Origin of the sequence: Dehalogenimonas sp. THU2, assembly GCF_039749495.1 — a bacterium.
In the GTDB taxonomy this organism is placed as follows: domain Bacteria; phylum Chloroflexota; class Dehalococcoidia; order Dehalococcoidales; family Dehalococcoidaceae; genus Dehalogenimonas.
On sequence record NZ_JBDLLU010000003.1, the window covers coordinates 113581 to 156966 of the forward strand.

Here is a 43386-nt window from a genome sequence, read left to right on the forward strand (position 1 = left end):
TGGAGCGCACCTTATGCTAAGCTGCGGCGCTTTCCAAACGCGACTGCACTAGATTGTATTCTGGTATACTGAGAATAGGTGGCAGGCAGAATCACAATATCTACCCGGGATAGGACTCGACTGAGCAACATATGCATCACTCCTTACCGTTTTACGGCCGTTACCAGAACCGTTTCTTGAAAGCCTATATGACGCTGGCTCCGTTTACCCGGTTGCCGCTTCTGGGCAAGCTTGTGCGCCGTTTGGCCAACAATTATGCCCGGAGCCAGCATGGAGGTTTCGCCCTGAATTCGGGGGAAGCCGCAGCTATCGTCGATGCCTCAGACTGGGTTGCAATCGGGGAGTGCGCCTGCCGCAAGGTATTTCATAATTGCGATAACCCGATCGAAGCAGAGATTGTGGTCGGATTCGGCAGAGAAGTGTATTCCGATGCCGAGCACAACTTCAGGGAAGTCTCTAAGGATGAGGCTAAGGCATTACTACTTCGGTGCAAGGACGCTAACCTCATGTCCATCATGATGCAATGCCGCGGTCATTACTATGCCATATGCAATTGCTGCCACTGTTGCTGTGTGCCATACCGGCTGAAACGCCGCTACGGCATAGAATACGCCATCATCCGGGACGAGAATATCGTCGAGAGCTTCAAACACCAGATGTCTGAGCATCAAGACTAAGCGATACGTTCAGTGTCGCCGCATGCTATAATACGGCCACTTTAGAGAAGCGAGTCGGGTTTATTGACCAAACTAAAGCTGGCTAACTACATATCGGATGGGCTGAACCCTTTGGTCCTCGGCCTCGTTATATTAGCCAATGTAGCGTTTACCGCGGCAGCTGATGCCGCTCAGGCCTTCGGTTGGTTCCTGCTCGTAACCGGGCTGGTGTTCCTGCCGGTTCTCTTGATCGCTATGTTCTTTGTCAGAACCGGCCGCATGGACGCGCTGTTCTCCAACCGCAGGCACCAGCGCCATCGGATCTATGTCATTGGGTTGTTCTTTGCTGTGCTGACCATGCTCGTGCTCAACTGGCTCAACGCGCCGGTGGAAATCGTGGCTACGCTGGTAACCGGCATTGTAACGGTAGTAACCTTCGCCGCGGTCAACCTTTGGTGGAAGATCAGCGTCCATACCTCCACGGTATCTGCGCTGGCGGTTATCCTGCTCGTGCTCTATGGCTGGTGGGCGGTGCCTTCATTGGTACTGGTACCCATGATGGGCTGGTCGAGGATCGTACTGGCACAACATACACTTGGGCAGGTCGTCGCCGGGGCGCTGGTATCGGCGATTATCGTGATAGCCGTATTCTTTCAATACGGCGTCATCTAACCGCGGTTCGTCAACCACATTTTCCTGGAATGAGACCTGCTGCTGTGCGGTTATTTTTTTGCGCGTTTGGAAAGCCCCTTCGCGATGCCGAAGATCAAAGCCCCGCCAAGGATGACAATTACGCTGAATATGATGGTGCCGATCGTTTCTTCCGACACGATGTTTCTCCTCAGCGATCCTAAGGGATCGACGCGCTAATGGAGCAAGTATAGCACCACCGATCTACCGGTGGAAGTAAATAAAACGGTACCAAAGGAAAATAAGCCTGATTAACGAACAAGTCGAGCCGAAACGGAGTTATCGCTGAACGAACGATGGAGAAGATATTGGTTGGGGGTGGTGAAAATGCCCGGAAGAAAATGGCTCCCGAGGAAGGATTCGAACCTTCGACCAATCGGTTAACAGCCGACCGCTCTACCACTGAGCTACTCGGGAACGTGAATATGGCTGCCGAGCCAGGGCTCGAACCTGGGCAAAAGGATTCAAAGTCCTTCGTGCTACCACTACACAACTCGGCAACGGCTTCTGTCCTGGTAGAAGCTGGTGCCGGAGGTCGGACTCGAACCGACACAGAGGGTGCCCCCTAGCAGTGTTTGAGACTGCCGCGTCTACCATTCCGCCACTCCGGCTCGTCCTAAAGCCGAATATTTTAAAGAACAAGTTGGTGCCGAGACCCAGACTTGAACTGGGGACACGTGGATTTTCAGTCCACTGCTCTACCGACTGAGCTATCTCGGCGCTGACAACGCATGATATTGTAGCCGGTCCGTCATGTCCGGTCAAGCAGAACGCGGTTTGGAGGCATCGTTAGCCCGGTAATGATGACCAGCTTGCTGCCGGATGGGCTAATCGTCCTCCGGCACCTCGGCACCGCCGTCGTCGAGGTCCTGACCCAGCGCTTCCTTGACCTCGTCGGCCAGGCGGGCGGCGCGGGGGTAACCGATATGCAGTTTTCGCTGCAGGAAAGAGGCGGAGATGGTGCCGGTCTCCTGGGCCAGGTTCATAGCGGTCTCGAACAGGCTGTCCTGCTGCTGCTTTTTATCTGAGCCGCCGGTGACCATCTGAGTGGCTGCGGCCAGTTCTTCCACCTTGAGCATAGGTGCCTGGGCTTCCGGTTGTTGACCGTTCCAGAAATAGACCAGTCGCTCGGTCTCCAGGTCGGAGACGTAGCAGCCCTGCAAACGCTTGGGCTTGGCGGCGTCGGTGGGCATGTAGAGCATATCGCCGCGGCCGAGCAGTTTTTCGGCGCCTACGGCATCGAGGATGGTGCGGGAATCCACCTGGGAGGTCACGGCAAAGCTGATGCGGGTGGGGAAGTTGGCTTTGATCAGGCCGGTAATGACATCGACCGAAGGACGCTGTGTAGCCACGACGAGGTGAATGCCCACGGCGCGGGCCATCTGCGCCAGGCGGCAGAGCAGGTGCTCCACATCGTCGAAACCGGCCATCATCAGGTCGGCCAATTCATCGATGACCAGCACCAGGTACGGCATCCGCTCCACTCCGGGTTTCTTGTGATAGGCGTCGATATTGCGCGCCGCCACCGAGGCCATCTGCTTGTAGCGGCGGTCCATCTCACCGGCCAGCCACTTCAGCGCGCCGATGGCCTTATCTACGTCCACGATGACCGGTGCCGCCAGGTGGGGCATGGAATTGTAGGGGGTAAGCTCCACCCGCTTGGGGTCGATCATGATGAACTTGACCTCGGACGGCGTGTTGTTCATCAGGATGCAGCAGATAATGGCGTTCAGGCAGACCGTCTTGCCGGAGCCGGTGGCGCCGGCGATGAGCAGGTGCGGCATCTTGGCCAGGTCACCGACCACGGCTTCACCGCCCGCGCCCTTGCCAAGAGCCAGTGCCAGGGGCGCTTTGGCTTTGAGCTTCTGGAAGGCGGTGGTCTCTATGACTGTCCTCATGCTGACGCTGCCCAGCAGGGTATTGGGTACCTCGATGCCGACCAGGGATTTGCCCGGGATCGGCGCCTCGATGCGGATAGAGGGCGCGGCCAGGGCCAGAGACAGGTCGTTGGCCAGTGAGGAAATGCGGTCCACCTTGACCCGGGTGCGGCCGGTCTCCACCTGGCGGGTGACGACGTTGCCGTCCTTGTCTTTTTCTTTGAGTTCCTTGGTGCGACGGTCCCAGCCCGGTTCCACGCCGAACTGGGTGACGGTGGGGCCGGCGTTAATCTGAACCACCGAGCCGTCCACACCGTAGCTGCGCAGAGCGTCCTCAATGAGGCGGGCGCGGAGTTGATTGTCCGCTTCGCCGTATTCTATCTCCGGTGTGTAATCCAGTATCTCCACCGGAGGCAGCCGCCAACCGTCGGAGGTGAGCATCGTGGCGGTCTCGCCGTATTTGCGCCAGACATCCTGGGCTACCTGTTTCAGGTCGCGGCCCTCGGCGCGGTCGGCTTTGTCGGTTTTGGATTCGGTCTCCGGTTCTTCGGTATCGGGTGCCGGTGTCGCCGCAGCCGCAGGGGACTGGCCGGCGCCGGAAACCAGCACGGAGGCCGGGATGGCGGTGGCGGCTTCCGGGAACGGCGGCTTGGACCGGTTAAGCCGGAATTTATCACTTATCGAAGCCTGGCGCAGGGGAGGCTGCCTGGTTCCATCGGTAGCCGCCGGGGGGTAGGGTCGGAAGCTCTCCGTCTGCGGCGGTTCTTTATCGACACGGAAGGGACGGCTGACGATACCCGCCAGCCACTTGACCGACGCGAAGGCAACGGCCGGGGCCATGAGGACGAACGACAGGACGAACAGGCCAATCACCCGCAGCCAGCCGCCGGTGCCGAGGTCCGAGCCGATAAGGGCCAGCCCGACGCTGCCGCCGGCGCCGCCCAGCGCCAGGAGACCCCAGACAGCCAGTATCAGTGTCGCCGCGCCCAGCCAGCGGTACCAGAAGATGAAGGTGGTCTTACGGGCAAACTCCAGCACCGCCTCGCGTTTGAAAACGGCAACGGCGATGATGATGCCAAGGATGACCAGCAGCAACCCCCAGCCGAAGACGGCGGCGGTACCGGAAAAGAGCTGGTTGATAAAAGTGTCGATGCGTTCCCGCTGCCAGAAGATCAGGCCGATCAGGCCGCCGATAAACACCGTCCAGCCCAGCCAGCTTAGATTCACCGGTTTTCCGGGCGGGGAGTTGTGGTTGGCGCGCGGTGTTACTTTCCGTGCAGGTTTGGCCGTTTTGACCGGCTTACGGGCTACGGTCTTGACCGCCGCGGGCTTGGATTTATTATTATTCGGTTTGGGTTTGAGGTTCTTGTTATTTGACATAATTGTTAAATTTTATCAGCCGCCGTCGCGGTTGTAAAGATAAAAAATTTGATGAATCTACTGCCCGGCGTGTCATCGGTGGATTAAGACTTCGGTTTAGTTTGTAACAGCCGCCAACCGGCATGGATCATCGCCAGACCCACCAGGGAAGCGATTATGGAAGAGAACATATCACCGGTAGCCCAACTCATAAACTCCGCTTCCGCGACGATGCTGAACAGCACAATGAACCCTGCGATTGTAAGAAGGACGCCTAATATTTTCATTTTTCTCTACCGCCTTCAGTACCACCGAATATTTCACCGGCGGCTTTACCAAGCCTGATTATAGGCTCTTTAACCGTTATAATGCCACCCCTCATCGCTCATCCGGGGTAAATAGTTGAGCGATACGTAGATGTATTGTTGAAAAAATTTCTGAGTCGTTTTCCAAAGTGCAAAAACGAACCCATTTTTATGATTTATCCACGATCACAGCCTACGATGAGGGCGACCGGCCGGTCGCCCTCACGGGGCCCGATAATTTCGGTGTCACGGTCATTGATCGATAAACGCTGTTGAGAATTGTTTTTTGTTTTTCCATCGATGCCATTTTCAGGAAACAATTCGGATCTTTCACGATTGGAGTCCGACGCTCCAAACGTGAGGTTATTTGGTTGAAACAAATAAGATCAAATAAAATAAATGCCTTTTTGCGGGTACTATCGCCGGGTGAGGGTAAACATAAGGGGCGGGGCTTCCCGCCACAGGCCGGAAGAACTGAACATCACGGAGTATATTATACCATATCAAAAGGGTGAAAATAGGCTGTTTTTGGCGGGTTTGAAAATATATTTACGGACTTATCAGATTGAACCCGATTGATGCTTATTTTTGCGTAAAAGGGCGCGTGATTTCAATCGATTCTTCGTTGCTGGACGTGCCCCCTCACCTAACCTCTCCCCGTTGGGGAGAGGAATTCAGACGGGACCCTTGCCTTTTTACCGTTCGTGGCGTAAATTAGGGCGGATATAGGAAGGGTGGACTTACATGATCTCAAGTCTCAGGGGTAAAGTGGAACTGCTGGGCGCGGACTGGGCGGTGGTAGGCGTGGGGGGGATCGGTTACAAGGTGTTCATGTCCACGGCCACGTTGTCGCAGATACAGAACGCGTCTGAGGTGAAGCTGTTCACTCACCTGCAGGTCAGGGAAGACGCGCTGACGCTTTATGGTTTTACCACTTTTGAAGAACTTGGGATATTTGAGACCATGCTGGATGTCTCCGGCATCGGCGCTAAGCTGGCGCTGGGGTTGTTGTCCGCCTTCAGAGCCGGGGATCTGGCCACCATCATCGCTACCGGCAACGTGGACATGCTATGCACCGTACCGGGTGTGGGAAAGAAAACGGCGGCGCGTATCGTCCTGGAACTCAAGGACAAGATATCCAAAAACTGGGCGGCGACACCGCTGGGAACTGCCGGGGCGGCTGACGGTGAGGTGCTGGCGGTGTTGACCTCCCTCGGTTATACAGGCGCTGAGGCGGCCAGGGCGGTGGTCAATCTGCCGAAGGATGTCGACTTATCGCTCGAAGACAAGATAAAGATGGCATTGGCGGGGCTGGGCGGGGGGTAGCCTAGTTACTAGTTAATAGTCAATAGTTGATAGTTGAGAGGTGTATGGCTAGTTTCGAGAGGTTTGAAGATATTGAAGCTTGGAAAAGGGCTCGTCACCTTTCCAAAGCTGTTTATGATGTTTCGAATAGCAATGCCTTTGCCAGGGATTATGGCCTGCGCGACCAGATACGAAGAGCTGTTGTTTCCATAATGTCGAATATTGCGGAAGGGTTCGAACGGGGCGGAAATCGTGAATTCATTCAGTATCTGTTCATCGCCAGGGGGTCGGCCGCTGAAGTTCAGGCACAATTATATATCGCTTTGGACGCGGAGTATATAACCCAAGAGCAGTTCACACAGCTTTACGATATGGGAAGCGATATTACGCGCATAATAACAGGGTTGATTCGCTATCTGAAAACATGTTAACAGATCAACTACTAGTAACTGGAAACTATGAACTATTAACTTATCGGAGATCAGTATGACGCATCATGAAACATGCAGCCGGTGCGGCGGATCCGGGGAAATCGCCTGCCAGTCATGCCGCGGGACGGGTAAAGTGGTGCAGCCGGGCAGTTATGGGAGTGAACGGGTTTGTACATCGTGCGGCGGCAACGGCAAGGATAAGTGCCATGCCTGTGGGGGCAGCGGGACGGTTAAGCTGGACGACTAGCTTCGATTGTTTCCGGAAGCAGGTTACTAATGCGCGGGATCCTTAAATCCCCCTTAGTCCCCCTTTTTCAAAGGGGGAAAAGAAACGGCGGCTTTTATTCTGTGTTTTTTGTTTCCGTCGGTTTTAGGGGGTACGTTATTTTACCGGTTGACGGATGATGGTTTTCCATTTGTCCGGGGCTGTCCGGCGGGGGTCGGAAAGATAGATTTCGTGGTGTTTTTGTATTTGACCGTCGAACGATAGTCCGGCGTCGTGGATGAAGGCGTGCAGTTTCAGGATGTTCGGGCCTTCCTCGGAGTAGGGACCGATGTGCATTATCTGGGCGGCTTTGCCTTCGGCAAGTGATTCGAACTTCACCTTGCCGATAGCGGCGGGGTTTTTCTTGCGCCGTACCTCATCAATGGCTTTTTCGACCATCGCGGCTGTTATGAACTCCGGATGCATGATCATGTAAGTCCATTGCCACCGGTCGCGACGGCCTTCCAGGAAATCGGTCATATCGTCGGACCACCACAGACCTTCCAACGGCATTACACCGTAATCTATGCCCTGTTCTTTTTTGACCGTGAATTTGAGGGTGTAGGCCACGGGGTAGAGCGTTTCGATGGCAGCGACAGCCTCGGGTCCATCTGGCTGGCCCCGGCCGTCGATCATCAGATAGTTCATCGGTGGCACATCGACAATAACCGGCTCCTTTTGCGGCGGATTGAAGAGGTGTTTTAGTTCTTTTTTCAGATCCAGTTTATCCACGGTATTTCCTTTCGATCAGTTTCGAACGCACTATAAGTATAATCTCTCTTGTTAGTGGAGAGTCAAGGGGTCTGAACGGGATTATTATTCTCCGAAAATGGCAGGATAGCGCCGCAGGGTTATGGATTATTCCCGTTGGCTACCCGGGTGCTATATCTTTTGGTCTAGTCAGTCTATTGATTAAAGACCAGATATATACTACAATTCGACGAAGGGCAGAACTGTGTCCTGAAGCGAGGAATTTGATGGCCAAAACACGTATTTTGATAGCCGATGATCACGCGGTACTTCGCGAAGGCATGCGCCGGCTCCTGGAACAGGAAAAAGACCTGGAGGTAGTTGGGGAGGCTTCTGACGGCGAAGAAGCGGTCAGTTTCGTCGATGAACTTAAACCGGACGTAGTCCTTATGGACATCGTCATGCCCAAGCTGACCGGCGTCGAGGCTACCAAACTCATCAAGAAGGTCAATCCGTCCACGTGTATCCTGATCCTGACGGCTTATTCCGATATCCGCTATATCCTGGGATTGCTGGAGGCCGGGGCTTCCGGTTATCTGCTCAAGAGCGCCCGCGCCGATGAGATCGTCGGTGCTATCCGGGCTGTCCGCAGCGGCGAATCCGTGCTGGACTCCATGGCCACCCGGAAACTTCTGGAGCGCGTGGTCAGCCTGTCCAAAGAAGCTCCGGAAGATAAGGGGCGCGGGCAACTGTCACCCCGTGAGATCGAGATTCTGCGCCTGGCTGCCCGCGGTATGAGCAACCGCGATATTGCCGAGAAACTGACACTTTCCATGCGCACCGTGAAGGCTCATCTGTCCAATATCTTCAACAAGATGCGCTGCTCCTGCCGTACAGAAGCCATCGTCAAGGGATTCCGCGAGGGTTATGTGACGCTGGAAGACGTACCGCAGGGTATCGAAAATTATGAAAAAGAAAAAATCTAACCTGCCTGATCAGGATTACCGCTACCTTTTCGAGAACGCCTCTGACGCCATCTGGGTACAGGACCTTGAAGGTCGCATTCTTTACGCCAATCGGGCGGCGGAGCGGCTGACAGGCTACGAGCCCGAAACCCTGATCAGCAAGGACGTCCTTAAATTCTTGCCCGACGCGCATTCTCACGATATCGCCCGGGAGGTGCGGCGGAGGCTTTTAGCCGGTGAGGAATTTCATCAGCCCTACGAGCAGCGTATCGTCCGGCGTGACGGCACCGTGGCAATCTGGCGCATGGCCACCAGCCTGGTGGTCAGCGAAGGCGATATCAAGGGTTTCCAGCATATTGCCCGCGACGTCACCGCCGAGCGCCAGCTCCAGGACAATATGCGCTACTATGTCCAAGAGGTCATCCGGGCCCAGGAGGATGAACGCAAGCGTGTCGCCCGTGAATTGCATGATGAAGTATCGCCGTCGTTATTACTACTGATTCAGCGTATCGATGCCATCGTCTCCAACAGCCGCCTGAAGCTTTCCGACGGTATGAAGCAGAAGATGGAAGACCTCAGGGTGCAGACGGTGGAAGCGTTGGAAAGCACCCGGCGGATCGCCCAGGATCTGCGGCCGCGCATCCTCGATGACCTCGGCCTGATTCCCGCACTTGAGTGGATGGCTGATAATCTCATCAAGAAGCAGGGAATCGAGGCCAGGGTGATGGTCAAGGGGCAGGAGCAGGCGCTGTCCAGTGAGGTTCAACTTCTGCTTTTCCGCATCGTCCAGGAGGCGCCCAACAACATTCGCAAGCATTCGGAAGCGTCACAGGTGGAGATCACGGTGACCTACGGCGTCGAAAAAACTGTCGTGTCTATCGCGGACAACGGCAAGGGTTTCTCGTTGCCGCAACGGGTCAGCGACCTGGCTGCCATGGGTAAGCTGGGACTGGCCGGCATGCAGGAACGAGCGCAATTGATCGGCGGTCATATCAGCTTGAAGAGCGACCCCGGTCACGGCACGGTGGTCACTATCGAGGTGCCCAACCAGGGAAATCTTTGTGAAATGCCGTCCGCGGCGCGGGAATTGGAATCCCGGCTCAGACACTGAACGAATTCCAGGATCAAGGCTATCAGGAACCGGCATGAGGTTACTAATACTACCAACTTAAATACTACAAATACGTTACCGTACGCTGGGGGAATTCTAAATCGCCCGTCCCTAATGTTAATCATTGCCAATCAAATCAGATTGCCACGCGCCGGCCGGCGCTCGCAATGACATAACCTGTTTGGATTTTGCAGGGTGCAAAGAGCTTTACCAAACAAGCACCAATGACCAAATCCCGGTAACAATGCAGTTTGTTACCGGGATTTGCTATAAGTGATTCTTGAACAGCAGTTAGGCGGCGGTGGCGGCGACGCATTCCAGGGTCAGCGGCTCGTAAAAGCAGCTTACCTCGCCGGTGTGGCAGGTGGGGCCCATGGGTTCGGCCTTGACCAGTATGGCGTCGTTGTCGCAATCCAGCCAGACTTCCTTGACCATGAGCTTGTTGCCGGAAGTGGCGCCCTTATTCCAGAGTTCCTGGCGGGAGCGCGAATAGAACCAGACGCTGCCAGTGTTGAGTGTGAGTTCCGCGGATTCCTTGTTCATGTAGCCCAGCATCAACACCTGACCGGTGTTGGCGTCCTGTACGATGGCGGCTACCAGCCCTTTATCATCCAATTTGAGACCTTTACCTTTGACTGCCACGATTGTTCTCTCCTCCGGTTATTCTCTTTTTATCGTATGTGACGAAATATAGGTGTCTTTGACGATTACAATTCCAGCGCCTGCTTCAGATCGATCGCACCAGTGTAGATGGACTTGCCCAGGATGGCGGCGGAGGCGCCGAGGAGTTTCAATATTTTAAGATGGCTAAGTCTGGCGATGCCGCCGGAGGCGATGACCGGGGTTTTGATGGCCTGAATCAGTTCGTACAACGCGGTGAAGTTAGGTTCGGTGAGGGTACCGTCACGGGAGATGTCGGTGAAGACGAAACGCCTGACACCCAGATCCATCATCTGCCGCGCGAAATCGATGACCGCCACGCCAGTCTCTTCCCGCCAGCCTTTGACCGCCATTTTACCGTTGCGGGCATCTAAAGAAACGACTATCGACTCACTGAAATTACGGCAGGCTTCCCGGACAAATTCCGGGTTCTCCACCGCCGCAGTGCCCAGCACCACCCGGTCGACGCCGGCTTTAAGCAGTTTCCGAACGCTTTCCATGTCCCGGATGCCGCCGCCCAATTGCACCGGCACCACGGCTGATTGAGCGATCTGGGAGATGATATCGAAGTTGACCATCTCGCCGTCCCTGGCGCCGTCCAGGTCAACCACATGAAGCCGCTGGGCGCCCATGGATTGCCACTTAAGGGCCACGTCCACCGGGCTGTCCGAATAGACGGTTTCCTGTGCGTAATCGCCCTGGAAGAGCCGTACGCAGCGGCCGCCGCGGATGTCTATGGCGGGGATGATCTCGATAGCTGTTCTCCGTTAATTCCTGTTTTGGAAAAAGATATTATAACATTAAGCCCATCGACCGGCCAGTAGTTAAGCACTGTAACCAGCAACTTATTGTTGATAAGAACTATGGACACAAGGCGTATAATGAATGGTATCGGCGTGATTTGAAAAAACAGACTGGTTTTAATAAATAGGTCAGGGTGGTTGATATGACAAATGAAAAATCACTAAATTCCGACAATCAGGGTTTATGGGGGATAATAAACAACGATCCTGACGGTAAAATCATAGTCGATAAAAAAGACATTGTGTTGTTTGCAAATCCAGCTGCCATGAGACTGTTCGAACGGGAAGCTGGGAAATTTGTCGGCCACAAATTCAAATATACAGCTATAACCGGCAAAGATGCCGAAATAGAATTCCTCAAAAAAGACGGGTCGGTGGGTCGTGCCGAAATGCGGTCTTCCGTTGCCACCTGGCAGGAGCAGGAGGTATTGCTCGTTTCGCTCCGGGATATAACCGGGCGGGGTTGGGTGGAAGAACTTCTTGACCGGAATGCCACACTATCAGTGGTTTTTGAGAGCACCCCGAACATCATGATGCTGGTGGATGAAGATGGGCGAGTCTTGGATATCAACCGCGCCGGAGTTGAGTTTGCCGGCAGGAGCAAGGAAGAACTGCTGGGTTTGCTGGGTGGTGACGTTTTCAATTGTCTGAATTCTTTCCACGGTAAAGGCTGCGGTAAGAACGCGGAGTGCGCCGATTGTCCGGTTCGTTCCAGGGTGATGCGGACGCTGGAAACGCAGGAACCAATATTCAATGAAGAAGGTGAGTTCGAAATAGAGCGGCATGGGGAAACAGTGAAGCTGCATATTTTAATATCCACCTCACTTATCAACATCTCTGGCGGGAAACAGGTACTGGTGACGATTACGGACATTACCGAACGCAAGACTTTAGAGCAAACCTTGCGGCTAGAGGATCAACGGTACCGTGAATTCTTCATGAATTCACCATTCGGTTATCAGTCTTTGGATAATGAAGGACGCATCAAGGATGTCAACCAAGCGTGGCTCAACGGTCTGGGCTATTCCCGGGAAGAGGTCATCGGTAAATGGTTCGGCGATTTTTTGGCACCCGAACAGGCTGATATTTTTCGCGAACGTTTTCCCAAGTTCAAAGCGGCTGGAAAAACCCACGCTGAGTTTTTAATGAAGCATAAGGATGGCTCCGTGACGCTGGAGGCCATTGATGGCAAGGTAGCCTATGACCTGACTGGGGCTTTCAAACATACCCATTGTGTGTTGCAGGATGTCACTGAAGCCCGGCGGGCAGAAGCAATTATTCAACAAAGCCGTCAGAAATATCAGGCTTTATTTGAAAGCAGTGGTGATGCAGCTTTCGTCCATCAGCCGACCCCGGAAGGACTGCCTGGTGTTTTCCTGGAGGTGAACCAGGCTGCCTGTGCTTTATTGGGTTATACCAAAGCGGAGTTGCTGAAACTTGGTCCAAGGGACATTGTGGTCTGGGAAAAAGCCGGTGTAACTCCCCCGGATATCATGAAGAGACTGGAAACTGACAAGAAAGTCACCATGGAGTCAGCTTATCGTCATAAGGACGGGCACGAGATTCCTATTGAAGTCGTTGTTCACAGGTTTGAGTTACTGGGGAAACCCGCGGTCTTAACCCTTGCCCGAGATATCACTGCGCGAAATAAAGCTGAACAACAGCTTAAAGCCAGTGAAGAAAAATATCGTCTGTTAACTGAACACATTCCCAGTGCGATCACCGTCCTCCAAAATGGGAAAATAGTGTTTGCTAATCCACAAGCGGGACAGATAACAGGCTATTCTTCTGAAGAATTGTTCGAACTTGATATATTCAATCTAGTGCACCCGGAAGACAGGAACAGGGTACAAGAATTTCTCCGGTTGAGGATTCAGGGTAAAGAAGCCCCCGCTGCATATTCAATGCGGATCATTCGGAAAGATGGGGAAATTATCTGGTTGCGGCGTCGGATTGTGATGATTGAATGGCAAGATGCACCCGCGGTGTTGGCTTTGGATACTGATATTACCGTTAGGATCAAAGCTGAACAGTTATTAATGGAGAAAACTAACCAACTGGAACAATTCTTTAACAGCCCTATAGACCTATTGTCTATTTCTGATACTGCCGGGCACTTCATCCGCTTAAGCCATGCCTGGGAAAAGGTACTTGGTTATAAGTTAAAGGAATTAGAGGGTTTTCTTTTTCTGGAATTTGTTCACCCTGACGATATTGCTGCAACCGAAGAAGCAATGCGCTTATTAATGAAGCAGCATCAGGTCGTTGATTTTGTAAATCGATACCGGCATAAGGATGGCAGCTACCGGTGGATACTATGGAATTCATCACCGGTGATGGATACGGTTTACTCCACAGCGTTGGACATTACCGAGCAGAAAGAGGCTGAAGCAAGTTTAAAACAATCCGCTCAGGAATTGGAAAACCGCAACACTTTTATTCAGATGATAATTGATCAGTTGCCTATCGGTTTGGCGATCAACAATATCGCTGACGGGCGGGCTACTTACCATAACAGGAAATTTGAGGAAATTTACGGCTGGTCGAAAGAAGACATTACTGATATACAGACCTTTTTCGAGAAGGTTTATCCCGATCCTGTTTATCGACAGGCGATAATCAGCCGGGTGATGACTGATATCGAGAGCGGTGATCCTGTCCGGATGCAGTGGGGTGACATAGAAATTACAACCAAATCCGGTGAAAAGCGCGTCATCTTTGCCTCTAATATCCCTATACCAGACCAGGGTATCATGGTTTCCACCGTCAGAGACGTCACTGCTCAGAAAAGAGCGGAAAAAGAACTGATCCATACTCGTGACTTGATGAGGTATGTGATTGAGCATAATACCAGCGGTGTTGCAATTCATGATAAAGATTTGAATTATATGTACGTCAGCCAGCGATATCTGGATGAGTATAAACTAACAGAACAAGAAATTATCGGTAGACATCATTATGAGGTCTTTCCTGACCTTCCAGACAAGTGGAAACTTATTCACCAAAGGGCACTGACGGGAGATGTCGTCAGTGCAAATGAAGACCCATATCTGAGAGATGACGGTTCTATGGAATGGACTCGTTGGGAGTGTCGTCCATGGTATCAACTGGATGGCGCTGTTGGTGGGCTCATTGTTTACACTGAGGTGATTACAGATCGCATTCAAGAACAGCAAACCCTGCGTCAATCAGAAGAAAAATACCGGTTACTGGCGGAAAATACTGAGTCTATCTCTTGGGAATATGATGTTGTAATAGACCGCTGGACCTATGTCGCTCCCCAGGTTCAGAGAATAATGGGATACAAACCAGAGGATTGGACAGATCTCAAATTCTGGACAGATCATATTCATGAAGATGATCGGAAGTGGGCCAGTCTATATTGTATGGAATGCACTAGAGCTGGGAAGCCTCATATCTTTGAATACCGTTTTATCAAAAAGGACGGGGGTGTGATCTGGTTACGGGATGTGGTTAGTGTTGAGATGAAAGAAGACAATCCCATTAAGCTACGCGGGATTATGTTTGATGTAACCGGACATAAGCAGATGGAACAGTCGTTAGCTGAAGCCGCCGAGGAATGGAGTACTACTTTCGATTCCATAACCGATATGGTGGCCATCGTGGACAAAAATCATAAAATCACCAGAGTGAATCATGCCTTTGCCAGGGTGCTCGGTAAAAACCAGAGTGAATTGGTCGGTGAACCCTGCTACAAGGTCATTCATGGGATGAACCAACCCCATCCCATGTGCCCCCATGCCAGGACATTGGAAACCCGCCAAGTGGAAAGCAGTGAATATTTTGATAAAAAACTGGGTATATGGGTCGAGGCCAGTGCTTCCCCGATTTTTGATGATCAGGGGAATTTGACCGGTTCTGTTCATATTATTCAGGATATTTCTTCCCGCAAAGAGGCGGAAGTCAAAGAACAACAGTTACGGAACAAAGCGGAGCTGTCCAGCCGGCTGGCGGCAGTCGGGGAGATGGCGGCGGGCATTGCCCACGAGATTAATAACCCGCTGACCGGGGTCATCGGGTTCTCTGAATTGCTGCTGGGCAGGGAGGATTTACCTGAAGACATGAAAGTAGAGTTAAAGATCATTAATGATGGGTCTCAGCGGGTGAAGGATATTGTCAGGCGGATGCTGACCTTTGCCCGGCAGTCGAAGCCGGTTAGGAGTTCGGTTTCTATTGAGGAACTGCTGGATAACACACTGGAACTCAGAAACTACGTGATGAGGACAGCCAATATCGAAGTGGTCAGGGATTATGCCCCGGATCTGCCCTGGGTTACGGCAGATGCCGGTCAATTGCAGCAGGTGTTCCTGAATATCATCGTCAATGCTGAATTTGCTATGAAGAAGGCTAATAGCAAAGGCGTATTGATCGTCAAAACGGAAAAGCGCGATGGTCATATTCGCGTTCTGATTACTGATGATGGGCCTGGCATGCCTGAAGAGGTAAAAAACAAACTCTTTCAACCGTTCTTTACTACTAAAGACCCGGGTGAGGGCACCGGTCTGGGGTTGGCCTTGTCCATGGGTATTATCTAGGAACACGGTGGCAGTATTTCAGTAAACACTGTTATGGGAAATGGTACCACATTTATCGTTGAATTACCGATGATGCCCGTAGAAACAACCTCCGGGGTTGAGAATTATGAAACTGAACCGGTTAATGTAACAAAAATAGCGAAAATCATGGTGGTGGATGATGAACGGTCGGTCGGGGCATTGATTAGAATTATCATGACCCGTCAGGGGCATGAGGTGCAGGAGTGCTATAGTCCTCAGGAAGCTTTGGATAAGTTGATGGATAACACCTATGACGTTATCATTCTGGATATTCGGATGCCCGGTATGAGTGGTATCGAATTACTTGATGAGATCAAGGTGCGGTGGCCGGACATGGTTTCCAGGGTGCTGTTCATTACCGGCGATACATCAGACCTGTCAACCAGAACTTATCTTAATACCTATAATATCCCCTATCTCAGCAAGCCTTTTGAACGACGGGAATTGGAAGAGAAGGTAAATGCCTTATTATGATACAGGCAGAGTTGTATAAAAACTTGTTAGACAACCTGAGTGAAGGCGTCTATTTTGTTGATTGCGACAAAAGAATCTCCTATTGGAATAAGGCTGCTACAGAGCTGACCGGGAGGGCAGAAGATGAAGTCATGGGCTTCAAATGCGCCGACAATATCCTGGTCCACACCGACGACCAGGGAACCCGCCTTTGTCTGAACGGTGTCCGCTGACCGCCACGATGACTGATGGTAAGCCCCATGAAGCCTCCGTATTCATGCTTCACCGGGACGGACACCGCGTGCCGGTTACGGTAAAGGTGATGCCGATACGTGATGAAGAAGGGAAAATAATCGGTGGTATTGAGACTTTTACCGATAATTCAAAGAATTTTCAGCTTCAGGAACAAATTGCTGAACTGGAAAAGCTGTCTCTTATCGACGAACTGACCCGTTCTGGTAATCGGCGTTATGCCAATATTACCCTTGATACCAAGTTTAATGAGTTTAATCGTTATGATTGGCCTTTCGGTGTTATCCTGTTTGATATTGATAACTTCAAGGCGGTAAATGACAACTACGGTCATGATATTGGTGATGACGTTCTGAAGATGGTTGCCCGGACGATCATGGCTAACATCCGTAGCCCCCAATCGTTATTCTTCCGGTGGGGCGGCGAGGAGTTTGTTATCCTGGGCACTAATGTGAATGCCCTGCAGCTTTACGATATCGCGGAGCGGATGCGGAATCTGGTAGCCAGCTCTATGTTGACGCAAAAAGGCCGGGAATTGAGTGTCACAGTATCTGCCGGGGTAACCGTGGCCCAACCCGGCGATAATTCTGAGACCATCATGCGCAGGGCTGATGAACTCATGTATCTCAGCAAAAAGACAGGTAAAAACCGAAGTAGCGTTGGTTAGGTGGTGTGTGAAGGGAGGACAGTGGAAGATTTCGTTTCCTCCCGTACCGACGCCATTTTTACCCACGGTTTCTGCTCTAGCTGTGTCAGGAAGCTATATCCAGAATATGCTGAAGAAGTACTGAAGGAATCCAGCGACGATACCGGAAAGCGATGATGGTATTCATTGGCAGGAGATCGGTCGTTGATGATGTTTGAGTAGATGTGCCCCCTCACCTAACCTCTCCCCGTTGGGGAGAGGGATTTGGAGTGAGATTTGTTCCATGACATGTTCAACTTCGCCCGCCGCGGGCTTTAACTCTCCTATCGGTGGAGGGATTTCAGGAAGGCCGCTACGAATCCTGCTGGAACATGGCGCCGACGGACAGGCCGGTGTGGATCCGGTGGATGGCTTCGCCGAGGAGGGGGGCCATGGGCAGGACGGTGATCTTGTCTAGGTGTTTTTCCGGCGGTACCGGGACGGTATCGGTGACGATGACCTCTTTCACCGGGGAAGCGGCAATGCGTTCGATGGCCGGGCCGGAGAAGATGGGGTGGGTGCAGCAAGAGTAGACCTCGGTGGCGCCATTGGACAGCAGCGTCTGCACCGAGTTGACCAGGGATCCGGCGGTGTCTATCTCGTCATCGACGGTCAGGGCGATGCGGCCTTTGACATCACCGATGATGTTTAATGTTTCGGTGCGGTCCTCGTTGCCCATGCGGCGTTTTTCGATGATGGCCAGCGGGGCGTCCAGGCGGGCGGCGAAGTCGCGGGCCCGCTTGGAGATGCCGATATCGGTAGCCACGACGACCAGGTTCTCCAGGTTCTTCTTTTTGATGTAGTTGGTCAACAGGTTGATGGCCGAAAGCTCATCGACCGGGATATTGAAGAAACCCTGGATCTGGGCGGCGTGCAAATCTACCGTCAGGACGCGGTTGGCGCCCGCCACGGTGATGAGATCGGCGATGAGACGGGCGGTGATGGGCACCCGCGGCTGGTCTTTTTTATCGGTGCGGCCGTAACCGTAATAGGGAATGACGGCGGTGATGCGGCCGGCGGAGGCCCGTTTCAGGGCGTCGATCATGATCATGGTCTCCATGATGCTCTGGTTGACCGGCGTGGTGAACGGCTGGATGAGGAAAGTATCCCGGTTGCGAACGTTATCCATGATGCGGACGAAGATGTTTTCGTTGGAGAACTGAAAGACCTGGCAGTTGCCCAGGGGTATGCCAAGGTATTCCACCACGGCGCGGGCCAGCGCGGGGTTGGCATTGCCGGTAAAGACCTTCATTTCATCCATGGCTTCGGTTCCCTCGAAATTCTAAATTCTAAGCACCAAATTCCAAACAATATCAAAACTTCAAAATCCTAAAATCCCCAAACCCTAGGGGCTGCTAATTTCAAATTTCGATTCTCGATTTGACCTAATCGGTAATTCCCGGCACCGGGAACTTGGCGGTCAGATCCTTGACCTCTGCGGCGATGCGGGTTTCTATGGCGGCGTCGCCGAAGTTCTTGATGACCTCCTCGATCCAGCCGGCGATTTTGACCATTTCCGGCTCGCCGAAGCCGCGGCTGGTCACCGCGGGCGTACCCAACCGCATGCCGTTGGGTGCGGTGGCCTTCTGACCGACGATGAAAGGCACGGTGTTGCGGTTGACCACGATATTGCAGCGCCCCAGCGCTTCTTCCGCGTCCTTGCCGTTGACGCCGGCGGCGGTGAGATCCAACAGCACCAGGTGATTATCGGTGCCGCCGGAAACGAGCCGGAAGCCGAACTTCTCCAGTTCCCGCGCCAGGGTCTTGGCGTTTTGCAGCACCTGAGTAGCGTAATCAACGAATTCCGGCATGGCGGCTTCGCGGAAAGCGACGGCTTTACCGGCCAGAACGTGCATCAACGGACCGCCCTGGATGCCGGGGAAGATGGCGGAGTCGATAGCGTGGGCGTATTCCTCTTTGCACAGGATGAAACCGCCGCGTGGGCCGCGGAGGGTCTTGTGGGTGGTGGAACTCACGATATCGGCGAAGGGGACGGGTGAGGGATGCACCCCGGCGGCCACCAGGCCGGCGATGTGGGCGATATCGACGATCATCTTGGCGCCGACACCGTCGCAGATGTGGCGGATGCGTTCGAAATCGATGACCCGCGGGTAGGCGGAGGCGCCGGCCATGATGACCTTGGGCTGGCATTCGGCGGCCAGTCGCTCCATCTCTTTATAATCGATACGCTCGGTCTCCTGGTCCAGGCCGTAGGCTACCACGTTATACATCTTCCCGGTGAAGTTGGCCTTGGCGCCGTGGGTCAGGTGACCGCCGTGCGACAGGCTCATGCCCATGATAGTATCGCCGGGCTTGATGAGAGCGAAGTAGGCCGCCATATTGGCCTGGGCGCCGGAGTGGGGCTGGACGTTGGCGTGTTCCGCCCGGAAAAGCTCCTTGGCCCGGTCGATGGCGATGGATTCGATGGTGTCCATATTGTGGCAGCCGCCGTAGTAGCGCTTGCCGGGATAACCCTCGGCGTACTTGTTGGTCAAAGAAGATCCCTGCGCCTGGAGGATGGCGCGGGAGGCATAGTTCTCAGAGGCGATGAGGTTGATGGTTTCCTGCTGCCGCGTATCCTCGGCGGCGATGGCGCTATAAATGGCGGGGTCGTCAAAACGCAGTCTGGTCATCTGGTCCTTTCCTCATATCCAAGCCGTTATCGATAACGCGGCACAGGAACATACGCATTATAGCAAAAGGGGTGGGGTGGGGGGTAGTATTGAACCGGAAGTCGAATAATTGGAAGAAGCCCCAAACTCTCTATCGGATACCGGGTCAACGGGGTATAATATTCTCATGGGTTTTCCGAAAACAGCATATTACCGTGAGACATTTACCGGATTGTCGCTCTCGAATGAAACCATCACAGGAAGGGAATTCGACGAATGCGAATTCATCCGGTGCAGCTTTGTGGATTGCAAGTTCGAATCATGCAAATTCCTGAGTTGCCGGCTGGTGGAATGCGTAATCAGCGCGATCAAGCCGGTCAATTGCCGGTTTCGGGAAGTGAAATTCCTGAAATCCAAGGTCATCGGGTTCGATTGGACGAAGGCGATAGTTATCGAAGACCTGGAGTTTGATGGTTGCCAGATCAACTATTCCAATTTCAGATTGTTGAAATTGCCCGGTATCAAGATCATCGACTGTGAAGCTAAAGAAGTCGATTTCATCGAAACCGACCTCACTAACGGTGTATTCAAGAAAACCGATCTGGAGAATAGCCAGTTTTTCAAGACGAATCTGACCGGCGCGGATTTCAGCAGCGCCCGGAACTATTCGATCGATGTCCGCAACAATATCCTCAAGAAGACTAGGTTCTCCATGCCCGAAGCCCTGGCGCTGCTTGACGGGCTCGATATCATCATCGAATAGTCTCAGCGCAGCCGAGTCTGCTCGATTGACTCAATCTCATCCTAGTGTTAATATGGCTTTGAATGACGCTTCAACGTATTGCCTGTGGCTGACGCCGTAGCTCTCGAGGCATTAGCCGGGGAGATCCGGCGGTGCGAGCGGTGCGGACTCGCTAATGGACGTACCTGCGCCGTGCCTGGTGAAGGGAACCCTGGTTCAGAGATCATGTTCATCGGCGAGGCGCCGGGATTCAATGAGGACCGTACCGGGCGGCCGTTCTGCGGCGCGGCAGGGACGTTTTTAACTCAACTTATTGAATCGATCGGGCTCAAGCGTGAAGACGTCTATATCACCAATATCGTAAAGAGCCGGCCGCCGGGGAACCGTGACCCGCTGCCGGAGGAAATAGCTGCCTGCAAGCCCTGGCTGGATAAGCAACTGGAGATCATCAAACCGAAAGTCATCGTCACGCTGGGCAGATTTTCGATGTCGAGGTTCTTTCCCAGGAAGACGATAAGCCGCATCCACGGCCAGTCCGAAAAATGCGGGGATTATACCTGCTTTGCCATGTATCATCCGGCGGCGGCGCTGCACCAGGGCAGTTTAAGAGCAACTATTATAGCCGATATGGCCAGGTTACCAAATATACTCGAGGAATTAAAAAAACGTGAACAACCAATCCCAACCCGGCCGCCGGAACCGGCAGCCAGCCAACTCAGTTTCTTCTGATTCTAATCCGCCTGATCAGACACCCACGAAGCAATCCCGGAGCCAGGGAAAGCCGCAGCTGACGCGGCAGCGCCCGGAAGCGAAATTGCGGGTAGTACCGCTGGGCGGTCTGGGCGAAATCGGCAAGAACATGATGGTCATCGAGTACGGTGACGACATCATCATCGTCGACTGCGGCCTGATGTTTCCCGAAGAAGACATGCCGGGCGTTGACCTGGTTATCCCCGATGTCACTTACCTGGTGGAGCGTAAGGATAAAGTCCGCGGCATCATCATCACTCACGGCCATGAGGACCATATCGGCGCGCTGCCCTATGTTCTGCCGCAGCTCGACGTGCCGATCTACTGCGCCCCGCTGCCCCACGGTCTGATCAGCGTCAAACTCAAAGAAGCCCGCGTCCACACCAATAAGATACATGAAGTGAAACCCGGCGAAACCATCAACCTTGGGGTTTTCAGCGTCGAGTTCGTGGCCATGTGTCACTCCATCCCGGACGCCGCCGGCCTGATCATCCGAACCCCCCTGGGCATCATCGTCCATTCCGGCGATTTCAAGCTGGACTATACCCCGGTAGGCTGCCGCCCATCCGACCTGGCGCGTCTGGCGCAGGTGGGAGCCGAGGGTGTATTGCTGCTGATGGCTGACTCTACCCACGTGGAAATCCCGGGTTACACGCCTTCTGAAAGAGTCGTAGGTGAGACCATATCTGCCGTCATGTCCAACGCGCCGGGGCGGGTGATCGTGACCACCTTTGCCTCACTGGTGGGCCGCATCCAGCAGGTAATGGACGCGGCTGTTAAGTATAACCGGAAAATATTCATCGCCGGGCGCAGCATGAGCGAGATCGTCAAAATGGCGCTCAGACTGGGTTATCTCAAGGCGCCGGAAGGGCTTATCGGCGACCTGTCCGATATGCACCGCCTGCCGCCGAACCGGGTCGCTCTGGTCACCACCGGTTCCCAGGGTGAGCCTACGTCCGCGCTGGTGCGTATCGCCAACGGGGAGCACCGCGAGGTGCAGATCAAAAAAGATGACACTATCATCATCTCCGCCTCACCCATCCCCGGCAACGAGTCGGTGGTGGCCAAGACTATCGACAGCCTATTCAAGCTGGGCGCGCAGGTATTTTACGACCGCGTGGCCAAGGTGCACGTTCATGGTCACGCCTCCCAGGAAGAACTGAGGCTGCTGCAGAGCCTTATCCGGCCGCAATATTTCATACCGGTGCACGGTGAATACCGCCACCTGAAGCTACATTCGCAACTGGCGGAGCAGATGGGGGTGGCCCCTGATAACATCTTTACACTGGAGGATGGCGATATCCTGGAACTGACCGCGAGCGGCGGTAAAGTAGTCGGCCACGCGCCGTCGAGCAACGTCTATGTTGACGGCTTGTCGGTCGGCGATGTCAACGGTGTGGTTCTGCGGAATCGCAAGATGCTTGCGCAGGACGGCATCGTGGTGGCTATCGTCACCCTTGACGCCGAATCCGGGCACCTGGCAGTGCGGCCTGATATCGTTTCACGTGGGTTTGTCGATCCTGAAATTGGCCGGGCGCTCATCGAGGAAAGCCGTGATCTGGTGACGCGGATGTTCGAGGAAGAGGTGCAGCGCGTTTCCGACTCCGCGGTCATTTCAAACCGGGTACGCGATCTGCTGTCCAAGTTCTATTATGAGAAAACACGGCGGCGGCCGATGGTGCTGCCGGTGCTGGTGACTGTATAGCTTCGAAGCACCACCATCGAAAATCGAAATAAAAATTGAAAGGGATGCGGAGTCGCATCCCTTTCAATTTCTGCCAACTCAGATATGTTTATTTTGATTCGATCGCCTTCGGTTCTTCTTTCTTGACAGCCACTTTTATCTGCTTTCTCTTCTTGTCTTCCGCGGTTGGCAGGGTGATGGTCAGTACACCGTTGGCATAAACCGGTTCGATCCTTGCGGTGTCAACAGTGTCAGGGAGGGACAACGCCCGATAGAATGAACCCCAGGCGCGTTCCCGCACCATATAGCCACCCTCTTCCATCTCATTGTCGGTGGCACTCTCAGCCTTGAGCGTCAGGACATTGTTTTCTACAGAAACCTCAATGTCTTCCGGCTTGACGCCTGGCATCGAGGCTTTAACGATGATTTCTTCACCCTTGCGAACGACATCGATCGGTATATTCCATTGTTCAGTCTCCTCCGGCCAGGCGGTGCCTCGCCATGGACGATTCAAAGCGCGTTCAAAGGCCCGCATCTCCCGAAATGGATCCCATTTTTGCAGCATCATAGCTTTGCCTCCATTAAGTCGATAATTAGTCACCGGATTGTGGAAAATCTGTAATTATGCGGTTTTTCTTCTTCTTTGATCATTCACCTCCCCGCCGTAAACCCATGATGTGCCGGACGCCCGCGAAATTCACCCCACGACGAGTCAAAGCTTCTATTTCCCGAATAACCTCGATATCGGCATCCGAGAACATGCGGTGTTTGCCGTCCGAACGAGTGGGACTGACCAGTCCGGCAGCCTCATATCGCCGGATACGATGCGATTCCACACCAGTCATGGTTACGGTTACGAACATAGTGTACCTGGCTATTTTCATCGACCCTCTATCTAAATAGTAGCAAAGTTAAACAAAAATATCAAGAATACTGACGCAATAAGAGAGATATATAGGCAAAAATACGGCAATTTACCGTTGACAAATAACCTCGAGGGATCAGGTTATTTCGCGCAGGCGATCTGAGACTGTGGCATAATCATTCGGTTAAATACCATGCCGGATGATTGCGGCCGCCTGGGCTTCCTGAATGTGGCACAGGGCGCAGGCCAATGCGTCGGCGGCGTCGGAGGTAGCGGGGAGGTCGGTCAGGTTCAACTGGAGCATCACCATACGGGCCACTTGATCCTTGGACGAGGCGCCGGAACCGGTGATGTGGGACTTGATGCGGGCTGGGGGGTATTCGAAAACATCGAGTCCTGCGTTGGCGGCGGCCAGTATGGCTACCGCCTGGGCCTTGCCGATGGTGAAAGCTGAGCGGGCGTTCTCAGAGAAAAAAGGGCTCTCCACGGCGGCGCAGTCCGGGTGGTGGGTGTTGATCACCTTTACCAGCTCGGCGTAGAGGTGTTTCAATTTTTCGGCCATCGGGAGCTTTTCGGAGCAGCTTACGGTGCCGCAGGTGACATAAATCACCGTCGAGCCTTCGGAGTCGATGATCCCGTAGCCGAGACGGCGGGTGCCGGGGTCAATGCCCAGAATTCTCACTTAAGCCGCCTGGAACTTCTCCACTACCGCCGGGTCGAAATCGGCGTTGGAATAGACGTTTTGCACGTCTTCCAGTTCCTCCATAGCGGTCAGTAGTTTGAGAGCCTGCATCGCCGTGTCTTCGTCAAGTTCGATCAGCGTCTTGGGGTGCATATCCATGCCGGCGGACTCGATGGTCAGGCCTTTGGCCTCCAGCGCCAGGCGTACCTTCTCCAACTGGTCCGGCGCGGTAACAACTTCCATATATTCTTCATCGTCGGTCTTGACGTCCTCGGCGCCGGCGTCGATGACCTCGAGTGTCAGTTCGTCCGTATCCCGGCCGTCTGTTTTGACGGTGATGCTGCCTTTGGGTTCGAAGATCCAGGACACACACCCGGCTTCGCCCATGGCGCCGCCGCTCTTGGTGAAGAGGTGCCGGACCTCCTGGATGGCACGGTTGCGGTTGTCGGAAACGGCATGAACCAGCACCGCCACGCCGCCGGGCCCGTAACCTTCCAGCGTCAGTTCGAGGAGGGTTTCACCTTCAAGCTGGCCGCTGCCTTTCTTTATGGCGCGTTCGATGTTATCGGACGGCATGCGGGCGTCCTTGGCCTTTTGAACGGCCAGGCGCAGGCGGGCATTCATGTCCGGGTCCGGGCCGCCTTCCTTGGCGGAGAGAATGATCTCACGGGAAAGCTTGGTGAATATCTGGCCGCGCTTGGCGTCGGCGGCGCCTTTCTGATGTTTGATGGTAGCCCACTTGGAATGTCCGGACATATCGTGCTCCTTGCGGTTAACGTTCGTTCGATTGCTATTCTAACACTTCGGGTAGGTGAATTAAACGGAATCCGCGAAATGAACCCGTTGTTGGATGGAGCTACATTCGGATATTACAGGAAGCGTCATCGCCATTGACTGATTATTGCTTCGGCTTTAGAATGGGTTACCCGTGTTGGTCTGGAGGCTTGGTGACCGAACCCCGCAAATTTAATAAGTGGCATGTCCTGGCGGTGATTTCCGCCGCTCTGTTCATGATCAACCTTGACGTCACCATCGTCAATATAGCTTTACCGAGCATCATGGAGCGCCTCGCCGCCTCTCTGGCTGACGCTGAGTGGGTGCTCAATGTTTATATCCTGATATTTGCCGTGCTTCTGATCACCATGGGGCGGCTGGGTGATATCTTTGGCCGGAAGCGCCTGTTTACCGGAGGACTGGTGCTGTTCACCGTTGCGTCACTGTTATGCGGGCTAGCGCCCAGTATCGAATGGCTGATCGGCGCCCGCGCGCTCCAGGCTATCGGCGGAGCCGCGATGATGCCGGCCACCCTGTCTATTCTGAATGTCACCTTCCATGGCGGGCAGCGGGGACTCGCCATGGGTATCTGGGGTGCCACGGCCGGGGCGGCGGCGGCGCTGGGGCCTATCATCGGCGGGTTGCTGGTGGGCGGACCGGGCTGGGAGTGGGTCTTCCTGGTGAACCTGCCGGTCGGCATCCTTGCCCTAGCGGCAGCGGTAAAAATCGTCCCGGAAACGAAAGATCCCGGGACCAGCCGACGGATAGACGTACCCGGGATCCTGGCCGCATCGGTAGGGCTGGGAACGCTCACCTATGCCCTTGTTGAGGGTCAGGCCTTTGGTTGGACATCGCCGCTTATCCTGAGCTTGTTTGGTGTAAGCCTGGCGGCATTGATTTTATTCGTCTTTATAGAGGCCGGGAGTCCGACGCCGCTAATCGAACTCAACCTCTTCCGTAATCTTTCCTTCTCCGCCGGGAATTTCCTGGGATTGATCGTCATGTTCAGCCTGGTGGGCACAATATTCTTATCGGTGATGTATCTCCAGGCGGTCAGGGATTATTCCCCCATGACCACAGGGTTGATCGTGCTGCCTATGCCGCTGGCGCTTATGGTGATCTCTCCGATTGCGGGGCGTTTGGCTGACTATATTCGGATGCGATGGTTGATGTCGGCGGGTATGCTGATGGTGGCGCTGGCACTGTCACTTTTGTCCCAGGTGACACCCGAGATCGATGGCCGAATGCTTGCCTGGCCGCTGGGTTTGGCGGGATTGGGCTTGGGGCTGGTCATGGCGCCGCTGGGGGCGGTAGTGATGGCATCAGTTCCGGTGGCCAGATCAGGGGCAGCCTCTGGAGTGCTGACTACCATGCGTCAGACCGGAGCGGTGCTGGGCATAGCGGTGCTGGGGGCGGTGCTGCAGTTTCACATGGTCAATAATCTCAGGTTGTTCTTTGCCGGCATACCGTTCATGCCGCAGGAAGCCAAGGACGCTATCATCGAAGGGGTGAGCAAGGGGGGAATGGGGGCAGTGGCCACGGTCAATGCCCCGAGTTTTCTTCAGACGCTCATCGCCGAGGTGATGACGGAACAGTTCACCCTGGCCTTGAGTTCGGCCATGACTGTGGCGATGTACGTTTGTATTGGCGGGGCGGTTGTGGCTCTTTTCATCAACCACCGGCCGCGGCATAAGACCGGGGCGATATCCCCAACCACCGTCCGGGATGTTTAGCGGATAAAATCCACCGCTATTCCTTAGCGACCATAACCTCGGTCGATTTGATGATCGCCGTTACAGTATCACCGGCTTTCAGTTTCATACCTTCAGCCGAAGCGCGGGAGATGAGGCTGACGATCTCGATACCGGCGGCTGAAACTATCACTTCCGCCATGACGGTGCCGAGTTTGACTTCCTTGACTGTGCCCTTGAACTGATTGCGTGCGCTGATCATGTTTGCCTCCTTTGATTTGCTGCTTTTATTATACACCCGGGTGTTCACAAGTCGTAGAGGGATTTGAAAGCCAAATCCGGCCACAAAAGGAAATTCTCCGGGCTTCCGACGCGTGCCAACCGTCCGTCCAGTATGAAAGCTATCCGGTCGGCCATGTCCATGGCTTCTTCCAGATCATGGGTGACATGGATGCAGGTGAACCCCAACTCCCGCTGTAGTTTTTTCATGTGCGCCCGGGAACCGCGGCGCAATGAGGCATCCATGGAGCTGAATGGTTCATCCAGCAGCAGCAGCCAGGGACTTGTAATGAGGGACCGTGCGAGGGCTACGTTCTGGCGCTCGCCGCCACTCAACGTACCTGGTCTGCGACCCAGCAGGTGTTCTATGTTTATCAATTGGCAAATTCTGTCGAGGGAAGCTTCGATAACATCACGGGACCGGCGCTGCATTTTGAGACCGAAGCAGACATTGTCATGGACGGTCAGATGGGGAAAGAGCATCTGGTCCTGGTAGACTAAAGACAGTCCCCGCTCCTCCGGATTCAGGCCACACAGATTGGTACCGTCGCGCCGAATGGTGCCTCGCTCCGGGCGGCGCAGTCCGGCAATAGTTTCCAGCAGTACCGTCTTGCCGGAACCGGTAGGACCAAGCAGCACCAGGTACTCTCCGGTCTTGATCTCCAGATTGATCTCTCTTAGTTTAAAGGCGCCGGCGTTGACCGACAGGTCCTCAATAACCAGCATTTGCCCCCCGGCTCAGCAGCAGCCTGATGCCGATGAAAATGATCAGCGAGATGATGACCAGCAGCGCGGCAATGGGAACGGTGGCCGCCAGACCCTGGGTCTGAAATCGTTCATACACCAGGACCGGCGCGATCATGGGATGATAGGCCAGGATAATGACGGCGCCGAACTCGCTCATGCTCCGAGCCCACATCATAAGGCCGCCGCTTAAAATGTTGCGCCGGGCCAGCGGCAGGGCGACCTGGATGAAAGCCTGAGAGGGGGAGGCGCCCAGAGTCCGGGCGACGCCGATCAGCCGGTCATCAATGCGGCTGAAGCCATCGCGGGCGGCGTTCAACAGGAACGGCACGCTGACGAAGAGCATGGCGATGATGATCCCGGCTATGGAATCGACGAATTCGATGCCAACATCCTCGAATCTCTGGCCGACCCAGAAACTGCGGCCGAAGACGAAGAGAAGAGCGATGCCGGCAGCGGAATGGGGAATGACTACCGGCAGGTTGACCACCCCTTCCAGCAGCCGTTTACCGGGGAACCGGTAGTGGGCTAACAGGTAGGCCAGGGGCACGCCCAAAACCAAACCGATCGCCGTAGCCGCCAGGGCGGCCAGGATAGTCAGGCCGATGGAACTCATGACCACGCTGTCGGTCAGTGTCTCCAACAGCCGTCCGGTCTCAGCGGAGAAGATCAGTCGGCCCAGCGGCAGGACGATGAAAAGGACCAGGGTCGCCCCCAGCAAGGAAAATACCACCGGCAGCCACGAATTCTTTGGGCGTCTTCGACTCTTAGCCATCAATTCGGGTGGACCATCGGATTACCTGAACAGGTTTTTCAAATCGTCCGGCAGGGAGGCCGGGTTGTCACAGCGCGGGGGTATGAGAGGGGGGTGTGAGTGCTCGTTCATGATGGCCTGCCCTTCCGCGCTCAACAGGAATTCGATGAACAGCGCCGCTTCATCCGGGTGGGAGGCGGAGGCGGGGATGGTAATACCGTAGAAGATGGGTTCGCCGAGGAAAACGGGGGTGACAGAGGCGAAGCGCCGGAAGTCCAGGGTGACTTTAACCGTGGAATACAAATCCTGGAACTCTTCACGGCTGAAGTCGATCTCCGGCGGCAGCGCCAGGAAATTCAAGCCATGCTGTTCGGCTACGCTCTCGTACTCGAAGGCGTAATCGATTTGGCCCGCCTCGAGCAGGGACAGCAACTGGACAGAGAAACCCCTCAGGGCGATATGCCGGGTCCGCGCCTCGATGAGTTCCGGAACGACGATGTTAAAACCGTTCCCTTCATCCAGCGAGCGTACCGGCCCGGTGAGGTTGAAGGTGAAGAGATTCTCGAAGATGGTGTTGTCGTCGTAGTAAGCTTCCGCGAGTTGGGCAATCATCAGTGTACGGTAACCCACCGCATCCAGCCGGGGGTCGGCCAAACCCAGCCGGACCTCTTCCCGGTTCAATATCTCGAACCAGTTGCCGGCGTCAATCTCATCGCTGTAAAGACTGTCATCTGTATAAGCGATGCCGAGCCGGTTGCCGGCGAACTGGATCGTCCAATCGGCGTAGGACTCGGTGGTGTTCGGCAATAGTGTGGGATACATGAGGAGCGGAATGAGCGAATAGTCCGCCACAGCCACCACATCGATGTCGTCATGAATCTCGGTGACATGGCGTATCACCTGGATGCTGCCATGGCCTTCCATGAGGACATCGATATGGGGATATTTGCTCTCAAAGGCTTTTTCAATAGCCTCGAAGGGCACCAGCAGACTGCCGGCTTCAAAAACTACCAGCTTCGTACTAGTTTGCTCGCCGCTGCAACCGGTAGACGCCGGGAGGGTACACGACGCTACCAGGAGACCTGCCAACAACAGTCCGATCCGCTTCATTCCGCTCTCTCCGGGGTAAACATTATGGGAAGATGATCTTGATCGATACAATCAGACTGACCATCTGGCCTTTGGTTAGGCCTTCGCCGACCAGTCGCAGCGGGAAGAAGGCTTCTGACAACATTTCACCGTTCATCTTGAAAGCGACGATTATCTTGTCATTGCGCTTTACCAGTTCGGAGGAGATGGTCCGGGAGAAACCGTCGGATGCGGTAACCTGGATCTGGTATCCGGCATTCGCCAGGTCGTCGTTGAAGGCGATATCGCGCTGGTGCTTCTGGCCGTCGTCGACCCAGCCCAGCAGGCGCCACAGGGGGATACCCTGCCAGACGTTGCCATCCGGGTCGGTCCATTCCGCGCCGTGGCAGCCGGGGGTAGCGCCGGATTCGAAAGTGGCGTAATCCATCTCTTCGGTGATGCCACCTTCCAACATGAGGGTCCAGGTGGCGGCCGCCTCGATAATCTCGATCTTGGTGACCCATTTGACCCACCAGTGGCCTTCGGTGACGGTGGTATCATTAGCTAGGATGACCATGCGAAGGGGGCCGTCGGAATCCGGGATTTCATTGCCTGACTGTTCGTAAGCGATGATGGGGATCAGGGGCGGGGGATTGGAAAGTTCATTACCGCTGGCCACGTCGAAGGCGGTGAAGTAGCCTTCCGTGATCTGACGGTGGGACAGCGTCATGGTGTAGCCGTCCTTGGCTTCCACGCGTACGGCGTTAGCTTCGGTGATGCCACCGATCTGGCTGAGCAGGTCGGCGATGGATACGCCCTTGAATCCCTGGGGAGCGATGATGCGGCCGGTGGAGTTCATAAGGCCAGCCTGTCCATCTTTGGCGCTTAGTGCCTTGAGCTGGTTGAAGGTCAATTCCTTGGTCTGGGTGCCGTTGACCAGTGTCAGGACCAACGGGGAGTCATCGACGGTCGGAGTTGCTTCCTTCGGAGTGCAACCGCCCGCGATAGCCATGAGCAGAGCCAGTGTGGTGGCAACGATGATAAGGGGCTTGAGTTTCCTGAGCCAGGTACGCATAGAACCTCCTGAGAATCTTCTACTGCGCGCCTTGACGGAGGTAACTCTTCGTTAAATGGAGAAGGGATAGCTATGCAGCCATACCAATGAAATGAAAAAAAGAGACACTTATAGAATCAAGCGTCTCTTCAGGTGCAATACCAAACTTTCACTGGCTCTCCTCTTTCCAAATACGGGAGGCACCGGTGTTTCCACCTGTACCCTCGGAGCTTTGCAGCTCACCGGTTCCGCAACCATGACATTTGTTTTAGGTCGTCGGAACTCGAAGAGTTACCGCCATTTCGGCGGAGTTGAAGGGGATTATAACAGCGCGTTTCTTAGATGTCAAAAGGCTTTGGTGTCAATAACTGATTGGTAGTTCATTCAATCTATTGACAATGGTACATTTTGCTCCTATGATGGTCATCAATAAAAATACTTGAACAGGTATTCAACCTGCGAGAGAATGAAAGGGGTCCAAATGCGGCGCGTACTGACGTCACTCGGAATCGTCCTCATCGCCTTTGCCCTGGTCTGGTTGTATTTCATCTTCCCCGGCATGGCCAAACTTCCGGAGGATTACACAGCGGAATACCGTTTTGAAGGCACGGTGCAGGTGTTCAATCCGTCGACCGGTTCTCTGGTGCCTATCAATACCAAGATGGAGCGGACCCTGGATGCGACGGGTGTTAACGATGCCGGCGCGCTTATTATTCAGCAGGTCATTAAATTCACTGAAGCGACCTCAGGTGCCCCGTTATCAGCGATCAACCCGGCTCTGGCCGCGCTAGATTCGACTGAAACGTACGCCGTGGACCGTTCGACCCGAGAGAACGTAACGGGCGGCGATAAGTCACGCAGCGGCCAGTTCACCTTCCCGGCCGACGTCCAACAGGAGACCTACCAGGTCTGGTCGGCGACAACAGGAAGTGCATTACCGGCGACCTTTGTTCGTGAAGAGACGATTCAGGGCGTCAAAGTATATACCTTCAACATCGACAGTAAAGGTAACGCCTACCCCGCCGCCGCCAACGGAGCGCCCCAGACGGTGGACGTGTTCACCATCATATCGGTTGAACCTATCAGCGGCACACCGGTCTTTACCACCAGCAAGACTACCATCAATATGCAGGTAGCTCCGACTACCTCGATCCCGGTGTTGATCAACGAAATCACTTTTACCGATGACACTGTCGAAGACGCGGCGGAAGAAGGTGCGGCCAACCGCAACCTGATCCTTGTGGCGAGCGTTTATGCGTTCTGGGGTGCTATCGGGTTAGGTTTGGTACTGCTTGTGATCGGGGTCACCAGGAAAAGCTAAGTCCCAGAACACTTTGGAATAGAATACGAAAGGGAGGCTCGAAGGAGCCTCCCTTTTTTAATGGAAGTTAGTTACACCCTCACCTTTAATTCCTCTCCCCCTTCGACAGGCTCAGGGCAGGCCTCAAGGGAGAGGAAGATGGGAAAGTACGCTAACCCAGCGCCGACACCACTGCCACGGCATAGTCCCGGCTGTGAGACAGGCTGACGGCGAGGCTGGTGATGCCAAGTTCTGAGGCAATCGATTTTGCCCGCCCGTAAAGCCTGATCTCCGGGCGTTGGCCTGGTTCAGCGATCACTTCGATATCACGGTAAATCAATTCCTTGCAACCCAGCGCCTTGACCACCGCTTCCTTGGCGGCGAAACGGGCGGCCAGGGACGGTAATTTGCTGCGGTAGAGTGACACTTCGGCATCGGTGAAAACCCGGGCCAGAAAGTTCTCGCCCCAGCGGGATATGGCGGTTTCGATGCGCGATATTTCGATAATATCCACGCCAAGGTACTGGTTCATACGGGCGCCTCGCAGGGGGCTTTTTCCAGCCTGATGGCAGCTACTTTCAGCTCCGGTATCCGGGCTACCGGGTCAAAAGCCGGGCTGGTCAGGATATTGGTGGCTGTTTCCGGGAAATGGAAGGTCATGAAGACTACTCCCGGTGCCAGCCGCCCGCTGACCCGGGCCACGGCAGTTACCGAGCCGCGGCGGGAAGTGACCGTGACATTCTCACCGTCAGCGATACCCAGACGGTCAGCGTCGCTCGATGCGATTTCTAGTGTCTCCTGCGATTGCAGCACCTTGAGTCCCCCGACCCGGCGCGTCATGGTGCCGGTGTGGAAGTGATACGGGCTGCGGCCGGTGGTCAGGATGAAGGGATACTCATCGTCAGGCTGCTCGGCCGAGGGGCGGTATTCAAGAGCCTTGAACGCGCCTTTACCGCGGCTGAATCGTTCGACGTGAAGTATCGGCGTGCCGGGGTGGGTTGGGGTGGGGCAGGGCCATTGAAGACCGCCGGTTTCCAGCCGCTCCCAGGTTATGCCGCCGTAGCTGGGGGTGAGCGATCGCATCTCATCGAATATTCGATCGGGACCGGTGTAATCGAACCCCTTGCCGCCCAACCGCTTACCCAGTTCGTTGGTTATCCACCAGTCGGGCCGGGAGTCGCCGATAGGGGCGACGGCGCGGCGGACCCGCTGCACCCGGCGTTCCGTATTGGTGAAAGTGCCGTCTTTTTCCGCAAAACTCACCGAAGCCAGGATGACATGGGCTATTTCCGATGTCTCGGTGCGGAAGATGTCCTGGACTACCAGCAGTTCAAGCTTGGAGAGGGCTTTTCTGACCCGGTTGATGTCCGGATCCGAGAGCATAATGTTCTCACCGACCAGGTAGAGGGCTTTGATCTTTCCTTTTTCGATGGCTTTCAGTATCTCCGGAACGGTCAGCCCGCGTTTCTTGGGCAGGGACACGCCCCAGGCCGTTTCGAATTTGGCCCGAACTTCATTATCGGCGACCTTCTGATAGCCGGGAAAAACATCGGGCAACGCTCCCATATCGCAGGCGCCTTGCACGTTGTTCTGGCCGCGGAGCGGGTTCACCCCGGCACCGGGTTTGCCGAGATTGCCGGTTAAAAGCGCCAGGTTGGCGACGGCGCTGACGTTGTCCGTGCCGTGGCTGTGCTGGGTGATGCCCATGGCGTAGAGGATGCTGGCCGGTCGGCTGGCCGCATACAAACGTGCCGCTTCCTTAATTTGGTCTAGCGGCACGCCGGTGATCGTGGCGGCATGGTCGAGGTCGAAGCTATCGAGCGATTCGGCCAGGGCCTCGAAACCCTCGGTCCGTTCGGCAATGAAAGTCTCGTCGTAAAGCTTTTCGTCGAAAATGATCTTGCACATCGCTGAAAGCAGCAGGACATCGGTGCCCGGCGTCTGTTGCAGGAAGATGTCCGCGTAGCGGACCAGGGGTATCTTCACCGGGTTGGCCACGATGAGGCGGGCGCCGTTCTTGATGGCCTGCTTGACCTCGAAACCGATGACCGGGTGGGTCTCCGAGGTGTTGGCGCCGATGGCGAAGAAGCAGGCGGTATCTTTCATGTCACCGATAGAGTTGCTCATGGCGCCGGAACCGAAGGCGGCGGCCAGGCCGGCTACGGTGGGGCTGTGGCACAGCCGGGCGCAATGGTCCACCGAGTTGGTGCCCAGGACGGCGCGGGCGAACTTCTGGATGAGATAATTCTCCTCGTTGGTAGCCTTGGCGGAGGAGATGACCGCCACTTCTTCCGGTTGATAGCGGGACAGCTTGGAGCAGACGTATTCCAGGGCTTCATCCCAGGGGGTTTCGACGAATGCGCCATTGGTTTTGATGAGAGGGGCCGTGAGCCGATCCGGGTGATGGACGAATTCCCGCACACCGTAACGCCCTTTGACACACAGTCTTCCCCTCGACGCAGGGTTCGCCTCATCGCCGTCCACGCCGACGATCCTGCCGCCGCGGAGTTGCAGCTTCAAACCGCAACCGACACCGCAGTAGGGGCAGATGGTAGATACCTCGGAGTCTGATTTGACATAATCCTTGGAGGCGAGGGCGGCTACCGGACAATGGGCGACACATTCGCCGCAACTGCGGCAGTTGGTCTCGATGATCGGCCGGTCGGCGACGGTACCCACCCTGGAATCGTAACCGCGGTCTATGAGTTCGATGGCGTTGTTGCCGGTAACCTCGTCACAGGCGCGGGTGCAGCGGGCGCACAGGATACAATAGTTGCGGTCCAACTTGAAGAAGGGGTTTGAGTCGTCGATGGCCTGGACGCGGTCGCTGTGGGGCAGTTTGCGTTCGGTAAAACCGAGATGAGCCGCCACGCGCTGGAGCTCGCATCGCTGGTTCTTAACGCAGGAGAGGCAATCGAGGGGATGCTCGGCCAGCAGCAGATCGAGCACGGAGCGGCGGGCATCGATTAGAGCTTGCGTCTCGGTACGCACCACCATGCCCTCCGCCGCCGGGGTGGTGCAGGCGGTGGGCAGTCCGCGCATTCGGTCAATCTCCACCACACACATGCGGCAGCCGCCGTAGGGTTTGAGGTCCGGGGCGTAACACAGATTGGGGATATAGACGCCGGCGTCACGAGCGGCTTCCAGCACCGTCTGACCTTCGACCGCGATGATTTCTTTATCGTCTATTCTGAGTTTAATCATGAGAACGACCGCAAATCCCGAAGTTCCAAAAGTTTGGTCATTTGAATTTGGTAATTGGAGCTTGTTTGGTTATTGTTTCTTGTATCTTGATTATTCATGTTATCGTGACCGCATCAAGTTTACAGACATCGCGGCAGACGCCGCAGCGGTTGCACAGGCCTTCATCCAGGAGGACCGGCTGGCGCTTGGCGACGAAGGTGATCGCCCGGGCGGGGCAGGCTTTGACGCACAGCCGGCAGCCGTTACATTTATCGTTGACGATGGAATAGGTGATCAGGGACTTGCAGACGCCGGCGGGGCAGCGCTTCTCGATGATGTGGGCCTCATACTCGTCACGGAAGTATTTCAGCGTCGTCAGTACCGGGTTGGGTGAGGTGCCGCCCAGGGCGCACAGGGAAGCCGCCTTGATCTGTTTGGCCAGTTCCTCCAGCAGGGGGATATCTTCCGGCCGGCCGTCGCCTTTGGTGATCCGTTCCAGGATGCTGAGCATCTGGCGGGTGCCCAGCCGGCAGGGCACGCACTTGCCGCAGGACTCAGCCTGGACGAAGGAAAGGAAATAACGGGCCACGTCCACCATGCAGTTGCCCTGATCCATGGCGATCATGCCGCCGCTGCCCATGATGGCGCCGGATTTTACCAGCGACTCGTAATCGAGTCCGATATCGGACATGGCGGCCGGCAGGCAGCCGCCGGAAGGCCCGCCCACCTGCACCGCCTTGAGTTTTCTCCCTTTGGGGATGCCGCCGCCGATACCGAAAATGACATCCTGAAGCGGTGTGCCCATGGGTACCTCGATGAGCCCCATGTGATTGATATTGCCGGCCAGGGCGAAAACGCACGTGCCCTTGCTTTTATCGGTGCCGATGCCGGCGTATTCATCCACGTTGCCGGCCAGGATATATGACGCCATGGCCAGCGTCTTAACGTTGTTCATGTTGGTAGGTTTGCCCCACAGGCCGGAGATGGCGGGGAAGGGGGGGCGGGAGCGGGGCATGCCGCGCTTGCCCTCGATGCTGGCCATGAGCGCCGTTTCCTCGCCGCAGACGAAGGCGCCGGCGCCCTCTTTGATATGAATGTCGAAGTCGAAGCCCGAACCCATGATGTTGAGGCCTAAAAAGCCGTGCTCCCGCGCCTGCTCGACGGCGTGTTTAACCGTGGAAACGGCCAGGGGATATTCGGCGCGGACATAGATATAACCGTGGGCGGCGCCGATAGCGTAAGCGGTGATGATCAGTCCCTCGATGACCGAGTGGGGATCGCCTTCCAGGATCGACCGGTCCATAAAGGCGCCGGGGTCTCCCTCGTCGGCGTTGCAGATGACGTATTTGGGAGTTCCTTTGGCGTCATGGCAGAATTGCCATTTCTGACCGGTGGGAAATCCCGCCCCGCCCCGCCCCCGCAGCCCCGATCTCATCACCTCGTCGATGACCTGCTGGGGAGTGAGAGCGGTCAGTGCCCGGTGCAATCCGGCGTAACCGCCGCGGGCGATGTAGTGACTGATGCGCAGCGGATTGATGTGGCCGCAGTTCCTGAGGGCAATGCGGCGCTGACCCTTGAGCATGGGCATCTCATCGAAAGCCGGGATACCGTCTATGCTGCCCTCGCCGATGGTGCATAAAGCCAGATCCGGGCGGGGATCGCCCTTAATAATGAAGTCCTCGATGATCTTCCCGGCCTTTTCCGGTGTCATGAAGCCGTAGCTCACGCGGGGCATGCCGGGCAGGGCGATATCCATGGTCGGCTCGGCGTAGCACATGCCGAAGCAGCCTACCTGGGTGATGGTGGCCTTGATACCGAGCCGGTCAAGCGTGGCGGTTATGGCGTCCAACACGCTCATGGCGCCGGAAACCTTGCCGCAGGTGGCGGTGCCGATGAGGATGTGGGGGGTGGGGCTCTCTATGAGCGTCTGCCAGTGGGCTTTGGCTTCCGCCTGGAGAGTCGGGAAATCGATCACTGGCGGCATGAGCAACCCGTTCCGGTTTTCTTTCGGCGGGTGATGGCGTCGAGGATGTTGCCCGTGGAAGTTTTGCCGTGGATCTCTTCGTTCAGGAGCACTACCGGCGCCAGGGCGCAGGCGCCGATGCAGGCCACGGTGTCCAGGCTATATTCCAGATCCGCCGTCGTCTCCCCCGGTTTGATCTCCAGTTGCCGTTCCAGTTCAGACAGGATGCGCTCGCCGCCTCCGACATGGCAGGCGGTGCCGCGGCAGACCTTGATGACGTTGCGGCCGGAGGGCTTGAACCTGAACTGGGTGTAAAAAGAAGCCACGCTGTAAACGGTGCTCTCGGCCAGCCCCAGCCGCTCCGCCGCGGCGGCCATGGCTTCCGGCGGGAGATAACCCAGGCGCTCCTGAAGCTGCTGCAGCATGGGGATCAGGTTTGCCTGGTCACGGCTGAAACCACATAACAGCGCCTGGAGTTCTTCTTTGGAGGTTAAATTTTCAGGAATCACTTGCACCGCCCGGGTCGTTGTAACAATACGCAGGAAGTCAAAATCGGAGAGATTTAATTATAGACCATCCACCTCGGCGCAGCAATGAATCACTCTGTCGATACGTTCGGTGGTTGACATCGAGGGGGTAAAAGTGGGATACTTAGAAATTGTCTGACGCGGGGTGGAGCAGTGGCAGCTCGTCGGGCTCATAACCCGAAGGTCATAGGTTCGAATCCTATCCCCGCTACCAATACCGATCGAATCAAGTCCGTCTGAAAAGGCGGGCTTTTTTTGTTTTACCCGGCTGGGAGTACCCCTGCCGGTGAATCGATCCACCATGCCGGAGTCACCGGGTCGGGAACAATCGAAGACCTAACTCGTAAGATCGATCCCTGCCGGAAAGCAGCCGCCAGATCATCCAGCGCCTCCGGATCGAACGGCTCCTGCCACTTGATCCCCAGTCTATCCCGGAACAGATCCACTGGCAGCCCGATATCTGCGATGTATAGATCCCCGACGTGTATTTGTTGGGCCTTTAGTAAGCCAGTTTTGACAAAAGCCAGGGTCAGCGTGGCCCGGGGCTTGATGTGGGAGTAGCTGTGCCCGGTGTCGGCGTCCATGCCTGAAGGCAGGTCGAGGCAGGTCACGTTGAATCGGGATGACAGGGAATCGAAAACATCCTTATTATCATCACTTGCGCCAGGGTCAAAACCGTAGCCGAAATAGGCGTCGATGCAACACGCTTCGTCATCGTCCGGAGGCAGGCCTTCGATAACAGGCACCCCGAAAGCCCTGGCTCTGGCGAGTTGTTCCGCCGGCAGCGGACGAAGACTGCCGGCGCCCCGGGGTAGATAGATTTTAACGTCGATCCCCCACCCCGCCAGCCTCCTGGCGGCGACGATGCCCCCTCCCCCGTTGTTACCCGGGCCGGCGACCACCGAAAAAGCCCCGCTCTCCCGCGACAGGCTCAGCGCCAGGCGGGCCAGGTTCAGGCCGGCGTGTTCCATCATGAGTTGAACGCCGGTACGGTATTCCCCGACCATCAGCCGGTCGGCGGCGGCCATCTGTTCTCTGGAGATCGCTGGTAGCAGTCTCATTTATCTGTACCAGCTCTAGCCGGATACCCGGATCACGGTCTTGATGTGAGCCGGATCGTTTCCCGTAAATGCTTTCTCGAAATCCGCCAGGTCGAAACGATTGGTGATGATGCGGCGGGCGAGATCCGGATACTGCCGGTTGATCTCCGGCATAGACGCTACGGCGGCTAAGAAATGATTGCGGTTGGAATTGACACTGCCTACCAGCACTTGGTTGTACCGGACCATCTGGCCGAAGCTTTGGGCGGCATCGATATTGATCTTGAAATCCTTGCGCGGGATGCCGGTCATCACGTAGATGCTGCTCCTGGACATGTACATGATAAGCTCACCGGCGATAGGTGAAGCGCCGGAGGCTTCAAAAACAATGTCCAGACGCTGACCGGCCAGGATGTCTTGTGACATGACCTCTTGGGCGCTCATGCCTTTGACATTCAGATAGTGAGCGTCCATATATTTAACCAGTTCCGCCTTCGGGTGATCGGGGGGAACGATATCGATAGCGATAACCGTCGCCCCGGCGAGCCGGCAGAGCGCGGTGGCCAGGAGACCCAGCGGTCCCACCCCGATAACCAGGACGATCTTGCACCCGCCCCACATCGGAGAGTCGAAACTGTGCTCGGGATGGGAACAACTCCAGGGCATGCGGCTCTGGATCAACCTGATCTGCTGGATACCCTTTTCCACGATCGAAATCGGTTCGGTCAGCACCGCCATATCAGAAAATTCCGGCGGTATTTTGACCACATACTGTTCTTTCTCGACGACCTTTTCCGTCAGGTATCCGTCCAGCTTGTGAATCCCGTGTTCGGTGAACAGTCCGGTCATGCACATGTCGCTCTGGTTTTCCCGGCAGGGGTGACATATGCCGCAGCCATGACGGACGGCGGCGGACACCAGATCACCCTCTTTAACGCGGGTAACCGCCGAGCCGACAGCCTCGACGATACCGGTCATCTCGTGTCCCAGGACCATGGAATTCTTCTGGGCGTCGAAATCGGCGCCGGTTTTTACCGTGTTGTAATCGGTGCCGTCCAAGCCGACCTCTTTAACCCGGATGAGGATGTCATCCGGCTCCTCGATCACCGGTTCAGGCAGTTCCAGCGCCTGTAAGCCTTCCCGGCCGCGAATCATACCGACAGCAAACATCGTGTGCCTCCCTTTTAAATATAATCGATTACAGGTTACGACAATGATCGTTCGGGTCGTATAAGGTCACCTTACGGTCTCTGTCCGATCAGCTTCCGACGTCTCCCTGGCATTGATCGCGCGGATGCAACTGCGCACCACCGCGGCAACCTTATCCGGTTTATGGACGATCCAGGCTTCCTTGATGATCTCGTTGAGGTGGATACTGGCATTGGTGAAGGGGGTGGCGATGGCAACGACGTACATCCCGGCTTTTTGAGCGGCGGTGATGCCGTTGACTGAATCTTCCAGGACGATGCACTCGTTCGGCTGCACGCCGAGCCTTTTTGCGGCGGTCAGGTATATCTCAGGGTCCGGTTTCCCTTTGGAGATGTCCTCCGCCGTCAAAATGACATCGAGCAGTGGGCCGATTCCCAGGGATTCGACCACGTGATCGACATCTTTGCGTTTGGAGAGCGTGGCCAGGGCGGTCCGGCACCCCAACGCCCGGGCCTCCGATAGAATCTTGATATTGTAAGACCATTGATTGTCCCGGATAACCTGGGGATCGGCGACCATCCGGTCATATATCTTGTATCTTATGGCGGTCAGGACTTCCCAGGGTTCGGTGGCCTCGTATTCCGGCATCAAAGCCCGCAACTCCGCCTCAAGACCGAGTTTGTCCATCACATGCCGGGAAGTGATTTCGCGCGAGGAACCCACGACCTCCCGGTAGGCCTCCCCAGCCCGGGCATCCGGTTCCGGAAGTCTCCGGATCTGTTGCACCGCAAGGGCGTAGGCTTTCGCCTTCAGTTTTTCAGTCTGGACCAGCACTCCGTCCAGGTCGAAGATCATGCCCCTTATCACGGCGAGCCTCCGGTTAAGTAATCAGCAGTATATTTCAGTATAAGGCCGGAGTGATGTGAAAACAATAAGTTACCGGCCTATGTCGTCCCCACCAATTCGGGAAACTCATCGGGAAACTCATGCGTCAATACGGCGACAATATTCCGGGAAAAATGATAACATTGATTTACTAAAGAGGTTTCAGGGTATAACCAGGGATTCAGGAACACCTGGTCCGGAGAATAAACCACCCTGATCGAGGAATCATTAAAGGGTTATGAAATCCTAATTATATTTAAGCATAATGGCGTATTGACTTCTTTTTTACTTTAAGAGATATTTAGGTAGCGAATAATAACATCGGAATCTTGGAGCGTGGCGCTCTTGAGGTTTGATTTTTTGAAAACAAAACACGAGTTATACCCGACAATTTTTACTAAGGGATACTTCTCCGGGAGGTACTCATGATCACTGACTTGGGAAAGATCCCGGGAGCGATCAGCGACGTGGATTCAAATATGCCCCCTCTTTCGCCCAATTCACTCAGGGTTCTGGAAAAGCGTTACTTAAAACGTAACCGTGCCGGTGAGATTATCGAGACACCGGAAGAAATGTTCCGGCGCGTTGCTGGGGCTGTCGCTTCGGCGGAATCTCTTTATAACGCCGGCGCCGACAATTCCGCGGTAGCCGAGGAATTCTACAAGATGATGGTCCGTCTGGAATTCCTGCCTAATTCACCCACTCTTTTCAATGCTGGCACTGAAGCCGGGCAGTTATCATCCTGTTTCGTGCTACCGATCCCGGATTCGGTGGAAGAGACATTTGAAGCCGTCAAACAAACCGCGCTCATACAAAAAAGCGGTGGCGGCATCGGTATCAATGTCTCACGCATCCGCCCAAGGGGAGCCGCGGTCGGCGAGCATCTCAACACCGCAGGTGGACCTGTAGCGTTAATTCACGTTTTCGCCGGGGCGGCGGATTATATTCGCCAAGGTGGGGTTCGTCGGGGTTGTAATTCGGTGATTATGTCGGTTGACCACCCTGACATTATGGAGTTCATCAAGGCTAAGAACGACCCGGAAGTATTGACCAATTTTTACAACTCCATCCTGATTACCGACGACTTCATGGATCGCGTCAGGTCCGGCGCCGACTATCCGCTTATCGACCCGAACAGCGGAAAGACCACCGGCCGGCTCTCCGCCAGGGGGGTCTTCGAGCGAATCATAGATCAAGCGTGGCATACCGGAGATCCCGGTTTAGTGTTCGCCGACCGGATCAACCGGGATAATCCCACCCCCCTCCTCGGCCGGCTGGAGACTATCACCGGATGTGGTGAGCAAGCGTTATTGCCGCATGAATCATGCAATCTGGGTTCCATAAATCTGGTCAGGATGCTCAAGGATGAGGGTAACGGATTAGAAGTCGATTTCGATCAACTTGCCAGGATCGTGCCGCTGGCGATAAGGTTCCTCGACAATGTGATCGATGTCAACAAGTTCCCCGTACCTGCCATTGAAGCCGCCACAAAACGCACCCGCAAGATCGGCCTGGGGGTCATGGGTTTCGCCGATATGCTGGTCATGCTTGGTATTCCTTACAACTCAACCAGGGCTATTGCCGTGGCTGAGGAGATCATGGAGTTCATTGGCAATCACGCTCGGGAAGCTTCTCACAGGTTAGGCCTGGAGCGCGGCTCGTATCCCGCATGGCAGGGAAGCACCCATCAAACAAAGGGCATTTCCATGCGAAACGCTTCCTGCACGACTATCGCCCCTACCGGTACCTTATCGATTATCGCCGGGGTTTCATCCGGTATCGAACCCAACTTCGCCGCGGTTTTCGTCAGGAACATTCTCGACGGCGAGAACCTGCTTGAGATTAACCCTCAGTTTGAACGGATAGGCCGGGAACGCGGGTTCTTCAAACAGGAACTCCTGGAGACACTCGTATCCTGCAACCACCTCCATAACCGCGATGAGGTGCCGGAGGATGTGAGGCGGATTTTCGTGACCGCGCACCAGGTTTCGCCGGAATGGCATGTGAGAATTCAAGCCGCGTTCCAGCGGCACACCGACAACGCCGTCAGCAAAACGGTGAACTTCCCGCACAGCGCAACCAGGGAAGATATCGCCCGGGTGTTCATGAGCGCGTTCGAGCAGGGATTAAAAGGTATCACCGTTTATCGGGATGAAAGCCGTGAGTTACAACCGCTATGCACCAGTCAGACAGGGCTTGAACTTATCGGCAAATTATTCAGAGACCAGACAACCTAAAGGGAGATTGATGAAAGTACTATTAGTTAATCCAGCCAGACTTGCACCTGCGGACAGGAAGTATGTCACTCTGCCGTACGGCCTTCTATATATCGCAGCTGTCCTCGAGAAGGCAGGTCACGATGTCAAAATATACGATTGCAATATCGATTCTCGGCAGCCGTCCGACTTTACCGAGTTAGTAGAATCCCCGTACGTGGTGTAAATTCCTGGAGTTGAAAAAGCAGGCCATTGTGTGGTTTCTTGAAAGCAAATAACAACAAAGACTTTCAGGAGGTAACCACGACAATGGCCAAAGACAGGATGACACTTTTGGAAT

41 protein-coding genes, 5 tRNA genes and 1 riboswitch are annotated in these 43386 nt (G+C 55.1%); of the genes, 19 read left to right on the forward strand and 27 right to left on the reverse strand.

What is annotated here, in order from left to right; all coding sequences use genetic code 11:
* The first annotated feature begins 131 nt into the window (after positions 1 to 131).
* Together ABFB09_RS02455 and ABFB09_RS02460 are read left to right on the forward strand one after the other, a co-directional pair.
* Complete coding sequence (locus ABFB09_RS02455; RefSeq protein ID WP_346999627.1) at positions 132 to 677, forward strand: ferredoxin-like protein; 546 nt, start codon at positions 132 to 134, stop codon at positions 675 to 677.
* 63 nt (positions 678 to 740) lie between these two features.
* Positions 741 to 1328, forward strand: a complete 588-nt coding sequence (locus ABFB09_RS02460; RefSeq protein ID WP_346999628.1) for a phosphatidic acid phosphatase — start codon at positions 741 to 743, stop codon at positions 1326 to 1328.
* A 360-nt stretch (positions 1329 to 1688) separates the two neighbouring features.
* Here the strand turns inward: ABFB09_RS02460 and ABFB09_RS02465 are convergent.
* The 6 genes from ABFB09_RS02465 to ABFB09_RS02490 form a co-directional block, all read right to left on the reverse strand.
* Positions 1689 to 1763, reverse strand: a tRNA-Asn gene (locus tag ABFB09_RS02465).
* A 9-nt stretch (positions 1764 to 1772) separates the two neighbouring features.
* Positions 1773 to 1846 (reverse strand) — tRNA-Gln (locus ABFB09_RS02470).
* A 23-nt stretch (positions 1847 to 1869) separates the two neighbouring features.
* Positions 1870 to 1957 (reverse strand) — tRNA-Leu (locus ABFB09_RS02475).
* Between the two features lie 33 nt (positions 1958 to 1990).
* Positions 1991 to 2066 (reverse strand) — tRNA-Phe (locus ABFB09_RS02480).
* Positions 2067 to 2173: 107 nt separating this feature from the next.
* Positions 2174 to 4603, reverse strand: coding sequence for a DNA translocase FtsK (locus tag ABFB09_RS02485; RefSeq protein WP_346999630.1), 2430 nt, complete (start codon positions 4601 to 4603; stop codon positions 2174 to 2176).
* 83 nt (positions 4604 to 4686) lie between these two features.
* The gene (locus ABFB09_RS02490; protein ID WP_346999631.1) at positions 4687 to 4869 is read right to left on the reverse strand and encodes a hypothetical protein; all 183 of its coding nucleotides are present in this window, start codon (positions 4867 to 4869) and stop codon (positions 4687 to 4689) included.
* Between the two features lie 762 nt (positions 4870 to 5631).
* Between ABFB09_RS02490 and ruvA the strand changes: the two genes are divergently transcribed.
* Genes ruvA through ABFB09_RS02505 form a run of 3 tightly spaced genes read left to right on the forward strand, consistent with a single transcriptional unit; the run spans position 5632 to position 6870 of the window.
* Positions 5632 to 6213, forward strand: a complete 582-nt coding sequence (gene ruvA / locus ABFB09_RS02495) for a Holliday junction branch migration protein RuvA (RefSeq protein ID WP_346999632.1) — start codon at positions 5632 to 5634, stop codon at positions 6211 to 6213.
* 44 nt (positions 6214 to 6257) lie between these two features.
* Complete coding sequence (locus ABFB09_RS02500) at positions 6258 to 6623, forward strand: four helix bundle protein (RefSeq protein WP_346999633.1); 366 nt, start codon at positions 6258 to 6260, stop codon at positions 6621 to 6623.
* A gap of 55 nt (positions 6624 to 6678) precedes the next feature.
* Positions 6679 to 6870 (forward strand): hypothetical protein, encoded by a 192-nt coding sequence (locus tag ABFB09_RS02505; RefSeq protein WP_346999635.1) that lies wholly within the window; start codon positions 6679 to 6681, stop codon positions 6868 to 6870.
* 135 nt (positions 6871 to 7005) lie between these two features.
* On the opposite strand, the gene ABFB09_RS02510 is transcribed toward ABFB09_RS02505, so the two are convergent.
* Entirely contained in the window at positions 7006 to 7620 is a 615-nt protein-coding gene (locus ABFB09_RS02510) for a GyrI-like domain-containing protein (RefSeq protein ID WP_346999636.1), read from the reverse strand.
* A 245-nt stretch (positions 7621 to 7865) separates the two neighbouring features.
* On the opposite strand from ABFB09_RS02510, the gene ABFB09_RS02515 reads away from it, so the two are divergent.
* Positions 7866 to 8564 carry a response regulator transcription factor gene (locus ABFB09_RS02515; protein WP_346999638.1) on the forward strand — a complete coding sequence of 233 codons (699 nt, stop codon included), beginning with the start codon at positions 7866 to 7868 and terminating at the stop codon, positions 8562 to 8564.
* On the forward strand, positions 8545 to 9654 hold the full coding sequence (locus ABFB09_RS02520; protein WP_346999639.1) for a PAS domain S-box protein: 1110 nt from the start codon (positions 8545 to 8547) through the stop codon (positions 9652 to 9654). Before ABFB09_RS02515 ends, ABFB09_RS02520 begins: the two co-directional genes overlap by 20 nt.
* Positions 9655 to 9945: 291 nt before the next feature.
* On the opposite strand, the gene hisI is transcribed toward ABFB09_RS02520, so the two are convergent.
* The gene (gene hisI / locus ABFB09_RS02525) at positions 9946 to 10296 is read right to left on the reverse strand and encodes a phosphoribosyl-AMP cyclohydrolase (RefSeq protein ID WP_346999640.1); all 351 of its coding nucleotides are present in this window, start codon (positions 10294 to 10296) and stop codon (positions 9946 to 9948) included.
* Positions 10297 to 10361: 65 nt separating this feature from the next.
* Positions 10362 to 11069, reverse strand: coding sequence for a 1-(5-phosphoribosyl)-5-[(5-phosphoribosylamino)methylideneamino]imidazole-4-carboxamide isomerase (gene hisA / locus ABFB09_RS02530; protein ID WP_346999684.1), 708 nt, complete (start codon positions 11067 to 11069; stop codon positions 10362 to 10364).
* 191 nt (positions 11070 to 11260) lie between these two features.
* Between hisA and ABFB09_RS02535 the strand changes: the two genes are divergently transcribed.
* From ABFB09_RS02535 to ABFB09_RS02555, 5 genes are all read left to right on the forward strand, one after another.
* The gene (locus ABFB09_RS02535; RefSeq protein WP_346999642.1) at positions 11261 to 15673 is read left to right on the forward strand and encodes a PAS domain S-box protein; all 4413 of its coding nucleotides are present in this window, start codon (positions 11261 to 11263) and stop codon (positions 15671 to 15673) included.
* Positions 15674 to 15742: 69 nt separating this feature from the next.
* Positions 15743 to 16168, forward strand: a complete 426-nt coding sequence (locus ABFB09_RS02540; protein WP_346999643.1) for a response regulator — start codon at positions 15743 to 15745, stop codon at positions 16166 to 16168.
* Entirely contained in the window at positions 16165 to 16380 is a 216-nt protein-coding gene (locus ABFB09_RS02545; protein WP_346999645.1) for a PAS domain-containing protein, read from the forward strand. Before ABFB09_RS02540 ends, ABFB09_RS02545 begins: the two co-directional genes overlap by 4 nt.
* Positions 16359 to 17066: a diguanylate cyclase gene (locus ABFB09_RS02550; RefSeq protein WP_346999647.1), complete on the forward strand. Its 708-nt coding sequence runs from the start codon at positions 16359 to 16361 to the stop codon at positions 17064 to 17066. Before ABFB09_RS02545 ends, ABFB09_RS02550 begins: the two co-directional genes overlap by 22 nt.
* A 21-nt stretch (positions 17067 to 17087) precedes the next feature.
* Positions 17088 to 17222, forward strand: a complete 135-nt coding sequence (locus tag ABFB09_RS02555; protein WP_346999649.1) for a hypothetical protein — start codon at positions 17088 to 17090, stop codon at positions 17220 to 17222.
* Between the two features lie 175 nt (positions 17223 to 17397).
* Here ABFB09_RS02555 and ABFB09_RS02560 read toward each other — a convergent pair whose 3' ends face one another.
* Together ABFB09_RS02560 and glyA are read right to left on the reverse strand one after the other, a co-directional pair.
* Entirely contained in the window at positions 17398 to 18345 is a 948-nt protein-coding gene (locus ABFB09_RS02560) for a ribose-phosphate pyrophosphokinase (protein ID WP_346999651.1), read from the reverse strand.
* A 124-nt stretch (positions 18346 to 18469) separates the two neighbouring features.
* The gene (glyA, locus tag ABFB09_RS02565; RefSeq protein WP_346999653.1) at positions 18470 to 19717 is read right to left on the reverse strand and encodes a serine hydroxymethyltransferase; all 1248 of its coding nucleotides are present in this window, start codon (positions 19715 to 19717) and stop codon (positions 18470 to 18472) included.
* A 166-nt stretch (positions 19718 to 19883) separates the two neighbouring features.
* Here glyA and ABFB09_RS02570 point away from each other — a divergent pair, with 166 nt between their 5' ends.
* The 3 genes from ABFB09_RS02570 (at position 19884) to ABFB09_RS02580 (ending at position 22893) form a co-directional block, all read left to right on the forward strand.
* Positions 19884 to 20459, forward strand: a complete 576-nt coding sequence (locus tag ABFB09_RS02570; protein ID WP_346999654.1) for a pentapeptide repeat-containing protein — start codon at positions 19884 to 19886, stop codon at positions 20457 to 20459.
* A gap of 84 nt (positions 20460 to 20543) precedes the next feature.
* On the forward strand, positions 20544 to 21167 hold the full coding sequence (locus ABFB09_RS02575; protein WP_346999656.1) for a uracil-DNA glycosylase: 624 nt from the start codon (positions 20544 to 20546) through the stop codon (positions 21165 to 21167).
* 85 nt (positions 21168 to 21252) lie between these two features.
* Positions 21253 to 22893, forward strand: coding sequence for a ribonuclease J (locus tag ABFB09_RS02580; protein WP_346999657.1), 1641 nt, complete (start codon positions 21253 to 21255; stop codon positions 22891 to 22893).
* An 88-nt stretch (positions 22894 to 22981) separates the two neighbouring features.
* On the opposite strand, the gene ABFB09_RS02585 is transcribed toward ABFB09_RS02580, so the two are convergent.
* The 4 genes from ABFB09_RS02585 to ABFB09_RS02600 form a co-directional block, all read right to left on the reverse strand.
* The gene (locus ABFB09_RS02585) at positions 22982 to 23440 is read right to left on the reverse strand and encodes an Hsp20/alpha crystallin family protein (protein ID WP_346999658.1); all 459 of its coding nucleotides are present in this window, start codon (positions 23438 to 23440) and stop codon (positions 22982 to 22984) included.
* Positions 23441 to 23519: 79 nt separating this feature from the next.
* Positions 23520 to 23756, reverse strand: coding sequence for a MerR family transcriptional regulator (locus tag ABFB09_RS02590; RefSeq protein WP_346999659.1), 237 nt, complete (start codon positions 23754 to 23756; stop codon positions 23520 to 23522).
* 165 nt (positions 23757 to 23921) lie between these two features.
* Complete coding sequence (gene ruvC, locus ABFB09_RS02595) at positions 23922 to 24419, reverse strand: crossover junction endodeoxyribonuclease RuvC (protein ID WP_346999660.1); 498 nt, start codon at positions 24417 to 24419, stop codon at positions 23922 to 23924.
* Positions 24420 to 25175, reverse strand: coding sequence for a YebC/PmpR family DNA-binding transcriptional regulator (locus ABFB09_RS02600; RefSeq protein ID WP_346999662.1), 756 nt, complete (start codon positions 25173 to 25175; stop codon positions 24420 to 24422).
* A gap of 191 nt (positions 25176 to 25366) precedes the next feature.
* Here ABFB09_RS02600 and ABFB09_RS02605 point away from each other — a divergent pair, with 191 nt between their 5' ends.
* Positions 25367 to 26926, forward strand: coding sequence for a DHA2 family efflux MFS transporter permease subunit (locus ABFB09_RS02605; protein ID WP_346999663.1), 1560 nt, complete (start codon positions 25367 to 25369; stop codon positions 26924 to 26926).
* Positions 26927 to 26942: 16 nt separating this feature from the next.
* On the opposite strand, the gene ABFB09_RS02610 is transcribed toward ABFB09_RS02605, so the two are convergent.
* The 5 genes from ABFB09_RS02610 to ABFB09_RS02630 are packed head-to-tail and all read right to left on the reverse strand — an operon-like array spanning position 26943 to position 30804.
* The gene (locus tag ABFB09_RS02610; RefSeq protein WP_346999664.1) at positions 26943 to 27146 is read right to left on the reverse strand and encodes a TOBE domain-containing protein; all 204 of its coding nucleotides are present in this window, start codon (positions 27144 to 27146) and stop codon (positions 26943 to 26945) included.
* Positions 27147 to 27190: 44 nt separating this feature from the next.
* Positions 27191 to 27889, reverse strand: coding sequence for an ATP-binding cassette domain-containing protein (locus tag ABFB09_RS02615; protein WP_346999665.1), 699 nt, complete (start codon positions 27887 to 27889; stop codon positions 27191 to 27193).
* A complete protein-coding gene (locus ABFB09_RS02620; protein WP_346999667.1) occupies positions 27876 to 28682 on the reverse strand; it encodes an ABC transporter permease in 807 nt (268 codons plus the stop codon). Before ABFB09_RS02620 ends, ABFB09_RS02615 begins: the two co-directional genes overlap by 14 nt.
* Before the next feature lie 21 nt (positions 28683 to 28703).
* Positions 28704 to 29771 (reverse strand): tungstate ABC transporter substrate-binding protein WtpA, encoded by a 1068-nt coding sequence (wtpA, locus tag ABFB09_RS02625; protein WP_346999668.1) that lies wholly within the window; start codon positions 29769 to 29771, stop codon positions 28704 to 28706.
* A 22-nt stretch (positions 29772 to 29793) separates the two neighbouring features.
* Positions 29794 to 30804, reverse strand: coding sequence for a molybdopterin-dependent oxidoreductase (locus tag ABFB09_RS02630; RefSeq protein ID WP_346999669.1), 1011 nt, complete (start codon positions 30802 to 30804; stop codon positions 29794 to 29796).
* Between the two features lie 143 nt (positions 30805 to 30947).
* A riboswitch (molybdenum cofactor riboswitch) is annotated at positions 30948 to 31084 on the reverse strand.
* A 180-nt stretch (positions 31085 to 31264) separates the two neighbouring features.
* Between ABFB09_RS02630 and ABFB09_RS02635 the strand changes: the two genes are divergently transcribed.
* Positions 31265 to 32104: a porin PorA family protein gene (locus ABFB09_RS02635; protein ID WP_346999671.1), complete on the forward strand. Its 840-nt coding sequence runs from the start codon at positions 31265 to 31267 to the stop codon at positions 32102 to 32104.
* 151 nt (positions 32105 to 32255) lie between these two features.
* Here the strand turns inward: ABFB09_RS02635 and acpS are convergent, their stop codons facing one another.
* From acpS to nuoE, 4 genes are all read right to left on the reverse strand, one after another.
* Entirely contained in the window at positions 32256 to 32615 is a 360-nt protein-coding gene (gene acpS / locus ABFB09_RS02640; protein WP_346999673.1) for a holo-ACP synthase, read from the reverse strand.
* A complete protein-coding gene (gene fdhF, locus ABFB09_RS02645) occupies positions 32612 to 35287 on the reverse strand; it encodes a formate dehydrogenase subunit alpha (RefSeq protein WP_346999674.1) in 2676 nt (891 codons plus the stop codon). The genes acpS and fdhF overlap by 4 nt, the downstream gene beginning before the upstream one ends.
* A 94-nt stretch (positions 35288 to 35381) precedes the next feature.
* Positions 35382 to 37250, reverse strand: coding sequence for an NADH-quinone oxidoreductase subunit NuoF (locus tag ABFB09_RS02650; protein ID WP_346999675.1), 1869 nt, complete (start codon positions 37248 to 37250; stop codon positions 35382 to 35384).
* Positions 37238 to 37738, reverse strand: coding sequence for an NADH-quinone oxidoreductase subunit NuoE (nuoE, locus tag ABFB09_RS02655; RefSeq protein ID WP_346999676.1), 501 nt, complete (start codon positions 37736 to 37738; stop codon positions 37238 to 37240). The genes ABFB09_RS02650 and nuoE overlap by 13 nt, the downstream gene beginning before the upstream one ends.
* Positions 37739 to 37895: 157 nt before the next feature.
* Here nuoE and ABFB09_RS02660 point away from each other — a divergent pair.
* Positions 37896 to 37970 (forward strand) — tRNA-Met (locus tag ABFB09_RS02660).
* Positions 37971 to 38016: 46 nt separating this feature from the next.
* Here ABFB09_RS02660 and ABFB09_RS02665 read toward each other — a convergent pair.
* From ABFB09_RS02665 to ABFB09_RS02675, 3 genes are all read right to left on the reverse strand, one after another.
* Positions 38017 to 38817 (reverse strand): NAD(P)H-hydrate epimerase, encoded by an 801-nt coding sequence (locus tag ABFB09_RS02665; RefSeq protein ID WP_346999677.1) that lies wholly within the window; start codon positions 38815 to 38817, stop codon positions 38017 to 38019.
* A 15-nt stretch (positions 38818 to 38832) separates the two neighbouring features.
* Positions 38833 to 39966 (reverse strand): alcohol dehydrogenase catalytic domain-containing protein, encoded by a 1134-nt coding sequence (locus ABFB09_RS02670; RefSeq protein ID WP_346999678.1) that lies wholly within the window; start codon positions 39964 to 39966, stop codon positions 38833 to 38835.
* 66 nt (positions 39967 to 40032) lie between these two features.
* Positions 40033 to 40812 (reverse strand): HAD family phosphatase, encoded by a 780-nt coding sequence (locus ABFB09_RS02675; protein ID WP_346999679.1) that lies wholly within the window; start codon positions 40810 to 40812, stop codon positions 40033 to 40035.
* Positions 40813 to 41255: 443 nt separating this feature from the next.
* Here ABFB09_RS02675 and ABFB09_RS02680 point away from each other — a divergent pair, with 443 nt between their 5' ends.
* Positions 41256 to 43067 carry an adenosylcobalamin-dependent ribonucleoside-diphosphate reductase gene (locus tag ABFB09_RS02680; protein WP_346999680.1) on the forward strand — a complete coding sequence of 604 codons (1812 nt, stop codon included), beginning with the start codon at positions 41256 to 41258 and terminating at the stop codon, positions 43065 to 43067.
* Positions 43068 to 43386 lie beyond the last annotated feature (319 nt).

Coding starts and splice junctions, on each gene's coding strand:
- ABFB09_RS02455 (WP_346999627.1), top strand. CDS start 132: ATGCATCACTCCTTACCGTTTTACGGCCGTTACCAGAACCGTTTCTTG.
- ABFB09_RS02485 (WP_346999630.1), bottom strand. CDS start 4,603: ATGTCAAATAACAAGAACCTCAAACCCAAACCGAATAATAATAAATCC.
- ABFB09_RS02490 (WP_346999631.1), bottom strand. CDS start 4,869: ATGAAAATATTAGGCGTCCTTCTTACAATCGCAGGGTTCATTGTGCTG.
- ruvA (WP_346999632.1), top strand. CDS start 5,632: ATGATCTCAAGTCTCAGGGGTAAAGTGGAACTGCTGGGCGCGGACTGG.
- ABFB09_RS02500 (WP_346999633.1), top strand. CDS start 6,258: ATGGCTAGTTTCGAGAGGTTTGAAGATATTGAAGCTTGGAAAAGGGCT.
- ABFB09_RS02505 (WP_346999635.1), top strand. CDS start 6,679: ATGACGCATCATGAAACATGCAGCCGGTGCGGCGGATCCGGGGAAATC.
- ABFB09_RS02515 (WP_346999638.1), top strand. CDS start 7,866: ATGGCCAAAACACGTATTTTGATAGCCGATGATCACGCGGTACTTCGC.
- ABFB09_RS02520 (WP_346999639.1), top strand. CDS start 8,545: ATGAAAAAGAAAAAATCTAACCTGCCTGATCAGGATTACCGCTACCTT.
- ABFB09_RS02535 (WP_346999642.1), top strand. CDS start 11,261: ATGACAAATGAAAAATCACTAAATTCCGACAATCAGGGTTTATGGGGG.
- ABFB09_RS02540 (WP_346999643.1), top strand. CDS start 15,743: ATGATGCCCGTAGAAACAACCTCCGGGGTTGAGAATTATGAAACTGAA.
- ABFB09_RS02545 (WP_346999645.1), top strand. CDS start 16,165: ATGATACAGGCAGAGTTGTATAAAAACTTGTTAGACAACCTGAGTGAA.
- ABFB09_RS02560 (WP_346999651.1), bottom strand. CDS start 18,345: ATGGATGAAATGAAGGTCTTTACCGGCAATGCCAACCCCGCGCTGGCC.
- glyA (WP_346999653.1), bottom strand. CDS start 19,717: ATGACCAGACTGCGTTTTGACGACCCCGCCATTTATAGCGCCATCGCC.
- ABFB09_RS02570 (WP_346999654.1), top strand. CDS start 19,884: ATGGGTTTTCCGAAAACAGCATATTACCGTGAGACATTTACCGGATTG.
- ABFB09_RS02585 (WP_346999658.1), bottom strand. CDS start 23,440: ATGATGCTGCAAAAATGGGATCCATTTCGGGAGATGCGGGCCTTTGAA.
- ABFB09_RS02590 (WP_346999659.1), bottom strand. CDS start 23,756: ATGAAAATAGCCAGGTACACTATGTTCGTAACCGTAACCATGACTGGT.
- ABFB09_RS02600 (WP_346999662.1), bottom strand. CDS start 25,175: ATGTCCGGACATTCCAAGTGGGCTACCATCAAACATCAGAAAGGCGCC.
- ABFB09_RS02610 (WP_346999664.1), bottom strand. CDS start 27,146: ATGATCAGCGCACGCAATCAGTTCAAGGGCACAGTCAAGGAAGTCAAA.
- ABFB09_RS02615 (WP_346999665.1), bottom strand. CDS start 27,889: ATGCTGGTTATTGAGGACCTGTCGGTCAACGCCGGCGCCTTTAAACTA.
- ABFB09_RS02620 (WP_346999667.1), bottom strand. CDS start 28,682: ATGGCTAAGAGTCGAAGACGCCCAAAGAATTCGTGGCTGCCGGTGGTA.
- wtpA (WP_346999668.1), bottom strand. CDS start 29,771: ATGAAGCGGATCGGACTGTTGTTGGCAGGTCTCCTGGTAGCGTCGTGT.
- ABFB09_RS02630 (WP_346999669.1), bottom strand. CDS start 30,804: ATGCGTACCTGGCTCAGGAAACTCAAGCCCCTTATCATCGTTGCCACC.
- ABFB09_RS02635 (WP_346999671.1), top strand. CDS start 31,265: ATGCGGCGCGTACTGACGTCACTCGGAATCGTCCTCATCGCCTTTGCC.
- acpS (WP_346999673.1), bottom strand. CDS start 32,615: ATGAACCAGTACCTTGGCGTGGATATTATCGAAATATCGCGCATCGAA.
- fdhF (WP_346999674.1), bottom strand. CDS start 35,287: ATGATTAAACTCAGAATAGACGATAAAGAAATCATCGCGGTCGAAGGT.
- ABFB09_RS02650 (WP_346999675.1), bottom strand. CDS start 37,250: ATGCCGCCAGTGATCGATTTCCCGACTCTCCAGGCGGAAGCCAAAGCC.
- ABFB09_RS02665 (WP_346999677.1), bottom strand. CDS start 38,817: ATGAGACTGCTACCAGCGATCTCCAGAGAACAGATGGCCGCCGCCGAC.
- ABFB09_RS02670 (WP_346999678.1), bottom strand. CDS start 39,966: ATGTTTGCTGTCGGTATGATTCGCGGCCGGGAAGGCTTACAGGCGCTG.
- ABFB09_RS02680 (WP_346999680.1), top strand. CDS start 41,256: ATGATCACTGACTTGGGAAAGATCCCGGGAGCGATCAGCGACGTGGAT.